Source organism: Vitiosangium sp. GDMCC 1.1324, from assembly GCF_003044305.1.
Classification (GTDB): Bacteria; Myxococcota; Myxococcia; order Myxococcales; family Myxococcaceae; genus Archangium.
The window spans coordinates 230685-285159 of record NZ_PZOX01000015.1 but is presented as its reverse complement, the minus strand read 5'-3'; the positions used below and the strand labels follow the sequence as shown (position 1 = coordinate 285159).

The 54475-nt window shown below is 68.9% G+C and carries 59 protein-coding genes and 1 pseudogene (2 of these 60 only partly in view); 30 read left to right on the top strand and 30 right to left on the bottom strand.

The annotated features are described in order from the left end of the window. Together DAT35_RS36515 and DAT35_RS36510 are read left to right on the top strand one after the other, a co-directional pair. Positions 1–336 carry the 3' portion of a biopolymer transporter ExbD gene (locus tag DAT35_RS36515; protein WP_108073874.1) on the top strand. Its footprint begins 171 nt before the window's first position, so only the last 336 of its 507 coding nucleotides appear in the window; the start codon falls outside the window, past its left edge; the stop codon is at positions 334–336. Positions 337–387: 51 nt separating this feature from the next. After that, entirely contained in the window at positions 388–1011 is a 624-nt protein-coding gene (locus tag DAT35_RS36510) for a DUF2378 family protein (RefSeq protein WP_108073873.1), read from the top strand. Here the strand turns inward: DAT35_RS36510 and DAT35_RS36505 are convergent. After that, positions 912–1574 carry a hypothetical protein gene (locus DAT35_RS36505; protein ID WP_108073872.1) on the bottom strand — a complete coding sequence of 221 codons (663 nt, stop codon included), beginning with the start codon at positions 1572–1574 and terminating at the stop codon, positions 912–914. The genes DAT35_RS36510 and DAT35_RS36505 overlap by 100 nt on opposite strands. Positions 1575–1600: 26 nt before the next feature. Between DAT35_RS36505 and DAT35_RS62485 the strand changes: the two are divergent. Further along, positions 1601–1999 (top strand): annotated as a pseudogene (locus DAT35_RS62485) (magnesium chelatase domain-containing protein); the annotation flags it as partial. Positions 2000–2050: 51 nt separating this feature from the next. Here the strand turns inward: DAT35_RS62485 and DAT35_RS36495 are convergent. Both DAT35_RS36495 and DAT35_RS36485 read right to left on the bottom strand, forming a co-directional pair. Further along, on the bottom strand, positions 2051–3316 hold the full coding sequence (locus tag DAT35_RS36495) for a tyrosine-type recombinase/integrase (protein ID WP_108073871.1): 1266 nt from the start codon (positions 3314–3316) through the stop codon (positions 2051–2053). 1011 nt (positions 3317–4327) lie between these two features. Beyond that, complete coding sequence (locus DAT35_RS36485) at positions 4328–4867, bottom strand: hypothetical protein (protein WP_233261933.1); 540 nt, start codon at positions 4865–4867, stop codon at positions 4328–4330. Positions 4868–5316: 449 nt separating this feature from the next. On the opposite strand from DAT35_RS36485, the gene DAT35_RS36480 reads away from it, so the two are divergent. Further along, on the top strand, positions 5317–5895 hold the full coding sequence (locus tag DAT35_RS36480; protein WP_146210045.1) for a hypothetical protein: 579 nt from the start codon (positions 5317–5319) through the stop codon (positions 5893–5895). 30 nt (positions 5896–5925) lie between these two features. Here the strand turns inward: DAT35_RS36480 and DAT35_RS36475 are convergent, their stop codons facing one another. After that, positions 5926–6636, bottom strand: a complete 711-nt coding sequence (locus DAT35_RS36475) for a site-specific DNA-methyltransferase (protein WP_108073868.1) — start codon at positions 6634–6636, stop codon at positions 5926–5928. Between the two features lie 421 nt (positions 6637–7057). On the opposite strand from DAT35_RS36475, the gene DAT35_RS59405 reads away from it, so the two are divergent. Both DAT35_RS59405 and DAT35_RS36460 read left to right on the top strand, forming a co-directional pair. Then, positions 7058–7519 (top strand): hypothetical protein, encoded by a 462-nt coding sequence (locus DAT35_RS59405; protein ID WP_158502058.1) that lies wholly within the window; start codon positions 7058–7060, stop codon positions 7517–7519. A gap of 65 nt (positions 7520–7584) precedes the next feature. Beyond that, positions 7585–8436 (top strand): hypothetical protein, encoded by an 852-nt coding sequence (locus DAT35_RS36460; protein ID WP_108073867.1) that lies wholly within the window; start codon positions 7585–7587, stop codon positions 8434–8436. 390 nt (positions 8437–8826) lie between these two features. Here DAT35_RS36460 and DAT35_RS36455 read toward each other — a convergent pair whose 3' ends face one another. The 4 genes from DAT35_RS36455 to DAT35_RS36440 all read right to left on the bottom strand — a co-directional run bounded on the left by DAT35_RS36455 (position 8827) and on the right by DAT35_RS36440 (position 11308). Next, positions 8827–9690, bottom strand: coding sequence for a hypothetical protein (locus DAT35_RS36455; protein ID WP_158502057.1), 864 nt, complete (start codon positions 9688–9690; stop codon positions 8827–8829). Between the two features lie 180 nt (positions 9691–9870). After that, complete coding sequence (locus DAT35_RS36450; protein WP_108073865.1) at positions 9871–10422, bottom strand: hypothetical protein; 552 nt, start codon at positions 10420–10422, stop codon at positions 9871–9873. A gap of 253 nt (positions 10423–10675) precedes the next feature. After that, positions 10676–10948 (bottom strand): hypothetical protein, encoded by a 273-nt coding sequence (locus DAT35_RS36445; protein WP_108073864.1) that lies wholly within the window; start codon positions 10946–10948, stop codon positions 10676–10678. A 51-nt stretch (positions 10949–10999) separates the two neighbouring features. After that, positions 11000–11308 carry a hypothetical protein gene (locus DAT35_RS36440; protein ID WP_108073863.1) on the bottom strand — a complete coding sequence of 103 codons (309 nt, stop codon included), beginning with the start codon at positions 11306–11308 and terminating at the stop codon, positions 11000–11002. A 349-nt stretch (positions 11309–11657) separates the two neighbouring features. On the opposite strand from DAT35_RS36440, the gene DAT35_RS36435 reads away from it, so the two are divergent. The 17 genes from DAT35_RS36435 to DAT35_RS36355 all read left to right on the top strand — a co-directional run bounded on the left by DAT35_RS36435 (position 11658) and on the right by DAT35_RS36355 (position 27538). Then, the gene (locus DAT35_RS36435; RefSeq protein ID WP_108073862.1) at positions 11658–12272 is read left to right on the top strand and encodes a hypothetical protein; all 615 of its coding nucleotides are present in this window, start codon (positions 11658–11660) and stop codon (positions 12270–12272) included. 42 nt (positions 12273–12314) lie between these two features. Continuing rightward, positions 12315–12917 (top strand): hypothetical protein, encoded by a 603-nt coding sequence (locus DAT35_RS36430; protein WP_108073861.1) that lies wholly within the window; start codon positions 12315–12317, stop codon positions 12915–12917. Further along, the gene (locus DAT35_RS36425) at positions 12904–14451 is read left to right on the top strand and encodes a terminase large subunit domain-containing protein (protein ID WP_108073860.1); all 1548 of its coding nucleotides are present in this window, start codon (positions 12904–12906) and stop codon (positions 14449–14451) included. The genes DAT35_RS36430 and DAT35_RS36425 overlap by 14 nt, the downstream gene beginning before the upstream one ends. Positions 14452–14495: 44 nt before the next feature. Then, on the top strand, positions 14496–15827 hold the full coding sequence (locus DAT35_RS36420) for a phage portal protein (RefSeq protein WP_158502056.1): 1332 nt from the start codon (positions 14496–14498) through the stop codon (positions 15825–15827). Positions 15828–15848: 21 nt separating this feature from the next. Beyond that, entirely contained in the window at positions 15849–16640 is a 792-nt protein-coding gene (locus tag DAT35_RS36415) for an HK97 family phage prohead protease (RefSeq protein ID WP_108073858.1), read from the top strand. A gap of 55 nt (positions 16641–16695) precedes the next feature. Further along, positions 16696–17898, top strand: a complete 1203-nt coding sequence (locus DAT35_RS36410) for a phage major capsid protein (RefSeq protein WP_108073857.1) — start codon at positions 16696–16698, stop codon at positions 17896–17898. A 62-nt stretch (positions 17899–17960) separates the two neighbouring features. Continuing rightward, positions 17961–18431, top strand: a complete 471-nt coding sequence (locus DAT35_RS36405; RefSeq protein ID WP_108073946.1) for a hypothetical protein — start codon at positions 17961–17963, stop codon at positions 18429–18431. Positions 18432–18561: 130 nt separating this feature from the next. Beyond that, positions 18562–19227: a hypothetical protein gene (locus DAT35_RS36400; RefSeq protein ID WP_108073856.1), complete on the top strand. Its 666-nt coding sequence runs from the start codon at positions 18562–18564 to the stop codon at positions 19225–19227. Next, on the top strand, positions 19224–19553 hold the full coding sequence (locus tag DAT35_RS36395; protein ID WP_108073855.1) for a hypothetical protein: 330 nt from the start codon (positions 19224–19226) through the stop codon (positions 19551–19553). The genes DAT35_RS36400 and DAT35_RS36395 overlap by 4 nt, the downstream gene beginning before the upstream one ends. Beyond that, complete coding sequence (locus DAT35_RS36390; RefSeq protein ID WP_108073854.1) at positions 19550–19978, top strand: minor capsid protein; 429 nt, start codon at positions 19550–19552, stop codon at positions 19976–19978. Before DAT35_RS36395 ends, DAT35_RS36390 begins: the two co-directional genes overlap by 4 nt. A 21-nt stretch (positions 19979–19999) precedes the next feature. Further along, complete coding sequence (locus tag DAT35_RS36385) at positions 20000–20437, top strand: hypothetical protein (protein ID WP_108073853.1); 438 nt, start codon at positions 20000–20002, stop codon at positions 20435–20437. A gap of 7 nt (positions 20438–20444) precedes the next feature. Beyond that, complete coding sequence (locus DAT35_RS36380) at positions 20445–20870, top strand: hypothetical protein (RefSeq protein WP_108073852.1); 426 nt, start codon at positions 20445–20447, stop codon at positions 20868–20870. A gap of 43 nt (positions 20871–20913) precedes the next feature. Further along, positions 20914–21321: a hypothetical protein gene (locus DAT35_RS36375; RefSeq protein WP_108073851.1), complete on the top strand. Its 408-nt coding sequence runs from the start codon at positions 20914–20916 to the stop codon at positions 21319–21321. Positions 21322–21344: 23 nt separating this feature from the next. Then, positions 21345–21533, top strand: a complete 189-nt coding sequence (locus DAT35_RS36370) for a hypothetical protein (RefSeq protein WP_108073850.1) — start codon at positions 21345–21347, stop codon at positions 21531–21533. A 21-nt stretch (positions 21534–21554) separates the two neighbouring features. Further along, on the top strand, positions 21555–24284 hold the full coding sequence (locus DAT35_RS36365; protein WP_108073849.1) for a hypothetical protein: 2730 nt from the start codon (positions 21555–21557) through the stop codon (positions 24282–24284). 2 nt (positions 24285–24286) lie between these two features. Continuing rightward, complete coding sequence (locus DAT35_RS36360; RefSeq protein WP_108073848.1) at positions 24287–25084, top strand: hypothetical protein; 798 nt, start codon at positions 24287–24289, stop codon at positions 25082–25084. Positions 25085–25111: 27 nt separating this feature from the next. Next, positions 25112–27538, top strand: a complete 2427-nt coding sequence (locus DAT35_RS36355) for a fibronectin type III domain-containing protein (protein ID WP_108073847.1) — start codon at positions 25112–25114, stop codon at positions 27536–27538. Between the two features lie 371 nt (positions 27539–27909). Here the strand turns inward: DAT35_RS36355 and DAT35_RS36350 are convergent, their stop codons facing one another. The 12 genes from DAT35_RS36350 to DAT35_RS36300 all read right to left on the bottom strand — a co-directional run bounded on the left by DAT35_RS36350 (position 27910) and on the right by DAT35_RS36300 (position 35988). After that, positions 27910–28191, bottom strand: a complete 282-nt coding sequence (locus tag DAT35_RS36350) for a hypothetical protein (RefSeq protein ID WP_108073846.1) — start codon at positions 28189–28191, stop codon at positions 27910–27912. Further along, positions 28188–29123: a hypothetical protein gene (locus DAT35_RS36345; RefSeq protein WP_108073845.1), complete on the bottom strand. Its 936-nt coding sequence runs from the start codon at positions 29121–29123 to the stop codon at positions 28188–28190. The genes DAT35_RS36350 and DAT35_RS36345 overlap by 4 nt, the downstream gene beginning before the upstream one ends. Before the next feature lie 81 nt (positions 29124–29204). After that, on the bottom strand, positions 29205–29531 hold the full coding sequence (locus DAT35_RS36340; protein WP_108073844.1) for a hypothetical protein: 327 nt from the start codon (positions 29529–29531) through the stop codon (positions 29205–29207). Then, on the bottom strand, positions 29528–30046 hold the full coding sequence (locus DAT35_RS36335) for a hypothetical protein (protein WP_108073843.1): 519 nt from the start codon (positions 30044–30046) through the stop codon (positions 29528–29530). Before DAT35_RS36335 ends, DAT35_RS36340 begins: the two co-directional genes overlap by 4 nt. Then, the gene (locus DAT35_RS36330; RefSeq protein WP_108073842.1) at positions 30043–30657 is read right to left on the bottom strand and encodes a hypothetical protein; all 615 of its coding nucleotides are present in this window, start codon (positions 30655–30657) and stop codon (positions 30043–30045) included. Before DAT35_RS36330 ends, DAT35_RS36335 begins: the two co-directional genes overlap by 4 nt. Continuing rightward, positions 30654–31802, bottom strand: a complete 1149-nt coding sequence (locus DAT35_RS36325; protein ID WP_108073841.1) for a hypothetical protein — start codon at positions 31800–31802, stop codon at positions 30654–30656. The genes DAT35_RS36330 and DAT35_RS36325 overlap by 4 nt, the downstream gene beginning before the upstream one ends. A 169-nt stretch (positions 31803–31971) precedes the next feature. Further along, positions 31972–32142, bottom strand: coding sequence for a hypothetical protein (locus DAT35_RS59400; RefSeq protein ID WP_158502055.1), 171 nt, complete (start codon positions 32140–32142; stop codon positions 31972–31974). Next, positions 32139–32489, bottom strand: a complete 351-nt coding sequence (locus tag DAT35_RS36320) for a hypothetical protein (RefSeq protein WP_108073840.1) — start codon at positions 32487–32489, stop codon at positions 32139–32141. The genes DAT35_RS59400 and DAT35_RS36320 overlap by 4 nt, the downstream gene beginning before the upstream one ends. Next, positions 32486–34045: a DNA cytosine methyltransferase gene (locus tag DAT35_RS36315; RefSeq protein ID WP_108073839.1), complete on the bottom strand. Its 1560-nt coding sequence runs from the start codon at positions 34043–34045 to the stop codon at positions 32486–32488. Before DAT35_RS36315 ends, DAT35_RS36320 begins: the two co-directional genes overlap by 4 nt. Further along, entirely contained in the window at positions 34042–34677 is a 636-nt protein-coding gene (locus DAT35_RS36310) for a hypothetical protein (RefSeq protein WP_108073838.1), read from the bottom strand. The genes DAT35_RS36315 and DAT35_RS36310 overlap by 4 nt, the downstream gene beginning before the upstream one ends. After that, a complete protein-coding gene (locus DAT35_RS36305) occupies positions 34670–35593 on the bottom strand; it encodes a hypothetical protein (RefSeq protein WP_108073837.1) in 924 nt (307 codons plus the stop codon). Before DAT35_RS36305 ends, DAT35_RS36310 begins: the two co-directional genes overlap by 8 nt. Next, on the bottom strand, positions 35590–35988 hold the full coding sequence (locus DAT35_RS36300) for a hypothetical protein (protein WP_233261932.1): 399 nt from the start codon (positions 35986–35988) through the stop codon (positions 35590–35592). Before DAT35_RS36300 ends, DAT35_RS36305 begins: the two co-directional genes overlap by 4 nt. A gap of 148 nt (positions 35989–36136) precedes the next feature. Here DAT35_RS36300 and DAT35_RS36295 point away from each other — a divergent pair, with 148 nt between their 5' ends. After that, positions 36137–37627, top strand: a complete 1491-nt coding sequence (locus DAT35_RS36295; RefSeq protein ID WP_108073836.1) for a YifB family Mg chelatase-like AAA ATPase — start codon at positions 36137–36139, stop codon at positions 37625–37627. On the opposite strand, the gene DAT35_RS36290 is transcribed toward DAT35_RS36295, so the two are convergent. Further along, the gene (locus DAT35_RS36290; RefSeq protein ID WP_199243095.1) at positions 37575–38915 is read right to left on the bottom strand and encodes an NAD(P)/FAD-dependent oxidoreductase; all 1341 of its coding nucleotides are present in this window, start codon (positions 38913–38915) and stop codon (positions 37575–37577) included. The genes DAT35_RS36295 and DAT35_RS36290 overlap by 53 nt on opposite strands. 100 nt (positions 38916–39015) lie before the next feature. Here DAT35_RS36290 and DAT35_RS36285 point away from each other — a divergent pair, with 100 nt between their 5' ends. Together DAT35_RS36285 and recA are read left to right on the top strand one after the other, a co-directional pair. Continuing rightward, positions 39016–39825 carry a 1-acyl-sn-glycerol-3-phosphate acyltransferase gene (locus DAT35_RS36285; RefSeq protein ID WP_108073835.1) on the top strand — a complete coding sequence of 270 codons (810 nt, stop codon included), beginning with the start codon at positions 39016–39018 and terminating at the stop codon, positions 39823–39825. A 230-nt stretch (positions 39826–40055) separates the two neighbouring features. Then, a complete protein-coding gene (gene recA / locus DAT35_RS36280; protein WP_108073834.1) occupies positions 40056–41102 on the top strand; it encodes a recombinase RecA in 1047 nt (348 codons plus the stop codon). Here recA and DAT35_RS36275 read toward each other — a convergent pair. Genes DAT35_RS36275 through pssA form a run of 4 tightly spaced genes read right to left on the bottom strand, consistent with a single transcriptional unit; the run spans position 41099 to position 45323 of the window. Next, the gene (locus tag DAT35_RS36275; RefSeq protein WP_108073833.1) at positions 41099–41623 is read right to left on the bottom strand and encodes a DUF1285 domain-containing protein; all 525 of its coding nucleotides are present in this window, start codon (positions 41621–41623) and stop codon (positions 41099–41101) included. The genes recA and DAT35_RS36275 overlap by 4 nt on opposite strands. A gap of 52 nt (positions 41624–41675) precedes the next feature. Further along, complete coding sequence (locus DAT35_RS36270; RefSeq protein ID WP_108073832.1) at positions 41676–43160, bottom strand: hypothetical protein; 1485 nt, start codon at positions 43158–43160, stop codon at positions 41676–41678. Further along, positions 43157–44416: a CinA family nicotinamide mononucleotide deamidase-related protein gene (locus DAT35_RS36265; RefSeq protein ID WP_108073831.1), complete on the bottom strand. Its 1260-nt coding sequence runs from the start codon at positions 44414–44416 to the stop codon at positions 43157–43159. The genes DAT35_RS36270 and DAT35_RS36265 overlap by 4 nt, the downstream gene beginning before the upstream one ends. Positions 44417–44471: 55 nt before the next feature. Then, the gene (pssA, locus tag DAT35_RS36260; protein WP_108073830.1) at positions 44472–45323 is read right to left on the bottom strand and encodes a CDP-diacylglycerol--serine O-phosphatidyltransferase; all 852 of its coding nucleotides are present in this window, start codon (positions 45321–45323) and stop codon (positions 44472–44474) included. A gap of 101 nt (positions 45324–45424) precedes the next feature. Here pssA and DAT35_RS36255 point away from each other — a divergent pair, with 101 nt between their 5' ends. Beyond that, positions 45425–46567 (top strand): alpha/beta fold hydrolase, encoded by a 1143-nt coding sequence (locus DAT35_RS36255; RefSeq protein ID WP_108073829.1) that lies wholly within the window; start codon positions 45425–45427, stop codon positions 46565–46567. On the opposite strand, the gene DAT35_RS61905 is transcribed toward DAT35_RS36255, so the two are convergent. Continuing rightward, positions 46559–48007, bottom strand: coding sequence for a hypothetical protein (locus DAT35_RS61905; RefSeq protein ID WP_108073828.1), 1449 nt, complete (start codon positions 48005–48007; stop codon positions 46559–46561). The two genes, DAT35_RS36255 and DAT35_RS61905, sit on opposite strands and share 9 nt — an antisense overlap. 320 nt (positions 48008–48327) lie before the next feature. Here DAT35_RS61905 and DAT35_RS36245 point away from each other — a divergent pair, with 320 nt between their 5' ends. Further along, entirely contained in the window at positions 48328–48597 is a 270-nt protein-coding gene (locus DAT35_RS36245; RefSeq protein ID WP_108073827.1) for an HU family DNA-binding protein, read from the top strand. A gap of 30 nt (positions 48598–48627) precedes the next feature. Here DAT35_RS36245 and DAT35_RS36240 read toward each other — a convergent pair whose 3' ends face one another. Together DAT35_RS36240 and DAT35_RS36235 are read right to left on the bottom strand one after the other, a co-directional pair. Then, on the bottom strand, positions 48628–49653 hold the full coding sequence (locus DAT35_RS36240; RefSeq protein WP_108073943.1) for a M23 family metallopeptidase: 1026 nt from the start codon (positions 49651–49653) through the stop codon (positions 48628–48630). Positions 49654–49683: 30 nt separating this feature from the next. Then, complete coding sequence (locus DAT35_RS36235) at positions 49684–50715, bottom strand: low specificity L-threonine aldolase (RefSeq protein WP_108073826.1); 1032 nt, start codon at positions 50713–50715, stop codon at positions 49684–49686. A gap of 133 nt (positions 50716–50848) precedes the next feature. On the opposite strand from DAT35_RS36235, the gene nth reads away from it, so the two are divergent. Beyond that, positions 50849–51448: an endonuclease III gene (nth, locus tag DAT35_RS36230; RefSeq protein ID WP_369946305.1), complete on the top strand. Its 600-nt coding sequence runs from the start codon at positions 50849–50851 to the stop codon at positions 51446–51448. On the opposite strand, the gene def is transcribed toward nth, so the two are convergent. After that, positions 51445–51966 (bottom strand): peptide deformylase, encoded by a 522-nt coding sequence (gene def, locus DAT35_RS36225; protein WP_108073825.1) that lies wholly within the window; start codon positions 51964–51966, stop codon positions 51445–51447. The two genes, nth and def, sit on opposite strands and share 4 nt — an antisense overlap. Positions 51967–52279: 313 nt before the next feature. On the opposite strand from def, the gene DAT35_RS36220 reads away from it, so the two are divergent. Next, positions 52280–53062, top strand: a complete 783-nt coding sequence (locus DAT35_RS36220; protein WP_108073824.1) for a hypothetical protein — start codon at positions 52280–52282, stop codon at positions 53060–53062. A 3-nt stretch (positions 53063–53065) separates the two neighbouring features. On the opposite strand, the gene DAT35_RS36215 is transcribed toward DAT35_RS36220, so the two are convergent. After that, positions 53066–54475, bottom strand: the final stretch of a protein-coding gene (locus DAT35_RS36215) for a hypothetical protein (RefSeq protein WP_108073823.1). It continues 3513 nt past the right edge of the window; 1410 of the gene's 4923 nt are visible here — the last part of the coding sequence; the start codon falls outside the window, past its right edge — the gene reads right to left on this strand; it ends in the stop codon at positions 53066–53068.

The window sequence follows — 54475 nt, the reverse complement described above, 5'->3', positions numbered from 1 at the left end:
GAGCAGATGCCCCAGGACAACAGCCAGCTGATCGTCAAGCTGGACGCGGACGGCACCTACTCCATCAACACGGAGCCGGTGCAGGCGACCGAGTACGTCAACAAGCTCAAGCGCATGCTGGCCGCCAAGTCGAAGGAGGACCGCATCGTCTTCTTCGTGGCGGACGACAAGGCCAACTACGCCAAGCTGGTGGCCGCCTTCGACGGCGCCAAGCAGGCCGGTGCCTTCGTGCTGGGCATGGCCACCGAGGACATCCCGAACGCCCCCGCCACTCCGGTGGGTGTCGACCCGGGAACTCCTCCGGCGCCCGCCCCGCCTCCGGCCCCAGCCCCGTAGTCTCAGTGCGATTCACAACCCGGAGCTCGTCGGCTAGAGTGTAAAAATCTCATGCCCGACGAGCTCCTGGTTTTTGAGCAGACCATCGAAGCAGTCTTCGTGCGCGCTCTGCACGGGCGCATCCCGCCCGGCTGCAAGGTGCGACTGCGTCAGGTGGGGCTGGACCTCGACCAGAAGCTCCGCCCGGCCTACCCCTTCGACGCGTGGATGCAGTTCCTTCGCATCACGGCGGAGGAGCTCTACCCCGGCGAGCCCCTGGAAACGGGCGCCTTCAAGATTGGCGAGGCCTGCATCGACGGCTTCCGCGAGACGATGCTGGGCCGCGCAGTGCTCTCGCTGCTGCGCGTGCTGGGGCCCAGGCGCGCCCTGATGCGGGCCACGCAGAACTTCCGCGCGGGCAACAACTACACCGAGTCACGCCTCAAGGAGCTGAGCCCGCGCCAGTTCGAGCTGTGGATGAACGAGGTTGGCTCGCTGCCCTCGTTCACGGCCGGCATCCTCCACGCCGGCCTGCGCACAGCCGGCGCGGACAACATCCGCATCGACATGACCGGCTACGACGGTCACGCCTGCACCTACTGCATCAGCTGGAGCGAGGCCTCCGTCTCCTCGGGCGTGGCCGGCAAGGGCGACTCCAGGGCCGCCACCAGGTCCGGATCCATCAGCTCCCTGTAGATGAACTCGGCGATCAGGCCCGTCACCATCCAGATGGGCAGGATGTAGAGCGACGTCATCTCCCACATGATGGCGCCGCTGTCCCCGTAGTACCAGATGCGGTAGCCCGTCAGCTTCTCCAGGAACAGCCCGCTGACACCCTCGAAGACGAGAATGGTGAAGCCATAGAGCACCGCGCGCAGCAGGGTGTTCTGGCGGAAGGTGCGACGGTAGATGGCCTCGATGAAGAAGAAGCAGGCCACCCCGTAGATGAGGAACATCCACAACGAGCACTGGCCATACGCCGTGGCGATCGGAGTGTCCCAGATGCCGTTGAGCCCCAGCCGGTCATCCACCCGCCACTGGAAGCGGAAGAGCATCTCGAGCACCGGCACATGCCGGGCGATGCGGACCAGGTTGTAGAAGAAGATCTCCGACGACAAGCCCACCATTCCGTAGAGGCAGAAGCGGAAGATGGCGAACGTCAGCTTCAGCCGTGCATTGCGCTTCAGGTCTGCGCGGCGGACGTGGAGAGCAGGCCGGGAAGAGCCTTCCGAGGGCGGGGCCGAGGCGTTGTGTTCCATGGCCCGTCAGATTAACCGAATTCCGCATGGGCTGTCCGCTTCCTGCCCTGCGGTACGAGCACGCCACTGAGCTCCAGGCGCTCCGTGAGTGGGACGCGCCATCCAAACCTGAGGACACGGCACAGAGGGGTGCTCCTCGGAGAGGGGCCGGGTACGCGCATTGCTCCCGCGTGGCGAGGACCATTCGGAGGACGGACATGCTGGCGCGGGTGCGGTCGGGCGCGTTGATGGGCATCGACGCGGTGGTGGTGGAGTGCGAGGTGGATATGGCCCTGGGATTGCCCTACTTCAACGTCGTGGGGCTTCCAGAGGGAGCGGTGCGCGAGTCCAAGGTGCGCGTCGTGTCCGCGCTGAAGAACTGCGGCTTCGAGCTGCCCTCGAAGCGGATCACCGTGAACCTGGCCCCCGCGGATATTCGTTCCGCAGGCGCACCGTTCTCTCGGCTCTTCGTATCACCTTGTAACCAGCGCATTTCCCTATCCTTTCTGTACCTCGTTGATGTTCGTAGTGCTCGCGGCGAGTCGCGGTGTCCCGCTCTTGTCCCTCGTCAGTTGCAGCCCCTCAACGCCTCGCCGCAGGTACTCGACACGCGCCGCTGCATAGGCACGTTCGGTGATCTCAGGACGCACGTGACCCAGCAACCGCTGCACCAGCCGCAGGTCCCCCATCTCCGCCAGGTGAGTGGCGAAGGTGCTGCGCAGGTCCTTGAAGGTGAAGTTCAGGGGAAGGCCGCGCGGCCACAGCCGCATGCCACACTGCGGGCACACCGCCGGCTTCTTCTCTTGACGAACCTCGCGGTATCCGCAGCTCTTCCGCTTCCCGCGGGTGACGCACAGGTACTCATAGCCATCCACGAGTCCTGCTCGCACGAGAGCGGCTTTGAAGTTGGCAGCTGCGTCCCAGTCCTCTGTCCGCATGCCGCCGGATGGATTCGGGAAGACCCACGGCGAAGTAGCGGTGCGCTGCATCTCGCGGAGCACTGGCAGCAGTTCCGGGTGGATTGGGACAATCCGGTCCCTGCGTCCCTTCGTGCGGGGACGGTCGTAGCAGTAGCGCACAGTGATCAGGTGGCGCTCCATGTCTACGAGGTTCCACATGAGTCCAGCTACCTCGCCCTTCCGCATACCAGTGAGCGAGGCAAAGAGGTGGATGACACGGTCACTTCCGGCTGCGTCGAAAAGTCGCTCGAGTTGTTCCACGGTCAGGAAGCGTGGAAGCCGCTCTGGGACATCCACCTTCGTGGCTTCGTGCACAGGGTTGTCGCCCCGGTACAACTTCGCCTTCCGGATGGCCCAGCGATAGACCGCCCCTATGCGAGTCTGCAGGGCCTTGAGGGTGGCGGGCGCAAGCTCGTCGCGATAGCGGTTTATGCACGCATCTACGTCCGCCGGGGTGATCTCCGCGAGGAACTTCTTGCCGAGAATGGGCTCAAGGTAGAGCCGAAGCTGCGCGTCCACATCTGGATACGACTCCAGGTGCCTGATTCCGACGCGGTAGCGCTTGGCCGTCTCCGCGAAGGTCACCGGCGTTGGCCCCTCTACCTCCAAGCCCTTGCGCTGCCGGTAACCCTTCTCCGCCAGCTCCTGTGCAACGCGTTCAGCCTCGGCCTTGAGGCGCGCTGTGGTCCGCTCCTGCCGCCGCCGCCCGGCGCCGTCACGGTAGTCCACCCACCAGGTCCCGTTGACCGGTGCCTCCTTCTTTCCCGCCCGACCACGCTTGTAGCGGAAGTAGGCGCGAGTCAACTCGCCACCCCCTCGACGTGCTTCTCTCGCTTCGTCCTTGGTCTGCTACCAGCGACCACGACGCCAGAGCTCCACCACCGGCGTACCTCAACCGGGTCGAAGCGCAGGCGGGAACCCACTCTCTTTACGGGCAGTCCCCCAGGAAGATTGAGCGCGACTTGCTCATAGACCCAGGTCTTCCCCATTCCAGTGAAGCGGCACACGTCCTTAACGGTCCATGCCCGTTCAACAACACTCGAAGGCTCCGAACGCACCAATCGAGGGTGTCCTGCGTCGTAGCTGCAACTACTCATGATGCCCTCACTCGAAATGAGCAGACGCCTCCCGTTGCGCTCGGTGAGCGCGCTGCGCCGCTCGGTTAGGTCTCCACTTCCCCCCTCCTCGCCCCCTCTTCTTCTCGCCCTACCCGCCCGTGACTGGTGTCCTCCTGTTAACAATCTCCGTGCCACGCCGTTTGATGCGTAACGACAGGTGTGCTGGCGATTGGAACCCGTGGCCATCCACCGGTTGGCCCGCCCCGTCTCGGAATGCGGACTCTCGCGCCTCGGACGACTCGAGCGGTGGTGACGAAGGTTGTCGGGTACTCCGTGCGACAGGTCGCCGTAGACCCGGACGCACGTGAGTTCCAGCACTCGCGGCGCGTGCGCGAGCTGCGCAGCTTCTGAAGGGGAAACGGCGTCCCGACAGTGCTCTCGGGCACCAGTCGGGGCACCGCCGACGCGCGGCCGACACGAGCGGCAGACACGCCGGTAAAGACGGCTAAGTGAGGAGGCTGGACACCACCGACCTGCTCCACCGCGCACCCCAAAAACAAACGCCCCGTCCGGTGATTGCGGGCACCGGCGGGGCGCTGCCGACGAGCCCGTGGACGTACCAGTGGGCCGGTCTAGAGAAGGGGCGGCCACTAGGCGTGGAGCCCCCTTGGTTGGGTGGTCTGCCGATGGGATCGCTGCCGCAATTCAGCGATGGTCCAACAGCAGGTAAGTCGGAAACTGGGTCAAATCGTTACTACTACTCCGACTGGACCGCAAGAGGTTGGAGCGAGACGGCGGCGGGAGTGGCCTTCGGCTTCGCGGCCGGCAGGTAGCACTTCCCCTCACGCTCGTAGAGGTCGTCCGGGCACGGGGCACGGATCTCGTGCGGCACCCAGCACCCGCCGAAGGCCTCCACCTCTACGGGCTTCTTGCACGGCGGACGCTTCTGGTTGTCGAAGGGGCTTTTCGGCATCGGACGGGCCAGCACAATGGGCTCGGTGTCCGTCGCGCTGGTGAGCACCACATCATCGGCCACGTTTCCCGAACCGCCCCATCCCGTGCCCGCCCCCTCTGCATCAGCGTCTACGACCACCTGGACACCTGGACTCGCGCGGTGGGTGAACGCCAACAAGGCCGCGGCGACCAGAGCACCGATCCCAGCGGCCAGCGCGATGCGACGCCGGCTCTGGATTCGCGGGGCACTCTCGCGGGGCCGATGGGGCGGGGTGCTCAAGAACTCCAGCGTCCCTGGACGCATCATGGCCACCTGCAGCACGCGCTCTGCGTCCTCAACCATAAACCCGAGCTCCTCGGCAGCATCAACCGGGTGAGCCGACGTCGGCGGACGTTCCACCTCGAGCGCGAAGTACGCAGGCGCCACGGAAGAAGTGAGGCGCACCTGCCAGTCGGTCAGCGGCGCGTCCTCCGCCTGACGCGCGGTCGGCTGGAGAACCAGCGCTGGGGCTCCAGTTTCGGCACGGCGAGCCCGAAAAATGCGACCAAATTCTCCTGTGTGCTTGTACCTCGGCCCGAGCTGGTACGGCCCGAGCTGGACTACCCGTTGGTGCTGGTCCTTCGACAAGGCGCGGCCCTCCCGCGCCCGGTTGTACCTCACCCGCACCGACGCTGTCCCTCGGTGGGTATTCACCGTCCCCTGGGAGCTGGAGGCGCATCTCTCCCCGCGAGCATCCCGCGCGAACTCCGCCGGTCTCCCGCGCGGGAGAGTGGAGGGAGCAGCGCGGGGTCATGCGGAGGTGTGACGGCAGCCCCGGGCGGAAGCGCTGCCGGACGTGCGGCAGCGGCAAGGGAGAGCGCATCGACGCGGGCACATTCAACTGCAGGCCACCCGGCGACGCCTGCGGCGGTACTGGGATGGAGCTCCACTGCGGCCAGGTCGGCGCGCTGGCTTCCACCCTGGGCCCGGTGGAACACTCCTCCGCGATGAGCACGGACAACCCCGCCACCACCTACTGGAAGAGCATCAAGAAGTGGGAGGCCCTCCTCGACTACATGGACGCCATGGTGGACGAGATGTGTCCCGAGGCGGGCGCCACGCCCGAGCAGGTGGAGAAGCTGCGCGGCTACGTAGAGCGCATGGAGACATTGGCGGCCAACAACGCCGTCAAGTACGGCTTCCCTGTCACGTTCCGCGACTTCCAGCGCCGCGAGCGCCAAGCCCGGCCGCGTCCGCAACCCCCGCCGTCCCCACCCGTGCAGAGCACGAAACCCGCTAAGCAGCAGCGGGCCCCGGAAGTCGTCCGTCTCAACAAGGTCCCCGCCGGTGCGCAGCAGGAGCAGAGGGACGAGCAGCCCACCCAGAGCTGACCCGGCCCACAACCGCGAGCAGCACCTGGTTCACGCCGCGCGACTGGGCCCCACTCCTGCGGCGAGCTCCAGCCGGCGTGCGGCCGCCTCGCAGTAGCGCTCCTCGAGCTCAACACCCACGGCCCGGCGGCCGAGCTGCTGCGCCGCCACCAGCGTGGCCCCGGTGCCAGCGAAGGGATCCAACACCAGCCCGCCCGCCGGGCAGGACTTCCCAATCAGGTGGGCCAGCAGCGGCACCGGCTTCTCCGTGGGGTGCGTGCGCTGGCGCGGGGGCACCGGCGGGAAGTCCTTCAGGACAGCCCCGTGGCGCTTCCCGGCGAGCGGCCGGCGCTTCGGCCCGGACGCGTACAGCACCACCTCGTAGTCCGGCGCGTACCCGGCCGCGCAGTCGCCGGAGCCGCCACGCGCCTTCCACCATATGAGGGCCTGCTTCACCCGGGCGTGGCAGGAGACGGCGTCGAAGAAGTCGGGCCAGCTCTCCCAGTGGCAGAAGACGTAGGCATGCGCGTCCGGCGCGAGCACGCTGCCAACGACGGAGAGCGCCTGGCGCAGCACGCGCACCCCCTGGCGCGAGCCGTCCCCGCGGATGGGCGCTCCGCCCGCGCTGCTCCCCTCGTAGGCCATGCCGTAGGGCGGGTCGGTGAGCAGCAGGTCCACGGAGTGAGACAGGGGGTCCAGCGACAGGTCGCGGCAGTCGCCGTGGTACAGGGTGACGGAGTCGTTCGAGTAGTAGGGTCGCATCGTGTTCCTCGGCGCGACGCGGGAGGAAGGCGTCGCAGGCAGGGATGCGTGCACGAGTGGTGCCTGTCCGTCCATGTCCAGGGACGCCACGGCCCGCCCCTTCTCTCCGGCATGCCGATGTTCCTCACCCCGCGCCTCCGGAAGTTGATGGGCGTGCCAGAGCCCGAAGAGCCCAAGTCACCCTTCGGCCCCGGGAACCTCCGAAGCATCCGGCGGTGTTGCGACAAGGCCGTGGCCAAGCAATGCCGCTGCGACTGGTACAAGTGGCACTGCCCGGAGCACGGGGTGAAGGGCGAGTGCCACCCCACATGGTCCCACGAATAGAGGCCGACTAGCCCCGGCCTCCGCGACCCCCGGAAGGACATCCCCCCTCCTTCCGGGGCTCGTGTCTTTCCACCCCCCCCCTCCCCGGAGGAGCCCCATGCCCTGCCCGACCCCGTCGTCCGCCCCTACCCCGCCCACCCTGGCCCAGCTGCTGGCCGAACTCGCCGAGGTGGACCCCATCGGCGCCGAGCGTCTCCGGCCGGAGGCTGAGGGCCTCGAGGCGCGCCAGGCCGACGTCCGGGCCCGCCTCGCCACCGCGGAGGCCGAGCTGCAGAGGGTGACGCTCGATCAGGCCGCATACGAGGATTGGGCTCTCCGGCACCGGGACGCCACCAGCCTCCGCCACGAGGAGCGGCTACTCAGCGTGGACGCCGGGGGCATGCGCTCGCAGCTCGAGCGGGAGCTCTTCCTCGCCCACCGGGCCGCCGCCATGGGCGTGGGGCGCTGCCAGAGTTGCGGCGGCACCGGGGACGGCGAGCCGCTGGATGGGGGCACGTGCCTCGTCCCCACGTCCTGCGACACCTGCGCTGGCACCGGGAGCGCGGCCCCGCGCGGTTGACGGGCACCTCTTCTCTCCGTGGACCCCGGGCGCACTCCGCGCGCTGGGGGCGCACAGGAGACACCATGAAGAGAGCGTTACCCCTGCTGTTGAGCCTGTCCCTCCTCACCTCCACGGCGGCGGTCGCGGCCCTCGGCCCCGACACGCCCATGCCCGGGCTGAACAGTGAGGTATGGGGCCGCATCTGCTCGAGGTCGGACGCCATCACGAAGACCATCGCCCGGGTCAACCCCGGGCTCACGCCGCAGGACCTCTCCTGCATCACCGCTTGGCTCCAGCTCACGATGTTCCGCCGGGTGCAGGTGCTCGGGGCGCTGGGGGGCGCTGGCCCCCTCCTCGTCCACATGGCCGGGAAAGACGGCATGCACACCTTGGAGACGGCCGAGCCCGCCGCAAGGGAGCCAGAGCGGGCCCCCCTCGTCACCGACGAGGCGGAGGCACGAGGCGGGGCCATGGACAAGCTCCGCGACAACCACACCGAGCAATGCCGCGGCGGTGGAGGAAGTGGAGGCTCCGGGAGTGCCGGCGTGGACCATCTCGCCCTGGTCGAGAAGTGGAAGGCCAACCACGCGGACTGGGACACCTCCCCCGCCTACGGCCCGAGCCTCTTCCCTGATGCGAAGGTGCTCAGCCGGGCGCGCAGTGCCATCACCGCTCCCTCATTCCGCGCGAAGACTGCCGCCGCGTTCCCTGCCCTCAACCTGGGGGCCATCATCGAGAGACTCGCCTCCGGCCGACTCAGCGGCCAGGACGTGGAGCAACTCCGCCTTGCCCTGGGGCTCGCCGGTGCCAACCTGGTCCTGAACGCGAAGGGAGTGATCACCACCGCGCCCGCCCGCGCCATCCCCATCTGGTTCGTGCCGCCCGAGGTACTGCCTGACCCCATGCGGAAGACGAACCAGGAGCAGGGACTGTAGTAGCGCGGCGCTCGTGCCGTTGAACACCCCGAAAGCATGGAAGGGGCCCGGCTCCGAGGTGGAGGCCGGGCCCTTCGTGCATCAGGAGGGCGCAGAGGTGGAGCCGCGACAGGCGGCCTGCGAGTTGGATGGCAATCCCCAGGTCCGGACGAGGTACGCGATAGCATGGGCCGAGCATGCTACGTCGGAACAGCCGTAGCGGTTGGGATGACCATCCTCCTGACAACCAAGAAACCAACGCCCACGCAGTCCTGACACGGCCGGAGACACATGCCGACACCATCCACTGATGGTGAAGAAGGAGTAGGCCGCATGTAGTGACGGCCCAGCGTTAATTAGATGCCATTCACCCGCCTCGGCGGTGCTTGATTGCAGAGTATTCTCAGTGTCTCATGACTCTGTGGGCGGGCGCACGAGGGAGCCGACGGTGCTCGCCTTGCGTGAGCGCAACGCAGCCAAATTCACACGTCTCTTGTGAAGTTCCTCGACTGCCTTCTGCCCCTGGGCAAAGTTATCGAGCGCACGCACAATGAGATAAATCGCACCAATAATCGACACCTGTTTGGTTGTTTCGTTAAGTAGAGTCGAGTACCCCAGCGACGTCCACGCAGCCATGAGAGCAAAGCCGAGTTCGAGAGCGGCGTACAATCTTCGTGAGCGTTTTCTCAGCCAGTAAAGACCGACACCGGACGCCAGCGCAACGGAAACCCCCACGCATCTAGCCACCAATCCTCCGGAGGCGACGTAGATGATAAACCAAGGAACAATACCTGATTTCCTTATCGACGAGACAAGCGAAAGCGCAAGCATTGTCAGAAGGATGTTCCAATAAAACACGAGTCTCTTGTATTTACGGGTCGAGGATCGCTCGCCATCCTCAAGATCATCAAGCTCCCTCCTGAGTTGCTCGACGGATGCAACATGCGCCTCCTGCTCCGCGACCACGAGCGTAGTGTCGTTTAAGGCCTGACGAGCACGCTTTAGGCTGGCCAGCTCATCACCATGAAACTCGCCCGGATTTAGCTGCGCAAGCATCTCGGCGTTCCTGACGCTGTCTAGCGTCTCGCGGTATCTAGCCAACACCTCCTTTGATTTGCCTATGTCGATTTGGCTCAATCGAGCCTTCATGCCTGCCGCACTGACTTCACGCCTTCTGCGTCGAGCAAGCTGCCGACGAATGAAGCGTGGATGTCCCAGATTCATCGCGACAAGCAGCACCTCGCGTCGGAGCCTCTTGATGAAGGTTGGTATCATGTCCCATCTGCCATGGAGGCGCGACCGCATGGTCGTTAACGCTCCACAGGTTATGCTCCCTCAAAGCGCAGAATCACCAAGCCCCCCTCGCCGGCCGCATCAGGCGTTCAGTGCTAGCAGCAAAAGGGCCCGGCTCCAAGACGGAGACCGGGCCCTTCGTGCTTCATGAGGTGCGCCAGGTCAGCGCGTCGCGGGCCGGGCGACCACCTTCGAGGTCTTCGCCGCGGCGGTCAGCTTCTTCCCCCAACTGAACAGGCCCGAGGCGCCCGCCGCGGTGAGCAGGATGCCCAGCACCAGGGCGAGCGTCACGGGCGTGCCGGACGCCAACGCCGCGGACAGCTGGAGCGCGGCCGCAGCCACCACCGAGAGTGCGACACCGGCCGCGTCCGAGCTCAGCCAAGGCACCCGGGACGCACCGAAGCGACGCACCACGTAGACGGCGCCGAGAACCAGGGCGCACGCGAGCAGGCCCCAGTTCCGCGAGGCCACCGCCTGGGCAATCAGCTTGACGACCTCACCGAGCGTCACCTCGGTGGGCGGGGCCGTGTCGGGCATGGACGGTGGCTCCAGGGCCTTCAGCACCGCGGGAGGGGTGGCCTGGGCCTGCTGCACCAGGTGCGCGGTGACGGTGGCCGCGCCGGTGCTTGCGGGCGGGCTCGTGTCGGCCAGAGCGGGGCTGGACAGGGACAGCAGCGTGAGGACGGCGAGGGAAGACAGCGACAGGCGACTCATGGGCGCTCCGTGTTGTGAGGGGGCTGGTGTGCCCCGGTCACGAGAAGGAGCGGCAGCGTCCGGAGCCTGTGTCGCGCCTGAGCGGGCCCGATGATCCACAGGGCCGAAGCGACTGGGGTAGGCGACCAAAACACCAACAGTTCTACATGGTTATGCTTGCCGTCGGCCGATGATCCACCAGAGATGTCGAGCACCAAAAGTAAGGGCCCGGCTCCGAGGTGGAGTCCGGGCCCGAGACGATGCAGCGACTGGCTCAACTGCGCGGGGGCCAGAACCAGGTCCCCGGCTGGTCGGGCCCGCCGAAGGGCACGCTCCCGCGCCACAGGTTGGAGCCGTCGAGCCTGCTCCCCTGCGTGAAGGTGCCCGGCTGGTCGTTCGGGCCGTCGAGGAAGACCTGCAGGTTGGGCATCTCGGGATGGCGCATGGCGACCACGACGGCGGGCCGGACCTCTCCCTTGCGGCTACCGGCCTCCTCGCCGAGGACGTAGTGGACGACGCGCCCGATGGTGGGCTTCTGCTCGGACATGGACTGCTCCTGGGTTGTGGGCGGGCGGCATGCCCGGCCCGGGTGAATGGGTCAGCGGGCGCGCGAGGAGGCGGAGGCGGAAGGCGGCCAGAGCGTGGCGGCACCGGCGTTCATCAGCGCCTGCTTGATGGCGGCGACGTCCTCACGAGTCGCCTTGGTGTCGGCCTTCATCTCGGCGAGGGTGGCGCCCGTGGCTTCCTTCCAGGCCCGAAGCTCGGCCACCTGCCCGCGCAGGTCATCCACATCCCGCGAGTACCGCCCGAGAGCGAAGAGCCCCGGCGCAGCGCCGAGCGCGACGGACAGCGCGAAGGGGATCCACGGGGAGAGCCTGGGCTCGGAGGCGGGGGACGGCGTGCTCATGCCCAGGAAGAAGAGGCGGAGGCGCGGCAGCGCGGTTGTCCTACATGCCGGGACGTACAGTGGGATTGAAATGCCCCGCGTGTGGGACCCCCACCCCCAAAAACCGGCCTGCGGGCCAAATTTAGGATTGCTCGGCGCCCTGCAATTTCGCGCGGCGAAATTCCCCGAAAATCCCGGCGATCTGTAAGCCGACCCCCCCTGTTTTTTGGGGTCTCTGAATCCCCAGGCGGGCCGCTGGGCCGTGGGCGCCGCGAGGTGGTGCTTCGCGATGGAGCTGCGCGCGCGTGGCGTGGCGGGCCTCTGACGCCCCTTCTCGTCGGCGTCACCCCAACCGCCCAGGAGGGCACCCATGACGACCCCGACGAACAGCACCCCCGCCACCGCCGCCGAGCCGACGAGCTTCGGACAGGTGGGCTTCGACGCATACGGCAACCACCCGGGCCCCTTCGGCCGGTGGGCCACCTTCGATGGGCGGCCGATCCCGACCTGGAACGAGCTGAGCGACCATCCGGCCGGCAGCCGTGCCCTGACGCAGGAGCGCTGGGAGGTTGCGGCGCAGGCCATCATCGCGGAGCACGAGCGTCGCAAGGCAGTGGGCAGGAGCGGCAAGGGCCTGAAGGCGGGGGAGTTCACCATCACCGTCGAAGCCGCCGAGGCCGAGGCGACCATGTCCCGGCTGGAGGGCCGAGCCGATTCGCTCGTCGCCACCCTGGGGACGGCGGTCTCCCTGCTGGAGAAGCTCGACCCGCCCAGGGCCACCGTCGATACCCTCAACATCTCGCCCAACGACGAGGAGCTGGCCGAGGCGCCCGTCGACCTCACCTCTGCTGCGCGCACCCTGGCGGAGGCGCGTGCGCTCGTCCTGAACGTTGAGCCAAACGACCCCGTCCGGCAGCTCATCGATGCCGCGGCCAGAGCTCTGCTCGAGAGCCTCGCCGTCAAGCCTGCCCCGGCGGACGCCTGACGTAAGCCCCCGGGAGGGGCGAACCCGCCCCTTCTCCAGGGCATGGCGCGGCCGAGGAGAGACAGGCAGGAGGAAGAGGACGCGGCCGACGCCGAGGGCGTCGAGCTGACGGACCCTCTCGACGGCTACCGCCCCCTGCGGCTCCCCGGACCGCGCTCCACGCTGCAGCCGGAATGGATAGAGGTGCTCGCCCGGGCCGTGGCCGAGGGCGACACCTTGCGCGAGGCCGCCGCCCGGGTGGGTGCCACGGAGGGCGCGCTCGGGCAGTGGCTCCAGCGCGGAAAGACGCATGCGGACGAGGGGCGGACGGACGACTACACCCGGCTCTATGTCGAGGTGGAGTACGCGCGCACGAGCTTCCAGCGGTGGCTCCGGAAGACGGGCGACAAGCTGGCGGCCGGCACCAAGGCCAGCACCGCGTGGTGGAAGTGGCGCCTCACCGTCAGCGACCCGAAGAACTACAGTGTCCCGGCGGGCGGCCCCGGGGGGACGGGCGCCGCGGGCTTCATTGCCCTGACGCCGGACGACGCGGTGCGCATCGTCGAGGAGAAGCTCCAGCGCTTCCTCCGTGACCACGCCGAGCGCGAGGCCCTTGCCGCCCCACCTCCGGCACCGGACAGCGGGGGCGGCGATGCAGCTCCGTGATGATCTCGCGAAGCTCCCCATTCGCACGCCTGAGACGGTGGGCCGGTACTCCCTGCTCGAGAAGGTGGCGCTCGAGGCCCAGCGGGTCCACGGAGGGGTAACGGAGCTCGATAAGCTGCTCGGCCTGCACTTCGCCGAGGAGAAGCTGGCCCTGGCGCTCTGGCCCCGGTTCAGCCTCCGCCCGGTGCAGCAGCCCCCACCCGGCGTCTGGCGCACGTGGTTCTTCTGCGGGGGGCGTGGTGCCGGGAAGACGCACGCCGGCAGTTGCGCCACCATCCAGGAGGCCATGGAGGACCCCGAGGCCCGCATCCTCCTGGTGGGCCCCACCCTGCGCGACATCGTGCAGACGATGCTCGAGGGGCCCAGTGGCCTTCTCACCCTGTGTCCGCCCTGGTTTCAGCCCGCCGTGCTCTGGGCCGCGCACGAGCTCCACTTCCCGAACGGGGCCAAGGCGTTCTGGATACCCGCGCAGGACGCCAACCGCCTGCGCGGACCGGGCTACTCGTGGGAGTGGCTGGATGAGATGGTGGCCTGGCCTGGCGAGGAGAAGGCGCCGGCCGTGCTCGAGGAGTGCCGGAAGACGCGCCGCCACGTCACCCGGCGGATGCGCCAGCGGAACATTCCCGCGCGCCAGGTCGTCACCACCACCCCCGCCCCCACCCCTGTCTTCCGCAAGCTGCTGGAGGAGAAGAAGGGCCTGGTGCTCGCGCGCTCCAGCTCCTTCGACAACGCGGCCAATCTGGACGAGGACAGCGTTCGGCAGTGGCGGGCGATGGTCGCCGGCGGCGACGTCCTGGCCCTGCGCGAGCACATGGGCGCGCTGGTGTTCGGCGACCTGGACGCCAGCATCTTCGGGGCGGTCAACTGGGAGGGCTCGCGCGTGAAGCGCTGGGAGCTCATCCCGAAGCGCACCGACAGCGAGGGCAAGGAGCTCCCGCTCTTCGACATGCTGGTGGTGTCGGTGGACCCGGCGTCTGGCGATAAGGACACGTCAGACATGGTGGGCATCTGCGCCGTAGGCATCCGCCGAGAGGGGGATGGGCTCGATCACGCCTACATCCTCAAGGACGCCTCCATGCGCACGGCGAACCCAGCGGAGTGGGCCCGGGCGGCAGTGAAGCTTTTTCAGGCCTGGCGCGACATGGCGCCGCCGAACAAGTCGTTCATCTTCGCCGAGAGCAACACGGGCGGGACGATGGTCAAACACACCATCCGCACCGAGAACGCGAAGGTGCCCGTCATGCTGCGGCGAGCTGGCGGAAGGCGGAACATCAGCGAGTCCAAGGCGGACCGCGCGCGCCCCGTGGCGTCGCTCGCCCAGGCCGTCCCGCCCTGCGTGCACATGGTGGGCAAGCACCACGACCTCGAGGCTGAGTTGAGCAAGTTCACCGGCAAAGCCGGAGGGAAGGACAACCGCGTCGACGCCATGGTGTGGCCGCTCTACCTGTACCTCGTGAAGACGTGGCGCGGGCGGGGCACCGAGGAGCATGCCGAGACGCCCGACGATGACGAGGCCGAGCAGGGAGAGGAGTAGTCCGCGCGCCCCTTCTCCTGGGCATGGCTGGCCTCCTCTCTCGTGTGAAGCGTTTCTTCGGCGCCCTGTGGACCGGCTCCGGCAAGTCCTCTCGCGCGCTCCCCCGCGGCGTCCCGCTCCAGCCCTTCGGTGTCCGGCGCGGTAGCCGCGTCTGGTGCCGCTACTACAAGGACCACGCGGGGCTGCGCGTCCCCGTGGAGACGAAAGCCGCAGCTGCCGCCCGCGTCCGGTGGCGCGTCTACAAACCCGTCAATAAGGACGACGCCCACGCGCTCTCGTACTCGTGGAAGCACGCCACGCCCGAGGAGCGCGCGGCGCTGCGCCGCAAGGCGTTGGAGTCGAAACAGATCGTTGAGGTGGAAGGCCACCTGGTGCAGCGCCTCATCGAGGACCCGAGCCCGCGCCACCCGGGGCTCGAGGTACGCAAGCTCATGTGCATCTACCTCGACGGGCCGGGCGAGTGTTTCCTCTGGCTGCGCCGCGCCGAGGACGGGACGGTGGTGGGCTTCGAGGTGCTGCCGCCGCACGCGGTGCTCACCACGCCGACGGAGCAGCAGCCCTCCTACCAGGTGAGCTACAACCTCTTCAGCGGAGCCATCCCCGAGACGGACATCATCTGGCTGAAGCACCTCGACCCAGAGAACCCGGAGGGGCGCGGAGCAGGGCGAGGCTTGGCTCTCGGCGATGAGCTGGACACCTCCGAGGCGATCCAGACGTCCATGAAGGCGGGCTTCGAGCGGGGTCCGTTCCCCGACGTCATCGTGGGAATCAAACCCGACGAGGCGGCGACACTGCCCCCGGAGTCTCTGGTGGAGGACGCCACCAAGCGCTTCCAGACGGAGCACGGCTCGCCCGACAAGGCGGGCAAGCCCTTCTTCGTGGCGGGTGACACGACGGCCACCGTCATCCAGCCCAACAACCGCAACATGCAGACGTTGCAGATAGAGCAAGCCCTCCGGGACTTCATGCGCGAGAGCTACAACGTCAACCCGGAGATCATCGGCAAGCTGGCCAGCTCCACCCGGGCCACCTCCGAGGAGGCGAAGTACAACCTCGCCGAGCATGCCGTGCTGCCGGTGCTGGACTTCCTCCGAGCAGGCTTCCAGAAGTTCCTCGTCCCCAAGGTGGACCCAGACGCGCTGCTGGACTTCGACGACCCGCGCCCACAGGCCTTCGAGCGGGCCCTGGCGGCGATGACGGCCGCGCCCAACCCGGCCTTCACGATGAACGAGCTGCGCAAGCTCGCTGGCTACCCGGCCGACCCCGAGCTGGAGGGGAAGCGATTCCTCCCGCTGCCCGGTGCTCAGCCCGTCCAGGACGAGCACCCCACCGAACCGAAGAACCCGCCGCCGCCGCGCGGGCCCGCGGCTGACTGAGTCCGACCCTTCTCCGCCAACATGACGAAGCCCACCACGACCCCGAAGCAGCCACTTCGCGTGAAGGCCATCGGCCAGCTCGTTCGCAAGGCCGAGGGTGCCGGAGCGCAGGCCACGGGCAAGCCCGTCTTCCGGATCACCGCGGCGACGCTGGACCGGCACCTCGACAGGATGCTGCCCACCGCGCTCAAGGTGGAGGCCTACGCGAGCAACCCGGTGGTGCTCTGGAACCACAACGACCGCGAGCCCGCCATCGGCACCGCGCGCGTGTACCAGGAGGGCGAGGAGTGGCTGGCGGAAATCACCTTCTCCGAGGTGACGCAACTGGCGCGCGACGTGTCCGCCCTCGTGGCCGAGGGCACCCTGCGCACGTGCTCCATCGGCTTCATCATCGACGACTTCGAGAACAACGACGAGGGGGGGTGGGACTACCTCTCTGCGGAGCTCTGCGAGCTGAGCATCACCAACGTCCCCGCTGTGAGGGAGGCCCAACGCGTGAAGAACACGAACGGAAAGAACGAGGAGACCCAGACCGAGCCGCCGACGGAGGGTGAGCCCACGAAGGCGAAGGCGCTCGACCAGGAGACGCTCGACGCCATCAAGGCCGCCGTCACCGAGGCGATGAAGCCTTGCATGGAGGCGCTGGCCCAGCTGCAGGCGTCGCTGACGAAGTCCTCCGAGGAGACGCCGACGGAGGAGCAGCCGGCGGACACCGAGACGGAGCCCAAGGCGGCCGACACCGAACAGCCCGAGCCAAGGCCCGAGGAACAGAAGAGCGCCAGCGGGCGCACCCGATTCCTCTTCTGCACATGAGCCCCGCCCCTTCTCCCCTCCGTCTACCGCGTACCCCTCACCCGAGGACACCAGCATGAAGAACCTGTTCACCCCCGAGCAGCAGAAGGCGCTCGAGGCCATCGTTGCCAAGCGCGTGGAGGAGACGGTGGCCGCCATCAAGGCCGCACAACCCGCCATCCAGCCCACTGCCACCGCCAAGGGCATGAAGCCCGCCGAGCGGCGCAAGGCGCTGCGCGCCCTCATGGGGCTGGCCGCCAAGGCGAGCTACCTCCAGCTCGCCGCCGAGTCCGGCCTGGTACCCAAGGCGCTGTCGGACGCGTGCGTGAAGGCGGCGACCGAGGCGCAGTCCCTCTTCGTCGCCAAGAGCGGTAGCCCCACCGGCGCCCTGTTCTCTGCGGGCGGCTCGCTGCTCGGCGAGGACTACGCCACTGACGTCATCGGCATTCTGTACGACGCCACCGTGGTGCTGCAGGCAGGTGCCCGTCCGGAGGCGGTGCACGGAGCGCGCAAAAACCTGGGCCGCCTCAACTCGGGCGCCAAGGCCGAGTTCGTCGAGCCTGGCCAGGAGCCCACCGCCAGCGAGATCGACACGGGGATGGTGGTGCTCGCCCCCAAGAAGATCATGGGCATCATCGAGCCCACGCGGGACATGCTGCGCGATCCCACCTTCGCGGGCGGCGAGGAGACCTTCACCACCGACTTGCTCAATGCCATGGGCGTAAAGAGCGACCAGCAGTGCCTCATCGGTGACGGCAGCGGCCCCCGGCCCACGGGGCTCATCCGCCAGGTGAAGAAGGCGAACGTCTTCAACGCCTCCGCCGCATACACCCAGGCCAACCGAGAGGCGATCATCGGTGATTTGGACAAGGCCGAGCGCATCGTCCGCGAGAGCAAGCACCCCTTCCAGGGCGCGAAGCCCGGCTGGGTCTTCTCCTCCAAGACGCTCGAGCGTCTCAAGTCGCTGCGTGACGGCGCCGGGTGGATCTTCCGCCAGCAGCTCGACGCCGGCACGCTCAACGGCTACCCGTACTACGTCACCGACTCGATCAGCGGCGCGGGGACGGGCGGCAAGGACCTCATCATCTTCGGTCTGTGGGACACCACGAGCTACGGCATGGGCTTTGGCGGCGAGGCTCCCGAGTCCGGCATCCTCATCGAGATGGCGGAGCCGAAGTTCACGCGCGACCTCGTGACGTTCAAGGGCGTGGGCTACGTGGACCTCAAGCTCCGCTACGACAGCACGTTCTGCGTCATCGATTCCATCGTCTACGCCTGATGCTGGCGGGCCGGGTGCTGCACGGGCCCGGCCCTCCCTTCCCGCTGTACCCCAGAGGAACCATGGCCCTGCACCACTCTCTCAACAACATCGGCGCGACCCTCTCCACGGTCGGTCACGTCGCGGACACTGCCGGCCCGAAGGGCTACCCGCCATCGCTGCTGGCAGCAAACACGTACACGGACGGCGACCCCTTCAGCCTTCAGGGGGCGCGCAGCGCCGTCCTCACGGTGATGAGCGGCACCGCCAGCGGCGGCCCCACCGCCCAGAACCACGTGTTCACCCTCGAGACGGCCCCGGCTGGCACGGCCGCCGACGGCGCCGCCTGGAAGGAGTACCCCGGCGCCACCGTCAGCCTCACCGGCGACGAGAAGTCCGCCCGGAAGGACTTCTCCCTCGGCATGCTCCCCGAGGGCCACAGCATCGGCCGCGTGAAACTGGTGCTGGGCTTCACCGGCGGCAGTTCGCCCAGGCAGGCCGTGAGCGCCCACGTGACGCTCGGCGGCTACGAGGCGCTGCCGGTCGCGCAGTAGCCCACCCTTGCTGTCCCCGGCCGGGGAGGTGGCCCTTCCCGGCTGCCTCCCCGGTTCTCGTTTCCAGGTATCCCATGTCGCCTATCACCGAGCTGCGCACCCACGCGCGCGCTGGACGTGGGGTGTAGCCGTGCCCACGCCATTCGACTTCATGACACTGCAGCGCGCGGCCGACCGCCTGAAGGTACCGACGACGGATGGGGACCTCCCGGGCATCATTGCCGCGGCGAGCCTCGCCCTGGCCAACTGGCTGGGCTACGACGCCCACCTGCGCGAGAGCGTGGAGGAGACGGTGCCCAGCGAGGGTGGCGTCTACCTGTGGCTCGCCTCGGGTGCGGTGCGACGGGTTCTGAGCGTCACCGTGGGCGGCACGGAGTTGGACGCCAGCAACTACCACCTGGAGAGCCCGACACAGGGGCGCCTCGTCCGACGCACAGGAGGCTGGCCGTTCACCGGCACCTACTCCACGGGCATCTCGTCCACTGCGTTGATGTCGCACGACACGGGGCTGATCACCGTCCGCTTCGACGCCGGCTGGCGCACTCCAGGCCAGGTGGCGCCGGTGCTTGAGGCTGACCCCTCCAGCACGCTGAAGAGCGACCTCCCAGCCGAGCTGGAAGAGGCCGCGCTTATCACCCTGGCGGCGCTGTACCGGCCGGCCGGGAGGGACCCCAACGTCATCGCGCGCACCGCGGGCGCCGGCTCCGTAACGTGGCGCTCGGACCCCAGCGTCGTCCCGACGCTCGCGCGCCAGCTCGCCGGGCGCCACTACAAACACCACCGGAGGAAGGCGTGAGCAGCATCATCGCAGAGGACATGCGGCAGACGCTCTACATCGCCAAGAGTACCGGGCCGGACTTCCGAGGGACGGAGACGTACGGCCCCGCGGGCCCGGCCCCCTGCCGGTGCGAGCCATCGGGCCGCATGGTACGCGCAGCGGACGGCCGGCAGGTGGTGGCCGAGTTCTTCATCCTCACCACCGCCAAGGTGACGGTGGACGACATCGTGTGGCCACCCGGCGAGGACCACACGAAGGTCGGCGCGAGCCGAAAGCCATTGAAGGCCGCCCCGATCGTGGACCTGGAGACGGGACAGGTGGACCACTACGAGGTGTCGCTGTGAGGCTTCGCGACGTGGAGGTGGAAGTGGCGCTGCTGCTCGAGGCTGCGGGCCTGGGCAGCACCACCAGCACCCCGCCCACCATCTACGCTGGCCCGTTCCCGGCGAGTGCTCCGGACGCCATGATTTCCTGCCTCCATTCGGGGGCGGAGGAGCCGGAGCAGTACCTGGCCAATACAGGCCAGAGCTACCACCGGGAGTCGGTGTCGGTGCTGGTTCGAGGCACCAGGGAACCGAACAGCTACGTGGTCGACGGCGCCCGCGCACGCGCGGCCTGGTCGGCGCTGTACGACCTGCACCCGGATGGGTACGTGACGGTGGACCCGGAGGACGGGGCCCCCATCTACAACGGCCCGGACGAGCAGGACCGGCCGCGCTGGAGCTTCAGCGTCAGCCTGGAGTACCTCTCCGCCAGTTCCTCGGACTGAACGCCGCCCCTTCTCCGGAGCATGGCGAAGGCGCGCAACTACAGGGCCCGGGTGAAGGTGGAGTTCGACGACTCCAACCTCCAAAAGCTGCGCTCCCGGTACAAGGACGTGTTGCGCGATCTGGACCACGTCGTCATCGACGTGGCCCAGAACATCGCCGACCGCGCCAACTTCTCAGTCCCCCGCGGCGGAGCTCCGGATGACCCGCTCAACCTCGCGGACACGTCATTCGTTGCCTTGCCCCACCACAACCCCGAGCGCATGAGCACCACCGCGACCACAGGGTACGAGCACCCCCAGGCCGGACCCATTCACGCGGGCTGGCACTGGGGCGAGAAGACGAAACCCCCGCCCAACTGGCTCCGAAATGCCGCGAAGCGCGGGGCGCGCGCGCAACTGCGCAAGGGCGTGGCAGCGCAACTCCCGAAGTCCCTCGCGAAGTTCTTCCCCCAGAAGTGAGGCATGCATGTCCTTCGTTATCTCTCACAAGGTTCCAATCCACATCACCGCCACGGCCGACGAGGCGCTCTCCGACGCGAACAAGCTCGAGGCCGGCACCAAGTTCGGCGTGACGGACACGGACGAGTTCGAGGAGGAGAAGTTCCTCAACTCCCCCGGCTACAGCGAGAACGTGCCCGTCTGGTCCTCCCTGAGCGGCTCCATCGAGGGCAAGCGCAAGACGGGAAGCGCGACTCAGGAGGTGATGGCGAACGCCAAGAAGACGCGTACCCCCTTCTTCATCCACGTCATCTCCAACCCCACCGCTGCAGCCGGCAGCAAGGGGCTGCGCTACGAGGTGTACGCCGAGTCCGACGAGAAGAACTTCGAGGCCGGAACGGCGCAGTCCTTCAACTACCCCCTGAAGTTCAACGGGGCCCCGGTCCCCATCTGACCCACGTCCCCATCCATCTCCCCTACCACCGGAGACTCACCCCATGAGTATCGACCTGCAAAGCAAGCTCACTCCCCTGCCCCGTCTCTACAAGGAAATTACCCTCGACGTGGGTGGCGAGGCGGTTCACCTCATCATCCGGCGCCCGCCCAGGACCGTCATGGCCATGCTTCTCTCGGAGGCTCGCAAGGCCGGTGAACTGGACGAGCAGGACAAGCCCAAGGACGGGGGCTGCGCCATGAGGCTCATGGCACGCATGGCGGCCTCCGTTCTGTATGCCCCAGATGGCGTTCGCCCGCTCTACGACAGGAAGAATCCCGAGGTCATCGAGAACCTCGTCGAGAACGCCGAGTGGTTGCTGGACATCCAGGAGGATGTGGTGGGCGCCCTCGGGGCGAACGGCGCCGTCGTGGAGAGAATCCAGGGAAACTCCGAAGCGACCCAGACCTAGCACTGGAGGTCCGGGTCGCAAGAATGCAGGGCTGGACGCAACAGGAGGCGGCAGCTCAGCCGTACTGGTGGATTCTCGCCATCGCCGCCGACCACCTGCTCGAAGCGCAAGACGCGAAGGCAGAGGTCCACGACACCGGCGCGGCACCGCGCACCGGGTCGGAGGCGGGCCGTAGACGCGTCACGCGTACCACCAACTACTGCGCAACGTAGGGCTCTCGAGGAGTCGGCACCATGTCAGGAGGCAACGGCCCAGGCGGCCTCAAGGTCGGAGACCTCTACGTCTCCGTCACTGCGGCCATAGGCGATGCGGTGAAGAATCTCTCGCAGCTCGTCGAGGCTGTTGGCGAGGCAGCCGACGAGATTGAGGAGCTTGCCAGCAAGGGGGCTGCTGCCCTCGGCGACATGTCCGACGGGTTCCTCACGCTCGCAGCTGCGGCCACGGGTGCCTTCATCCTCGGCGCTCAGGGCAACAAGAAGATGGCCGACGCCATGGAGGAATTGGAGGGCGTCACCCGCACCCTGGCCATCGAGTTTGCGAAGGACCTTGTCCCGTTGGTGAAGGACCTGACACGCCTCCTCAAGGAGGCAGTGGCCTGGTACCGCAACCTCTCGGACGGTCAGCGGCAGGCCATCGTCTCGGCCGTGAAGTGGTCGTTCATCCTCGGTACCGGACTCAAGGCGCTCGAGCGCGGCATCGTCTTCGGCAAGTCCTTCGCGGAGGGGACAGTAGCCATCTCGAAGACATGGGCCGCCGCGGCGCCGCACGTAACGAAAGCCTTCGGCAGCATCTCCAAGGAAGCGGTGAAGGCCGCCGACGCCGTCGCCGCCATTGGGAAACGCGACACGGCGAAGATGTGGACGACGCTCCCCACTTCCCTCACCACTGCCGCGACCGCAATCAAGAACCTACCTACCACCCTGGCGAACATTGGACCGGCCCTTGCGGCGATGCGCGTAAACGCGGTCGCCACCATGGCTCCCTTCGCAGGTGTGGCCGCCACCGTGTTGGCCGTGGTGGCTGCCGTGGGTGCCCTCGTAGTGCTCACTGCGGTTCTCCGTGATGCATGGGAGCAATCTGGCAGCGGCATCACCCAGTGGCTCGACGAGGTCGCAAAGGACGCCATCGCGCTTGGCAAAACCATCGCCACCTTCGTCGGCGACATCTTCTCCAGCCTGACGAGCTTCCTCCGAAGGGGAGTGGAGGTCGCATTCGAGTTCATCGCCGCTCAGGTGCGGTGGATTTCCAAGATGGCCGCGCCGGTGGCGAAGTTCGTCGGCGCGAAGGACGTGGCCGCCATGTTCGAGGCCATGGCCAACACGTCCGGCAAGAAGATGTTGGAGTACCTCGAGAAGGGCTCAAAGGAGTTGTGGGACGCCGGCAAGGGCTTTGCTCAGGACGCGCTGAACCGCGTCAGTGAAATTGCCAGTCGCACCAGAGATGCACTCGCAGGCGGTGCGTCGGTCAGCGCGGACATCCTCAAGACAGCCATCGACTCTGCGAAGCGGGGCTTTGCTCTCCTCAACAAAGACCTCGGCCTCAGCGAGTTCATCGAGGACATCACCTCGAAGATGAAGGCCCTGTTGCCGCAAGCCCCGTCGGAGAACGACATCGAGAACGTCGGGGCCACCAACAACCTCTCCGACATCCAGACGTTCGCACGCGAAGCGCTGAAGTCCGTCCGCGACGTGACGCAGATGATGGTTGAGCACGCGCTCCAGGAGAAGCGCATCGCTGAGGCCCAGCAGAAGTGGCTTGGTGAGAGCGTCATGGGGCCGCAGTTCGACATCCTGTTTCGAGAGAGCATCGAGCCAGCGATGAAGAGGGCAAAGGAGTACCAGGACGCCCTCGTCAAGAACGCGAAGGACATGGCGGATCGGATGCAGCAGGCGCGTGATGCGCTGATTAACAAGTTCCTCTCGAGGCTCGGCGATGCCTACGCGATTGCTGAATCCGCCTACCAGGGATTCCAAATGGGCGGGATCTGGGGCGCCATCATCGCCGTCATCCTGGACCTGCTCTCGCGGTCGCAGGCGTTCGTCGACATCGTCGAGATGGGGAACGGCGCCATCAAGCAGATCGCCGACTCCATCGGACGACTGCTTGAGCCGATGAAACCGCTCGTCGCAGCGCTGCTGCAGCTCGACGTCATGGTGGGCCAGTTCCTGGGGCCCATCCTCGAGCAGATTGGGCGGGCTCTCGGCCAGCTCGCGCCGTTCCTCATCCTCATCGGGGAGATTCTCTCACCCATCCTCGCGGTGTTCGGCGGAGCCATCGAGGCAATCATCCAAGCGTTCGTCTGGATTGCAGAGAAGACGCTGCCGCCTCTGTTCGAGGTGTTGAAGATGGTGGGCCTCATCATCATGGGCATCATCTACGGCCTGGAGAGCGTCTGGAACGGCATCCTCAGCGTCATCCAGAAGGTCTTCCGCGCCATCGCGAATAAGGTTGTCATTTTCGGTGACAAGCCGTTCGACTTCTTGAACGACTGGGCGGACGGCCTGGAGGGAGCGAAGGCCGACACGGACGGCCTGATGGATGCAATGGTGAGCCTTGAGAGACTCACATGGGACGCTGCGAAGGCGAAGGCAAAGGAGATTGAGCAGACGTACAAAACGGTGGACGCGCTCAACAATGCGACTGAGGCCCTCACCAACGTTCCCACCTATTGGAAAGTGCCGCTCGGCCGCTTCAACGCACAGGACGCGAAGGGCACCACCACCACGCCCAGCACCCCGAGCAGTGGTGGCTCCTCCGCCGGCGGTGGCAACTCGGGCACCAGCGCCTCCCCCCCGGCGACGGTGAACGAAGCACCTGGCGTGGTGGTGGAGAGCGTAGTCATCAACGCCATCGACCCGAACGCGGCCGCAGACGCCTGGGAAGCCAGCCTCGACCGCGTCGCCATGCGCCAGCGCGGCACGCGCGGTCGCGGGCGCAACTACGACACCGTCGTCTACAACTGACCATGGCCCTCCTGACAATCAACGGCGTCGAGGTGAGGTGCACGGCATCCAGCTGGGAGCCCGTCCGCATGGGCGAGGTGACGCGCGCGCTCAACGGCCGGGCGCGAAACACCTCGACGGTGAGGAAGGCCAACTACATGTTCACCACCAGCGCCGTCCTCCCGTTGGACTACGCCACCGCGCTGCGCGGGCTCATCGAGGGAGAGGGGCACGTGCTCTCCTTTGAGGACACCACGTCGGCCACGAGTTGGCTCTACACCAGCAGAGGCGCCGCACCCGACGTCATCAGCGGCCACAGCCGGGTGTCCGGGCGTCACGGGTCGTACGCCCTCCGATTGAGTGACAGCGCCCCCACGGATACCTTCTGGCCGCTCTCGTTCCCTGCTTCATGGACAGTGCTCGCGTGGATTCGCAACCCTGACATAGGGACGTGGGTGCATCGCATCGGGCGCAGCGATGGGACAGAGTGGGAAAATGGCAACCTTGGCGCCCCCGGGGAATCCGTGTTTGAGTCCTGCCGCGTTGACGTCGGTAGGCTCGGGTTGACCGCCCATGTGCTCGGCACCCGGGACTTCGACGAGGTTGTGGCGCTGCCATTCGCCATCCCCGACGAATGGGCCCCCGCGCTTTACGCTTTCCACTCCACCCGAGCGTTCCCGTCCCTGCCGGAGGTGCTCACGGGTGGCACGAGAATGCCCACCGGCGGGCTCATCTGCATCGGCCTGTGCGGTGCCGGGCGCACCGGCCCGCGCCTCTTCAGCGTGGTCGAGCAGTTCGACTTCACCCTCTACGGGGTGTGAACTCGGCGCGCGCCTCTTCTCCGAGGCATGCGCCCGCTCTCTGAGCAACAGCAGTTCCTCCTGAAGTGCCGCACCGGGTACACGCGGCGAGGCCGCGTCCGCGTCCTGGTGGGCAGCACCTGGCACGACCTCACCAAGCTGTTCGGCCGGGACTTCCTCGAGGAATACTCCGTCGACGAATCCCTCGACCAGCCGGTGGCACAGGGCACCGTGCGCTTGCGCCGGGAGGTGCACGGCATCTCCCTCGCACCGCTGATGCAGGAGTCTCTTGCCAACAACCTCACCGGCTCCTACGCACCGCTGCTGGACCCGGGGCGGCTCTTCCGGGTGGAGGTGGGACTCGCCCCCTCGGATCGTGAGCCTGGGGCTTCCGACTGGTTGCCGCTCTTTCTCGGGCGCATCGACACCGTCGACCCCGGGCCGGAGGTGATCACCGTCTCGGGGCGGGACCTCTACCTCGGTGTGTGCCAGGACACGTTCCTCGAGGCTGAGCACGTCTACGGCAGCGACGCGGGCGTGGCGCTGGAGACGGTGTGCCAGCAGGTCCTCTTCGACGCGGGCCTCGGCTTCATCGGACTCTACGCACCCGTCCCCTCCACCCAGGCCCTGGGCAAGTACAAGGAGCCGGTTGGCCCCGTCTTCGAGGCGCTCTCCAAGCTCGCCACAGCGCGAGGCTGGGAGGTGCGGCAGAAGTGGCGCGCCGACACGGGCGACTGGGGCGTGTGGCTATACGGGCCCGACCGCACCGGCGCCTCGGTGGCGTGGACGTACGGGCCCGGGGACTACACGGAGCTGCCCAGTCTGCCCGTCTCCCTGGCCGACATCCGCACCGCGGTGGAGGTGGTGTACTCGGACACCGCCGACCTGGACGCCAAGGGCCAGCCGAAGAGGAAGACGGTGCGCAAGGAGAGCGCGGCGGCGCTGGCCCGCTACGGCTTCCTGACACCCTCGGGCACCCGCCTGCACCGCTTCTGTCGTTTCACCGAGGCGAGCACCTCCAATATCGACACCGAGGCCGAGGCGGGGCGCCTGGCGCAGAGCGCGCTCGATGATCTCTCGCAGGCCGACATGTCCGCCGAGCTCGAGGTGTGTCTCCACCCCGGCCTGGAGCTGGGGGACATGGTGCAGCTCTCGGCCAATGGGGTGCACTTCAGCGCGGGCCAGACGCTGGCCGTGCGCCAAGTGACTCACAGCGGGAGCTCGGGCGACGGCACCACACGCCTGTCGCTGCGCGGGAAACCGTCTCTCTCCCCGCGCACCTGGCTCGACATGGAGGCCCGGCCCGGCGTGGCCCCGGCCGCCCCCTTCACCGGCCCGGCCGCGCCGCACTCCCTCGTGGTGACCAACTCCGTGACGGGCGCAGTCCTCAGCTTCACCGACCCCAGCGGCGACAACGGCGTGCCCGCGGTGGAGTTCGAGTTGCACGTCGGCACCACCCCAGGCTTCACGCTCTCGCGTGACACCCTGAGATCGGTGGCCAGCACTACGTGCTTCGACCTGACGGGCCTGAAGGCCGGGGTGCCGCTCTACGCCCGCGTGCGCGCCCGGACGGAGAAGGGCAACGTGGGCCCGGCATCGGACGTGGTGACGCTTACGCCACGGCACGTCACCCCGGGGGACGTCTCCCAGAACGTCACATGGGCGGCGATGCCCCTCAACTCCGACTTCGAGGCCCATACAGATGTGAGCCTGCCTCCAGATGCGTGGTCGGTCGGCAGAGGCACATGGGGAACGGATATCACCGCGGAGACAGGCACGGTCTTCAGCGGCATTAGGTCGGTTCGACTCCTCGGAGGGAGCACCCCCTTCATTGAAAGCCAGCGGTTCACCGTGAGGCCGGGAGATCGGCTCATCGCGTCGGCAGTGGTCCTTATCCCCGCGCCTGAGAACACGACCCACACCGCATCTCTCCAGGTCAGGTGGCACAACTCAACCGGGGCACTCGTTAGCGAGGTGCTCGTTTCACAGACCTACTCTGCTGGCTCAGACGTATGGCAGACACTGGGCCTGCGATCTCGCCCTGTCACCGCTCCGGCGGCCGCGCGCTACGCCAGCATCGTGGTGTCTAAGTCAACCCCGACGGGATACTCGGTGTATGTCGACTCCACCCGCGTTGTGCTGACCCCGAACACCTTCCTCTATCGCTACCCCAACACCGAGAATGGGTGGAAATCGGCTGGCGGAGTCAAGGTACAACCGCGTTACAGAATGAACTCTCTTGGCGAGGTTCGCCTGAGCGGGGCAATCACGGGCGGGGCCCTCGGCGCGGCGGCGTTCTACCTGGACGACGGAGATCGGCCGGGCTTCACCTCAGACTATGCGTGTGCTGGCTCTTCTGGGCCGGCCACTATTCGAATCGATGCTGCCACCGGAGCCGTCATTCCGCTGACAGGAGCGTCACCCATTAATCTGGATGGGGTCACGTTCCTGGCAGAGTCGGTCGGCACCATGTGACTACGGATTCGGGACGTTGCTACTCCACCCGACCAGCACGCCGTCCTTCGCAAAAAATACCACCCCGCCGGTGCAGTCGTTGCCGCATGGACCACCTGCGGGGCAGAACGTCCATGTCTCCAGTCGTGTCCCTCCATTGATGTCAGTGGAGTGGAAACAGGAGGAGCCACACGTCGATAGGGCCGAAGAGGGCTGCCCCAAAACGGAGCGCGGAGCACAGCGGATGGCGCTGAGGTCTTGGCTCTGCTGAGCGCTCGGCGCCTGAGACTCGTTTGAGCCGCATGCCGCTGCGGATACAGCGAGGACGACGGTGAGGATCCTAACCATGACTTCCCCCTTCGCGTCGCGAACCTATCCGCCCTCCGACGGTGTCACAAGCTCGCGCACGTGTCACAGTCGACCGCCCAGCTCTTCTTACCCCCGGCGCCGCCGGCGTCCTCCACCAGCCGCAGCCGCCCCTGCCCGGCCTTCACCCACGTGCCGCACCTGCACGCCCCAGCTCGGAGGTTGGGCCGGTAGCGCGCGGGCACAGAGGAACACTGGGCCTCGGGATGGGCCGCGCCCTTCTCCGCGGTGAAGTCGGCGTACTCCCCCTTGCGGATGCGCCCGCCACAGGCCCGGCAGGGCCCCTCTCGCTTGGTGACGATGATCATTCCGACCTCCTGGCCATGCCCTTCCGAAGGGTCGCCAACCCCCGCTCGCGCGCCGAGTGCAGCTCAGCCAGGGTGCACCCCAGGTGCCGGGCGAGGCCGGCGTCGGAGAGCTGCAGCCGGGAGAGCCCGAGGGGGACGGCGACGGCCTCGCGCTCGAGCCGGGGGAGGCGCCGGAGCGCGGCCACTGCCGCGGACTCCAGGGCGAGCTCCTCCCGGTGCGCGTCGCTCTCGTCGGCGAGGGCTGCAGCCTCGCGCTCGTCGGCGCGGGTGGCCGTCAGGGTGAGCCCGAGGGTGGTCGCGTGGTCCGCGCCCTCCTTCCTCAGCGCGTCCTCATAGGAGAGTTCCTCCCGCTTCACCCGCCGCCGGGCGCGGGCGGCCAGCTTGCGCCCCCACTGGGTGGGGCCCACCAGCCGCGCCTCCTCGAGCACGTTGCCCAGCTGCTGGCGCACGGCCTTCACCGCGTAGGCGGGGTAGAGGGTGCGCCCGGGGCCAGCCCAGCCAGGGCGGAAACCCCGCCACAGCTTTTGGGCACGGAGCCGCGCCTCCTGCAGCAAGTCCTCCTTTTCCAGGTGGGTACGTGGGTGGGTGGCCCACGCGTGCGCCACCGCAGCTTGGAGGAAGGGCAGCAGCAGCTCCAGCAACTGGGCCTCCGCGGCGCGCTGCCGGCGGCCACCCTCGGCGCTCCCGCGGGCCTCGGCCAACGCCGTCTCCATGGCCTCGGCGAGCTCCGGCGTCAGGAGGCTGCCAGCGGCAGTGCGGCGGAAGGGCAGCACCCGCTGCCGGGTGTCTACACCCGGGGAGGTGCGGCCGCGCAGGTGCGGCCGGCGGGCGCGCTCGCCGCGCCGCACTTCGCGCGTGGGGACAGAGAAGAGGAAGGGGAACGCGGCCTGGCCCTGTGCATCCGGACTGGGCGTCAGGATCCGCTCACCCACAGAAGGCCTATTCGGAATCGCTGCGCACGGCATGCCGCCATTGGCACACGGGAGGCCGAAACGCGCACGGATTGCGCCGGGCTACGCCAGCGGGCTGCGCGTCGGGGCGGGCAGCCCCCAATCACGGGCCAGGGCCTCCACACGTGCCCGGAGGTGCGCCAGCTCGCAGCCGAGCCGCTTTCGCCCGTCCTTGAGCTCCTCGGCCCCTTCCAGTGCCCCGAGCTGCTCGACGAAGGGCCCCCCATCTTCCTTGTGGCGGCGCTGCCACGCCAGCTCCCGCGCCCTCTGCCGAGCCTCGGCGCAGGTGCTGCACATGACAGGGATGGGGCCGTGGGGCTTCACCGGCACGACGCAGCCACAGGTGCAAGTGATGGAGGTGGGACGGGCGGGGTTCGCGGCACAGGTCATGGCGTCCTCCTGAGCGCGGCGGGGTAGCTGGCTGGGGTGGCGAGCTCCGCGAGCGAGCGTTGGCGGTACTGCGCCGGAAGCAGGGCCGGGATGAACCCCGGTTGCCCCACTGGAGCGTCGGTGGAGGCATGCGTGACGGGCGGGATAGTGGCGCTGGCCTGGGCCAGATGCGGCAGCCACACCTCCACGCGCACCAGCGGCGTGGGGCCCCGCTCCTGGAGGTACTCCCAGCGCACCAGCGGGGAGGCGTCGTCCACGCGCAGCCAGGTGGCGATGGCATCCCGGACGGACTTCAGCGCCCCACGCAGGTTGTCATCGTCCAGCTTGCGCGGGGCCACCCGGGCGAGGCGCACCACCAGCAGGGGCCCGGCCGTCCACTCCGGACAGCGGCGCCGGGTGGCTGCCTTCTGCGCGTCCGTCCGTTTGTGGCGGGCGGCCCAGTGCTCGCGCAGGTTGCTGGTGCTCGCCGTCTTCACGGGCACTTCGATGCTGTAGGTCGGGACGGGGCACGTCATCGGTCGGTCTCCTCCTCGCCCCAGTCAGAAAAGGCGTCGGCGACGCGCGCCAGGTCACGCAGGCTGCGGAACTCGGATGCAGGCTCGGGCCGCCTACTCGGTTGCGGTGCCCGGCGGAGGGTGGGCAGGGGCTGGAATGCGTGGGTGGCCACGGTGGCGCGTTGCTGCTGCGCGTCCCACTTCGCGAGGGTGACGGCCAGGTGCAGGACGCACAGGGCCTGCGGGCGGGTAAGCCCGCCCGAGTCCTCCCAGGCCAAGTGCTTCTCCGCGCAGGCCCGGGCAAACCCGAGGTGGTCGCGGAGGTCGAGGGCGCACGGGGCGATGCCGGCCGCGAGCGGTGGCAGGGCGTCCGGCGTCGTGCCCCACAGGGCCCGAGCATGCTCGACTCGCGAGAGGCACTCGGCGAGCGTGCGCACCCAGGGCGGAGCGTCCACACCGGACTTCTGGGCAGCCTTCGCCGCGGCGAGCCGATCGGCAACGGTGGCCCCAGGGCCCGAGGCGAGCGCGCAGGGGATGGACGGCCACCCGTGGGCAACGCGCTCGCGGGCCTGCTGCAGCTTCGCCAGCACCTGGGTCACCAGCATCGAGGGAGGAATCGCCGCGCAGCTCATTGCGCCCCCCTCGCCGAGAGCGACTCGGCCACGGCATCCCACGGCTCAAGCACCACGGACCGCACACGAAGCGTCCCGCTCAGCGGGTCGCGCTCTTCCTGCTCGCGTTCGGGCGGCTCGGCGTTGGCTGCCCAGCACTCGCGGCGCGCGAGCTCCCGCAGCGTCACGGCCTTGCTGCTGCCTTTCGCGTACCGGTCCAGGCTGCGCACCAGGGCCCGGCCGAAGCGGCGCCCGACTTCCTCGGGCACCCGCGCCATGGGTAGTTTTTCGGCCATGCAGAGCGACAGCAGGGCTGTGGACGCCTTGTCGTCCTGCTTCGGGTCCCACGGGTACGGCCGCCCCTGCATTACCTCGCGGTGCACAGCGTCCACGACATCCGGCACCGTGAGTCCACCGGACGTGGAGGGCCCGGACTCGAAGGCGAGCATCCCGCCGGCATCGCGCGCCTCGGCCACGGCCGGCGAGGGCTCGGCTCTGGGCAGCTCGGCGGGCGGTGAGGTTGTCGGCGTCGTCCCGGCTGCTCGCAGCCGTCGAGGGGCAGGCACCAGGTCCAGCGCCGCCATCCGAGCCTCGCCGTCGACGGCAGCGGGAACGGGATGCGAGTGGTGTGGGTCTGTGGGTGTTTCTCCAACCCCCTTCGGGGGGAGGGGGGGATCTTCTGTTTCTCTCTCTACTCTCTTCTCTCTACTCTCCCCCCGAACATCCCTCGCCGGTTCCTCCATTCTCCCGCGCGGGATGTTGGGGGGAGCGGCGCGGGAGTCCTGCGGCGACATGGCGGGAGGCTGGCGGGAGGCCTTCTTGCCGTCCGGCTTCTTCCTGTCCCGCTCCACCTTGGCCACGTGCGCGCCCTGCACCTCCGCCCAGTGGTGTGCGACAAGGTTCTCCCCTTCCTGCTCCAGGAAGCCCACAGCCAGGGCAGCCTCGACGAAGCGCCCTGGCTGCCCCGTCCACCGGATCGCACGCTCCAGCACTACACCGGCGTGCCGGCCCGTGAGGCTACCGGTGGGGGCGGCCTTGGCCAGGTAGCACCACATGCGCAGCACGAAGGCGTCCGCCTCCGGGTGCTCGAGCTCGGCCTGCAGCGCCAGCGTCTTCGGGTGCTCGGAGAAGTCGCTGAACAGCTTGAACCACGGCAAACACGTCATGGCGCTTCCCTCTCGACGCGGACGGGCCCACTGCGGGCGTACCTGCGCGACACACCACTGCCAATGCCTACGCGACTCATCCAGTAGAGCATCACAAGACTACCTGTTTCGTAACGCACCTCCAGGACCCGCCAGTGCCTCGGTCCGGCGCCAGCCCTACTGGTGGGGCTCATGAGGGCCTCCGGAAGGCGATGAAGAGGGAAAGGCCGGCGACCACCGGCAAGGAGAGGACGTAGAGGACGCGGGCGGCCCACCACCCGAAGAGGGCGGGCAGCCACGCGAGGAGCAGGAGGGCGGTGGCGATGCGGAAGACCGCATCTACCGGGCGGAGCGGCTTCATGCGGGCACCCCCTGGCAGACGGACTCGACGAGGCGAGCCTGGGCCTCGGCACGGGCGGCTTCCTCCCACCTGGCGAGGCGCTGCCAAATCTTCTGGCAGGTCTGCTCGTCGCAGGTGTACCGGTGCGCGTCCCCATACTCCTTCCACTGCAGGCGAACGGGACGAAGCACCCAGCAGACAGCGCACCGGCTCTTGGGCTCGCGTCCGCGGAGTTCGGCGAGCCCAACCGCAGGCGTCGCCGCGTAGAGCCGGGCGCGCAGGAGGGGGAGCTCGTCCACGGGCGTGGTGCGCAGGAGGAGCGCGACCTGGCGCCGACGCGCCTCGGGGAGCGGGAGTGGGCAGGTCATGCAGCCCTCCTCTCAGACGAGAGCTCGCCCAGATTGGCGCGCACCACGGCCTCGGCCACCTCGGGGCAGACACTGTTTCCTATCAGCCGGACCTTCGACGCCTTGCTGGTGGCTGCGCTCAGGTCGTATCCCTGTGCGAAGCGGCCGAACTGGGCGCGGAGCAGTTCCTCCGGTTCCAGCATCCGCATGCCGATGTCCACGATCTGGTGCTCAATGCCCTCCACGAGAACCAGCCCCATCCGGGCCTTGGCGGTGATGGTCCGCAGCGGCCGGTCCACGCGCTGCCCCGAGGTCGCGTCGTCTCCGTAGTAGGTGGTGAGGAACGCGCGAACCTCGGCGATGCGGAAGTCCTGGGCGGGTCCGGAGGGCGCCAGCGTGGCGATGGTGAGCGCGTGGTGGTCCTGCGCGGTGACGGTGTCCATCGGCCGTCCGTCGAAGGGCACTCCCACCACACCGCCGTAGTGCTTCGTGAGGAAGGCGGACACGAGCGCGTGCTTCTGGCCCTCCGCCACCACCGTGCCCAGGGGGTCGTGCAGGTCCAATGTCCGGGCGCGCTGCCCAGGACGTTCCCCATACCCGGTCTGCACCAGGGTGGGGGCAACGAGCGCATGTCCCCGGCGCAGCGCGGTCACCGTGGACAGCGGCTCATTGATGGCCTCTCCACGAGCGGCCTCGCCTCCGTGGTTCACCTTCACGATGGATGGCACCACGATGGCCCGATCGTTCTTCGCGATGATGGTGCCGACCGGAGCGTTCACCGGTGTAGGTGGCGTCTGCCCGGCCCGGCCGCCACACCCGACGATGAAGGGCGTCGGGTTCTCCAAGACGAAGCGGCGAATGCCCTCCGCGATGCGCCAGAGCGTCTTCTCCGCGAGCGGCTTCTTCCGCCCGAAGATTGAGGGGCACGGCAGGCTCCAGTCGATGCACTCCGCTGCGGTGCGAAGTGGCAGCTTCCCGGGGCCGTGCGTCGGCTCCGGCCAGCGAATCGGCTCACCGTCGCACCGCGCCACGAGGAACAGCCGTCGGCGCTTCGTGGGGGCGCCATAGTGGCTGGCGTCCAAAACGCGGTAGTCCACCTGGTAGCCCAGGATCTGCAACGCCCCGAGCCACTGCTCGAAGGTTTCCCCCATCCTTGCCTTGTCCGGGCGCCCGTCCTCACCGAGCGGGCCCCAGGTGCGGAACTCGCCGACGTTCTCCAGGAAGATGACGCGCGGGCGCACCGCGCGTGCCCACTCCACGACAACCCACGCCAGCGAGCGGATGCCCTTCTCGCGAGGGACGCCACCCTTCGCGACAGAGAAGTGCGTGCAATCGGGCGACGCCCAGAGCACATCCATCGGCCGTCCGCGCGTCACCTCCTTTGGCTTCACCTCCCAGATGTCCGCCGTGAGGTGTTTCGTCCTGGGGTGGTTCTTCGCATGCACCGCCAGCGCGGTGGCGCTGTGGTTGATGGCCACGTCTACCGTCCTGCCCAGCGCGGCCTCAATTCCCGTGCTGGCCCCTCCACCGCCCGCGAAGAGGTCGATGACGAGCCCCGGCTTGCTGATCGTCCTCATGGAGTGGCGCCCGCCATCCGGCGAAACGCGACGACCCACACCCAGGGGTTGGCGTCCCAGGACGCGGTGCCGTGGATGGAGGCCCAGAGAGAGAAGAACGAATCAACGGCATCTGGGCCGGAGACTTCGCCGACGTAGTTCTTCCAACGGTCGGGATACTTCGCGTCGCGCTCGACGCCCTCCGCTCTTGCGTCCTCCTCGGAGATGTCCTGCAGCCGCTCGACGCGAACGCCCGTCACCTCGAGCGTGAGGCGCGAGGCCCACCGAGGCATGTGGATGGAGGGGCGCCAGCGCGGCTCGCTGCGGTCGAACCCCTCTTTGTAGAAGGCGGCTGAGCACCCGTCTGGACTCACCGAGTAGGGCAAACCGTGCCACGTCGGACATCGATCTCCCGCGCTGTTCCGAGCCAATGGGCCGATCCAGTGAGTCTCGCGCACCCACAGCCGGTCCCCGGGCTGGCCGTAGGGGCAGTCACCGGGGAGCGACCCTGGAGTCCTGCCGCCGGGCCAGAGGCCACGAACGTCAGGTTGCACCGGCGTGATGACACGCCTCGTCTGGTTCTTCCGGCCGTCGAGGATGGCTCGCACCATGCTGCCGCTGAACAGGATGGGGCGCTCGCAGTGCTCAGCCATGGCCCACCGCCTTGTGGGCCTGCATGGCGCACCGCCAGCCCTCGCCCAGACCCTCCGCCCCTCGGCAGTGGCCGGTGCAGGTGCAGTCGTTCCGACGGTCCGCCACTGCGGTGTCCGGGGGCGGCGTGCTGACGGGGCCGAGCACTCCCCGCAGGTTGGAGAGGGCCTCTCCCATCTCCTGCTGCCGCGCCGCCGCCTGCTCGAAGGTGGTGGGGGTGTCCGTCACGCGGAGGACGGCGCGCGCCGCCAGCTCCACAGCCCCGAGGCGCTCCAGCAGCGCCGCGTTGCCCGCCTCGGCGCGCTCGCGGGCGGCTCTCTCGGTGCTGACCTTCCTCAGCGCCTCGTCACGCTCCTGCTCCGATTTCGCCAACTCCCGCTCTGCCTGCTCGGCACGGACGCGCTGCTGCTCAGCGAGTGCTTTCGTCAGCCTCACTACGTCTGCCGAGAAGACCTCCGCCTCCAGCAGTTCGCGCACCTCGGCCACCTGCACCGCCGCGCCCCAGGATTCGACGTATAGGCGCTGCGCTTCCGCCTCCGCCTGCTCGCGGGCCGCGCGCTCTTCCACCAGCGCCTGGCGCATCTGCGCATGGGCGTAGGACTCCAGGTCCAGGGCGTCCGCCAGATCCTCGGAGTCGTCGGCGAGGACGCAATCCGGCGCATGCCTGTGGGGCACGCGCGGACTCACCACCTGTGTCGTGCGAGTCCGGCACCGTCTGCACCACGACTGGTCGCCGCTCCACTGGACGACCTCGGCATCTACCGCCCGCCCCAGCGCCCCCATACGGCACTCCAGCAGGGCGAGGGCATCGCGAACCTTGTTGCGCCCGATGGAGTTGACGCACAGCACTTCGCCCCATGTCTCTACGGCCTCGCGCACCGTGGCGAACGTCTCGGCGGTGGTGGGTGTGGTGCTCATGCCGCACCTCCCGCAAGGACGGACTCGAGGATGCAGGCGATGGTGAGCGGGTCGAGCGGCGTCGCCTCGATGATGCGGGCGCGTTCGCAGGCGAAGGAGAGCCCCGGCTCAGTGCTGCCCGGGTCGGCCTCGAGCTCCCCCTCCGGCTCAACCCGGTAGACCCAGCCGCCACCCGGGAAGAGGGCGGCGAACACCTCCGCCGCCTTGTGCTCCGGCGTCACGTACACGCGGGTGGGGAGGTACCCGGGCCGCGGCTCCACGCAGCCCCCGTATGCAGACAGGGTAACGGCGGTGCCGGTGACGGAGGGCGGGAGGATGTACTCGCCTACCATCAGGCCCGGCACGCCTCCGTGCCAGTAGGTGGCCCGCTCCAGGGGGAGGCCGACGCCGCCCAACGGCGCTGACCCCAGCAGGAGGCCGCCGGGTCCGCTGGACGTTGTCGGGCCTGGAAAGGGACTGAAAACAGCGTCCCGCCGCGTCCCACCCTTGTCCCGCGCCGGGACGCACTTGGCGGCATCTGCCACGACAACACGGAAAGAGCCCATGCCACCCGCCCTCTGGGCGGCACCGTCCGGCACCGCGCGGAATCCGGCGGAGCACCAAACCGCGGATATTCGTAAGGAGGGAGCAGCCTTCGAGCTGCCCATCGCGTTGGGAGTGCTGGCGGCGGCGAAACTGATGGAAGAGGAGCCCCTGTCGCACTACCTCTTCGGCGGGGAGCTGTCGCTGGACGGGTGGGTGAAGCCCATCAAGGGCGTCCTGCCACTCGCGGTGGCGGCGCGAGATGGTGGCTATGACGGCGTGATGGTGCCAGCGGCGAACGCGGCCGAGGCGGCGTTGGTGGAGGGCATCCACGTGCTGGCCGTCAGCAACCTGCGCGAGGCGGTGGACCATCTCACTGGCGAAAAGCCCCTGCCCCCCTTCACCCGCGAAAATAGTGCCCCTGCCCTCTCACGGACGCGCCAGACGCCGCTGGACATGTCCGATGTCCGGGGACAGGCGGACCTGAAGACAGCACTGGAGCTGGCCGCCGCTGGTGGCCACAACGTGCTGCTGTGCGGTCCGCCCGGCTCGGGCAAGACGATGCTCGCCCGCCGGCTGCCCGGCATCCTCCCCACCATGACGTTCGAGGAGGCCCTCGAGGTCACGAAGATCTACTCCGTGCTCGGCCTGCTGGGGGACGAGCAGGCGCTGATGCGCGAGCGGCCCTTCCGCTCGCCCCACCACACCATCTCCGACGCGGGGCTGGTGGGCGGCGGCCCGACCACTCGGCCCGGAGAACTCTCCCTGGCCCACCACGGCGTGCTCTTCCTCGATGAGTTCCCTGAGTTCCGTAAGAACGTCCTGGAAGTGCTGCGACAACCCCTGGAGGAAGGCTCCATCCACCTGGCTCGCGCCACCCAGCACGTGACCTATCCCTGCCGGGTGATGCTGGTCGCGGCGATGAACCCCTGCCCGTGCGGCTACTTCAACGTCCCCGGGCACAACTGCCACTGCAAGGAGTACCGCATCCACGACTACCACTCCCGGGTGAGCGGGCCCTTGCTGGACCGCATCGACATCACCCTGCAGACACGCCCGGTGGAGTACCACCACGTCACTCGCAACGACGCGGCGGAGCCGACCAACGCGTACTACCGCGAGCGCGTGGAAGCCGCACGCGAGCGCCAGCGCTTCCGCTTCCGCGACGAGCCAGGCGTGCACTGCAATGCCCAGATGCCGGTGCGGCTGATGCACCGCTACTGCAAGCCCTCTCCGCGCGCCGAAGAGTGTCTCGAGAAGGCCGTGCGCCAATTCAGCCTGTCTGCCCGCGCCCATGACCGCATCCTCAAGCTGGCACTGTCTCGGGCCGACCTGGAAGGGCACGACCGCATCGAGGAGGTGGACATGACTCTGGCCATCAGTTGCCGGCAGATCGACCGGAGGAACTGGCTGCACACCAATACCCACGGAGGTCCTCCGCTCTGGCAGGACTCCTCCCTCAGCCGACCGCGGCCTCCTGCGTGGAGCTCCCCGCCCCCGGACGAGCCTTGAACGAGCCCTCCCCTGCCCTCTCGGGCCGCACCAGCTCGGGTAGCGGCCCCGTGATGAGCCGGGCCGAACGCTTGAAGGCAATGAACGAGTACGCCCAGTCCAGGAGCACGGCCAGCTTGCTGCGGAATCCGATGAGGAACAGGATGTGGATGCCGAGCCACGCCATCCATGCACTGAAGCCCGAGGACTGGATGCGCTGGAAGGCCACTCCCACCGCCTTGCCTCGCCCGATGACCGCGTAGGTGCCCCGGTCCCAGTAGCGGAAGGGCTCCAGTGCCTTGCCTTCCACGTGGCGGCGGATGTTGCGCGCGGCATGCTTGCCCTGCTGGATGGCCGCGGGCGCTACCCCCGGAATGGGATTGCCGTCCTGGACGAAGTGCGCCAGGTCCCCAATGACGAAGACGTCCTGGCGGCCCGGTAGCGTGAGATCGGGCGAGACCCGCACGCGACCCGCCCGGTCCAGCTCAGCACCCAAAGAGCTCGCCACCGGAGACGCCGCCACTCCCGCGGCCCAGATGATGCTCCTCGTCCGGATGTGCTCCTCTCCGATGTACACGCCCGTCTCGTCAATGTGGGTGACCCGCGTGTTCGTGCGGACCTCCACTCCGAGCTTCTCCAACGCCTCCCGGGCCTTCTCCGACAGAGGCTCCGGGTAGATGGGCAACACGCGCGGCAGGCCCTCCAGCAGCAGGATCCGCGCCTGCGAAGGGTCGATGTTGTGGAAGTCCTTCGCCAGCGTGTGACGGGAGATCTCCGCGAGCGCTCCCGCCATCTCCACTCCCGTCGGTCCCGCGCCGATGATGACGAAGGTGAGCAGCTCGCGGCGACGCGCCGGATCGGGCTCGCGCTCGGCCCGCTCGAAGGCCAGCAGCACCCGCCGGCGGATCTCCAGCGCGTCGTCGATCGTCTTCAGTCCCAGCGCGTATTTCGCCCACTCGTCGTGGCCAAAGTAGGAGTGTGTCGCTCCCGTAGCGATGACGAGGTAGTCGTAGGACAACTCCCCGTCGGCCAGCAGCACGCGCTTGCCCGCTACGTCCACGCCCGTCACCTCTGCGAGCAGCACCGTCGCCTCCCTGCTCAGCAAGCAACGGATCGGCGAGGCGATCTCCCCCGGGCTCAGCGTGGCCGTGGCCACCTGGTACAGCAGCGGCTGGAAGAGATGATGGTTCTGCCGGTCCACCACGGTGACGCGCACCGGAGCGTTCCGCAGTGAACGCGCCGCGTACAGGCCGCCAAAACCACCACCGAGGATGACCACGTGGGGGAGCTTGTCGCGCTGGATCGCCATGGTCGGGAAGTTCCTCCCAGCGAGGAGAAATTCAACGGAATCGACGCGTTCGCATCGACCCCGTACCCGGCCGCGGTTGGTCGAGCTAGAAGGCCGGTTGATGAAGCTCCTGTCCCCCCTCATCGCACTCTTCCAGGCCGTCTTCCTCACCCTGTGGCTGGTGTTCTGGATTACCGCGTCCGGGCTGGCGGCCATCCTCTCGCTCAACGGGGAGGTGCCGCTGATGATGGCCCGGCGCTTCTGGGCCCCCATGCACTGGCGCATCACCGGCTCGCCACTGCTCGTGGAGCCCCTGCCCGATGTCGACTGGACCAGGCCCCACATCTTCCTGATGAATCACCAGTCCATCTTCGACATCCCCGTGGCCTTCGCCGTGATTCCGGCGAACATCCGCTTCATCGCCAAGCACGTGCTCAAGTGGGTTCCCTTCCTCGGCTGGTACATGACGGGCACGGGGATGATCTTCATCAACCGCTCCAACCGGCGCGCGGCCATGCGCAGCCTCAAGCTCGCCGGTGAGCGCATCCGCGCCGGCTCCAACATCCTCGTCTTCCCCGAGGGCACTCGCTCGAAGGACGGGCTCATCCTCCCCTTCAAGAAGGGCTCCTTCGTGCTGGCCGTGGAGGCAGGCGTGCCCATCATCCCCATGGCCGTCGAGGGCACGCGCGACATGCTTCCCTCCGGCAGCATCCTGCTGCGGCGCCACCCCATCCGGGTGAAGATGGGCCAGCCCATCGCCACCGCGGGCATCAGGGGGGCTGCCCGCGACGCGCTCGTCAACCAGGTGCGCGACGCCATCATCCAACTCCATCGAGACATCGGCGGCCCGGGCGGCGTGCCCCAGGATGAGCTCGCGACGGGGAGCGACAAGGACAGCAACGCCACCGACCCCTCCGAAACGCCAGCCTGAGTCACGCGCTCCCCGGGCGAGCAGGGCCGCGAGGCCTCCGCCCCATGTTCCTCTTCAGGAGGCACCTCCTCCACCGCGCGGGACACCTCGCGCGTCACGGGACTCCTCCGCCCCTCGCGCTCCGAGTGAGCCGTGCGCGGCACGCGCGTTGCTCATGCTCCTCGCGGCGCGCTCGGGCCATTCCGGCTCCAGGGCACGACCCCACTCATCAAGGGCGGCGAGGAGAGACGATGAACAAGCTGACGGAGAAGCTGAAGGCGGTGGCGGCGGCGGTGGCGGCGATCGAGAAGCAGTTCGGCAAGGGCGCGGTGATGCCCCTGGGCGGCGAAGTGCGCGAGCAGCGGGTGGCGATCATCCCCACGGGCTCGGTGGGGCTGGACCGGGCGCTCGGCGTGGGCGGCTACCCGCGCGGACGAGTGGTGGAGCTGTTCGGCAATGAGTCCTCGGGCAAGACCACGCTCACGCTGCACGCGATTGCCCAGGTGCAGGCACAGGGCGGCGTGGCGGCCTTCATCGACGCCGAGCACGCGCTGGACGTCAACTATGCGCGCAAGCTCGGCGTGCGCGTCGAGGAACTGCTGATCTCCCAGCCGGATACCGGCGAGCAGGCGCTGGAGATCACCGAGCAGCTCGTGCGCTCGGGGGCGGTGGACCTCATCGTGGTGGACTCGGTGGCGGCGCTGGTGCCTCGCGCCGAAATCGAAGGCGAGATGGGCGACGCGCACATGGGCGTCCAGGCCCGGCTGATGAGCCAGGCCCTGCGCAAGCTGACGGGCGCTGTGAGCCGCTCGGGGTGCTGCATCATCTTCATCAATCAGATTCGCATGAAGATCGGCGTGGTGTTCGGCAACCCGGAGACGACCACGGGCGGCAACGCGTTGAAGTTCTACTCCTCGGTGCGCATGGAGATCCGCCGCACGAGCAACCTCAAGGACGGCGAGAACGTGGTGGGCACGCGGGCCAAGGTGAAGGTGGTGAAGAACAAGGTGGCCCCGCCCTTCCAGGAGGCGGAGTTCGACCTGCTCTACGGCGTGGGCATCCACCGCCCGGGCGAGGTGCTGGACCTGGGGGTGCACGCGGGGCTGGTGGACAAGGCCGGCAGCCACTTCAGCCTGCGCGGGGAGCGCATCGGCCAGGGTCGCGAGCGGGCCGCCGAGTGGCTGCGTGAGCACCCGGATGCCATGGAGGCGCTCGCCCGTGAGCTGGTGGGCACCGCCCTCCCGGTTCCCGCTCCGAACGCGAGCGCCGAGATGGAGGCGCCCGCGGCGATGGCCTAGGCGCTAGGGACCTCGAGCGACACCGGAACCGCGAGGCGGCGCTGGCCCGCACGCAGATACAACTGGCCGCCCTCGTCCTGCTCCAGCAGCTCGCCGAGCTGGTATTGGGCGTCCCGGGAGAAGCGTGCCCCGGCCCGCCCTCCCTTCACCCGGCAGGTGAGGACGCCCTCGGAGTCCACGGCGAGCGTGGATGGGTCGAGCGCCTCGGCGGTGCGATCGCTCAGGCGCACGGAGATGCGCTCGTCCTCGGTCACGTCCACGGTGCGCACCTCGTAGGCCGCACCCTCCACCTGGACGTAGCACCAGTCCTGGCCAATCTGGAGCTGGTAGCGCCCTTGCTCGTCGAGGATGAGCGAGCTGTTGAAGAGCTCGATGATGCGCGGGTGCTCGATGGGCTCGTCGTCGTGCCACCAGCGCAGCCGGGCATCGAGCCGGATGCCGCTGTCCTCGCGCGTGTGCCAGCGCTTGCCGGGGGGCGGCGGTCCCGAGGGCGGAGTGGGTCCTGAGGGCGGTTGTGTCACGCCCCGTTATCTGCTCGCCCGGCAGCGGCCGGTCAAGACAACGTGCCCTGCCCTACCAGTTCCGGACAAGCTCGGTGTAGCCCCGGAAGGCCACCGCGCCCCAGAAGTTCACCAACACGCCGAAGGCCACCGTGGCCAGCACGGCCCGGTTGCGCAGAGACCAGCCACCGATGGCGAAGAGCAGCAGCAGGTAGGGCGTGTAGTCGATGCTGAACCGGAAGCCGAACTGCATGTAGCCATCGTTCTGGTAGAAGAGCCCGGGCAGCGCGGTCACCGCCAGCGTCAGCCACAGCGGCCAGTGCAGACGCGGCCTCAACTTCGGCACCACCAGGAAGACGACCAGCGGCAGCGTCAGCAGCAACGACAGGCCATGCGGGTCGTACGACAGCCGCAGCGGGTTCAGCGAGATGCCCGGCAGCTTGAGGAAAGCCGCCTGCAGGTTGCGCCACAGGTACACCGGGTGGAAGAGGCCCCAGCGGTCGATGTCCACGTTGACGCGGTTGTTGTAGAGGAACGCGTGGCCGAACTCGCCCGGGTTGCCGAAGCGGTAGACGTTGTACGCCGCCGCCAGCAGCGCCAGTGGCGCGGCCCCGAGCGCGAACAGGCCCAGCTTGCGCACCGCGGGCCTCCAGTTGGAGCCCAGTGCCTTCAGTTGCTCGAGCCGGTCCGGCCCGGGACACAGCGCCTCCAGCACGAAGAAGAGCCCGGCGAACAGCAGCGGCGTGCGGGTGAGCGTTGCCATGGAGAAGAAGAGGCCCGCGAGCACCGGACGGTGCGCCCGCACCGCGTTGCGCAGGTAGAGGCACGTGAAGGCCACACCCATGACTTCCGCGCTGAACCACACCTCGCCCCGAATGGACGCGTAGAAGAAGAGCGTGCCGAAGGCCAGCACCAGCGCCAGTCCCACGTTCTCCGTCCGGTCTCGCGCCGTCTCTCCCTCCTTCGCGAGGAAGCGCAGCAGTGAGTAGAAGAGCGCCACCGCCAGCGCCCCGACGATGACCCCGAACGAGGTGTCGTTGAACTGGTAGCCGTGCAGCGCCACGAAGGGCAGCATCACCACCGCCGGGAACGACGGGAAGCTCACGAACCAGCGGTCCCCCGGCCTCGTCCGGCCCTCGCACCGCACCTTCGCCCCCGCCACCTCGCGCACGCATGCCCAGTCCTCGAGGTTCGGCAGGACCTCGGGGTCCACGTCCAGCCGCCCCTCCAGCCACGCCTTCGCCTGGTACACGAAGTGCGGGGCCTCGCTCTGCCTCAGGAAGCGCTGCGAGCTGAAGCTGGCCAGCACCGCGAAGCTCACCAGGAAGAGCACCACCTCCACCCGGTACGCCGCCAGCCACATCCGCAGCGCCGCACCCGCCACCCCACCCCGCTCGTCCGTGGACACGCCGGGCGCCACGCGTTGCTCCGGAGCCGCGGGGCTCTCGGGCGCGGGGGAAGCCGCCTGAGAACCGATGGTCGATTCGGGCGCGGGCGCCACGGGCTCGCGGCTCTGGGCGGAGGACGGCTTGGAACGCTTGGACTTGGAGCGGCTCATGAGGCGGCGGTCAGCAGGCGCTCACGCAGAAGCTCGAGCGCGTTCGAGGTGGCGAGGAGACGCACGAAGTCCCGATCGCCTGGAATGGAGAAGCGCTCGCATCGGGTGGGGGCACCCTCCTGGGCGAGCGCACAATAGACGGTCCCGACCGGGTCCTCGGGCGTGCCCCCCGTCGGGCCCGCGAATCCCGTCACCGACAGGCCATAGGTCGTCTTGCAGGCGGCCCGGATGCCCTCCGCCATGGCCACCGCCACCGGAGCCGACACGGCGCCGTGCCGGGCCAGCAGCTCGGCGGGCACTCCCGCCCAGGCCGTCTTCATCTGCTCGGTGTAGACGACCGCGCCGCCCATCAGGAAGTTGCTCGCGCCCGGCACCGCGGTGAGCTGCGCCGCGATGAGGCCTCCCGTGCAGCTCTCGGCGAGCGCCAGCGTCGCCCGCGCCTCCGTCAGCAGCCTCGCCAACACGACGGGGTAGGTGTCCCCGTCCGCTCCGTACACCGCCAGGCCGAGCTCCCGGCGAGCCGCGGTCTCGGCGGCGGCCAGGGCGGCCTCGGCCTCGGCCTGGGAGGGCGCCTCCGCCATCAGCTTGAGCTGGTTCTCCGGCGCGTGCGTCCGGAAGCCGAACACCACCCGGGGGTGCGCCGAGGCCAGGGGGGCCACTCGCGCATCCAGGACGGCCTCGGGGAGGCCCACCGTGCGCAGCAGGCGGAATGCCCTGTACGTGCGATCCGGCCGCTTCTCCAGCTCCGCCCGCACGCGCGGCAGGACCTCGCCGTCCACGAGGGCGTGGTACTCGCGAGGCACTCCCGGAAGGAAGAAGAGCCGGCAGCCGCCCAGCCGCAGGATGAACAGGGGCGCGGCACCCACGGGGTTGGGCACCACCTCCGAGCCCTCGGGCACCAGCGCCATGCGGGCCACGTTGGGCGCCAGCTCCCGGCCCCGCTTCGCGGCGCGCTCGCGCAGGAACTGGAGCGTCCGCGCGTCCTCCACGAGCGGTACGCCCGCGGCCGCCGCGGCGCACTCGGCGGTGAAGTCGTCCGCCGTGGGGCCCAGCCCTCCCGAGACGATGACCACGTCCGACCGGCTGGCGGCCTCTCGCAGGGCCCGGGTGATGTCTTCGCGGACGTCCCCCACCAGCACCACCCGTTGCACCTTGATGCCCAGCTCGAAGAGCCGCGCCTCCAGGTACGGGCTGTTGGTGTCGGGGGTTAGTCCGGTGACGAGCTCGTCACCGGTGCACAGCAGCTCGACGCGCATGGGCGGCGCATCCTAGCCGCACCCGCCGCCTCCAGCACGCATCAGCTCGAGGGGACTACGCCACCTTGTGCTCGTCCCCCGGCTCGTCGTCGTCGAGCTCGTCCTCCTCCTCCTCCTCGAGGACGGCCGCGGCGCTCGCTCCGCTCCCCAGCTTCCGGGCCACGAGGCGCTTGCGCACCCCGAAGGCGGACTCGATGAGGCCGAAGGCGAGGTAGGCGAACATGTAGGCGATCAGCACGTAGGCCGGGTGGAAGCGGGTGCCGATGATGACGCCGCTGGCGAGCACCAACATGAGGACGAGCGCCGAGCGGGGGGACAGGCGCAGGTCCTTGAAGGTCCGGTAGCGGACGGTGGACACCATCAGCAGCGAGAGCGCGGTCGCCGCCACCGCCACGGGGCCCCGGGCCGAGGCCTCGAGCACCTCACCGCCCGTGGCGGCATGGTGGGCGATGATCATCGACACGAGCACGCCCGCGGCCAGGGGAATCGGCAGGCCGACGAAGAAGCTGCCGCCACCGCCGTGGGGGCTGCGCATGGCGAGCACGTTGAAGCGCGCGAGCCGCAGCGCGCCGCAGGCGGCGAAGGCGAAGGAGAGGAACAGGCCCAGGAAGCCCAGGGGCTCCAGCGCCCACTTGTAGACCAGGAGGCCCGGTGCGGCGCCGAACGAGACGACATCCGCCAGGCTGTCCAGCTGCATCCCGAAGTCGCTCTGGGTCTTCGTCAGGCGGGCCACACGGCCGTCGAACCCGTCGAAGAACATGGCGAAGAGGATGGCCAGGGCCGCCTGATAGAACTGCGTCGGGCCCGCCTCCACCGACGCGCACAGCGTCATCGCGTAGAAGCCGCAGAGAATGGAGGTGACGGTGAACAGATTCGGCAGGATGAACAACAACTTGCGGGATCTCATCTGTTCTCCTGCCTCCTGGTCGGCCTCGGGCCATCGCGGTGAGCGCCCGGGGAGAACGAACCATAGCAGGGTTTTATTTGTCCGTTCTCAGCGGAGGAGCGATGGACGCAGTGCGTTGGACCCTGGGGGTACTGCTCGCGGGACTCGCCCTGGTGGGTGCGAATGCCCTGTGGGTGCTCGGGGTGCGTTGGTGGTACCGGCTGCGCACGCCCCCTCCCGAGCGGCTGAAGGTCCGCTGCCAGGACGGGTGGGAACTGACCGTCCACGTGCGGCGCGCCTCGCACCGGCGCTTCGAGGAGCCCGTGCTGCTGTGCCATGGTCTGGCTGCCAACCGTTGCACCTTCGACTTCGAGCCGCCCTACTCCCTGGCCCACGCCCTGGCCGAGGCCGGTTTCGACTGCTACAGCGTGGAGTGGCGGGGCATCGGTCACTCGCGGCGCCCACCTCCGGGCCGCCGCTGGCCGCACGTCTCCGTGGATGACCTGGTCGCCCAGGACGCCCCCGCCCTCATCCAGGCGGCGCTCGCGCAGACGGGGGCCCGGCGCGCGTTCTGGGTCGGACACTCGCTGGGGGGACTCGTGGGCTATGCCGTGGCGCAGGGCCCCGAGGGGGCCAAGCTCGCGGGACTGCTCGCGCTGGGCTCGCCAGTCTTCTTCCCGCCGGATCCGCTCCTCCGCCGGCTCATCCATGTGGGCGCCCGGGCCGCGTGGCCTCGCGGCTTCCGCAACGAGTGGATCAGCCACACGCTGGCGCCCTTCCTCGGCTACGTCACCCTGCCCCTGTCCGACGTCATCATCAACCCGAAGCACATCCTCCCGCCCACCCAGCGCAAGGTGTACGCGAACATGATGGCGTCGATGAGCCGCAACGTGCTCCGCCAGCTCCAGGACTGGATCGACCATGACGCCTTCCGCTCCTTCGACGGGAGCGTGGACTGGCGCGCGGGGCTGGCGCGGCTCTCGGTGCCGGTGCTGGTGATGGGCGGGAGCGTGGATCGGCTGGCGCCACCGAAGAACCTGCGCGCTCAGTACGAGCTGGTCGGCTCCCAGGACAAGAAGCTGCACATCTTCGGCTGCGAGCGTGGCGACAAGATGGACTACGGCCATGGAGATCTGCTCTTCGGCACGGGCGCGCCCATCGAGATCCAACCCGAGGTGCGCGACTGGCTGACGGCTCGCGCCACACCCCTGCGCCAGGCCGGCCCCGAGCCACTCCCCGCGCCCTCTGGAAGCAGCTCAGGGTGACAGCCGTCCCACGCAGGCCGCCGCGGGCGCCGCCCCCTGCTCCAGGCCCTGCCCCGTCACCCGGCCCAGCTTCACCCCGGTGGCCCCCTGGCAATCGGCCATCACGAGCCCCGCGGCGTTGTCCCGCGCCACGAGCGCGTCCACCCGCAACTCGCCGTCCTCCAGGGCAACCAGCGCGGGCCCGCCGGAGCCGAGGACTTGAAGGCCCTCGGCCGTCACCCGAGCCAGCGTCTCGGCCCACACCCCGGCCTCCCGGCACAACTCCAGCGACGTGTCACGCAGCACCACCCGGGAGCCCTGCGCCGCCAGCACGCCCGCGCCCACCACGTCGCGCACCACGAGCCCCTCCGCCTCCACCTCGGCGTCGCGCAGGTGCAGCCCGTCACCGGAGTCCTTCTCTCTCGACGTCAGGCGGGTGATGACGGCCCGCTGGAGCAGCAGCCGCCCTCGCGTCGCCGTGATGCCATATGCATCCGCCCCATCCACCCGGACGCCGCGCAGCACTATGTCCGAGCCCACCAGTGACAGCGCGCCGAAGCTCCCGCTGCCCAGCACCACCGTGTCCTCCAGCTCCCCTCGCGAGCCGATGAGCGCCACGCCCGCCCGCACCGCTCGCACCGAGGTGAAGTCCCGCCCCTCCAGCGTGGCCTCCAGGCCCTGGAGGCCATACTCGTGTCCGGTGACGGTGACGTCCTCGAGCCGCAGCGTGCCCCGCTGGACGAAGAGGCCCACCTCGTTCCCGCCCTCCACCTTCGCGTGCCGCAGCAGCACCCGCCCCCGCACCTGGTAGAGCGCCGTCAGCGGCCCCTGGAAGCGCGCGGACTCCAGCTCCACCTCCGAGTCCCTCGCCTCCACGCCCCGCCGGAAGGCGCCCACGAACGCGCCCTCCCGCACCTCCGCCCGCGAGCCCGCCCCCAACATCACCCCCACCGACCCCGCGCCCCCCGCCTCGAACACGCCCCCCACCACCGTGAGGTGCCCCGCCTCCACCCGCACCGCCCCCGTGCCCTGGCCCCGGAAGCGCACCGCCTCCAGCAGCACCGGGCCGGACCCTTCCAGCCCCCAGCCCCCGCCCTGGATGTCCAGGCCCCGCAGGAAGGCCCCCTCCGGAGCCCGCACCACCGGCCCCGCCCCCTCTCCTCGCAGCACCGAGCCCTCCCCCGCTCCCACCAGTTCCAGCCCGGCGGGCAGGACGATGGGGCCCGCATACCGCCCTGGCGCCAGGTGCACCCGGAGGGGAGCACCCCCCTTCACCGCTCGCGCCAGCGCCTCCGCCAGCGAGGTGAAGGGTCGCGCCCGCGTGCCGTCTCCCGCCTCGTTCCGGGCCCCGTCCACCCAGACCTCGGCTCGCGCGGGGGACTCCGGAGGTGGGATCACCGCGGCAACGGCGCGGCAGGCCGGAAACGTCAGGCAGGCGATCATCAACAGGGAGCGGAACATTCGGTCGCTCACACTATTACCTGCCAGCCATCCGCGCCCGCCAGGATCACCGAACCCCTCGTAAATGATCGAAATGACAAAGGAAAACCCTCTCAATCGATCACATCCATACATCCCGGGGCCCGAAGCCACGGGGCACGGAGGCATGCGGACAGGCGTGCTCCTCCTCTCTAGAGGAGCCTGGCGCGCCGTCAAATTCCTCGCGGATCGCTCCGGGGCCGATCTTCCGGCCTCGCAACGCTTTGCCAGCATTGACAGACAAAAGAGCGATTTGTTACCAACCTCGGACTTTCGCAATTCAACGCGGCATGGAGGAGCGGATGACCAAGGCAGAGCTCGTGGAGGTGGTGGCGGCGCAGTCGCGGCTGACGAAGAAGTCCGCGGCGGAGATTCTCGACATCGTCTTCGCCAACATCGGCAAGGCGGTGAAGAAGGACCAGCGCTTCAGCTACCCCGGCTTCGGCACCTGGTCGGTCCGCTCTCGCAAGGCACGGAAGATCCGCAACCCGCAGACCAACGAGATGATGAAGCTCAAGGCCTCGAAGACGATCGGCTTCCGGCCCGCCAAGGAGCTGAAGAACTCGCTGTAGTCCGCGAACGCCCGCGAGCGCGCTCCGACCTCACCGGGGGCGTCGTCCGAGCATGGGACGGCGCCCCTTTCTCATTCCCGTGTCGTGCTGCTCGTGCTGCACGAACGCGGGCTCCTCGCCCGAGTCCGTGGGACCCATCTCGTCGAGGGGATCGCTCGGCTCGCCACCGTGCCAGATTTCGAAGTGCAGGTGCACCCCGGTGGCCAGGCCCGTCTTGCCGGCCGCCCCCACCACGTCGCCCTGTTCGACCACCTCGCCCGGAGTCACCAGCACGCGCGACAGGTGGCTGTAGCGGGTGGTGACGTCCCCGTCGTGCTGGATGACCACCTGGTTGCCATGGCCCCCGTTCCACCCGGCTCGCACCACCACGCCCCGGGCCGCGGCCGACACGAGCTGTCCGCGCTTCGCCGCGAGATCCAAGCCCTGGTGATCCTTCTCCTCGCCGGTGATGGGGTGCACCCGGACGCCGAAGACGCTGGTGATGACGACCGGGTCCACCGGCCAGGCGAACTGGATGGGCTTCTTCGAGGGCTTGAGCTGCAGGTGACGCAGCTCGGCCATGCGCACCGCGAGCAGCTCCATCCGCGCGAGCACCGCGTCCGCCAGGTCCGAGGGGATGTCCCCATAGGTGCGCGCGTCCTGCTCCAGCTCGGCCTCCAGCGTCACCCGGGCGCGCACCACGTCCAGCGAGGACGTCTTGCGCGCGGACTGCCGGAGGAACGCGTCCAGGGTGGCATTCATCTGCCGCCAGTTGTCCACCTGGGCGCGCGGCATGGCGCTGCCCTGTTTCACCTGCGTCCGAGCGGCGCGCGCCAGCGTGGCGAACTCCGCCAGCGCGGCCCGGAACTCCATCGAGGCCGGAGCGTCCATCAGCGGCTCGGCCTTCTTCGCCAGGAACTGGCCCCTGCCCGCCTCGTCCCGGGATACACCGGCCTCCACTCCGGCCGGAGGCGAGCCGGGCTCGGCATACAGCTCGGCGAAGCTCATCTTCTGGCGTGCGCGGGGAGCGGCGCACGCCGACAGGACGAGCAGCAGGAGGGCGGCGAGACGACGCAAGGCGCCGCCCACTTTATCACGTCCTGGGAATCAGCCAGCCAGTGCCCGGCGGATGCGCGTCAGCGCCTCATCGATGTCCGCGGCGGACACGTCCAGATGTGTCACCAGGCGGACGGAGGCATGGGGCCCGGCACCGGTGGAGCCGCAGAGGACGCCCTGGGCCGCCAGCTTCGGCAGCACCTGCCGCACCGGCAGTGGGAAGTCCGCGACGATCATGTTCGTCTCCACCCGGGCGGGCTCCACCTTCACGCCCGGTAGCTCCGCGAGGCCCGCCGCCAGCCGGCGCGCGTGGACATGGTCCTCGGCGAGCCGCTCCACGTGGTGCTCCAACGAGTACAGCGCCCCGGCGGCGATGATGCCCACCTGCCGCATGGCCCCACCCAGCCGCTTGCGCAGCCGGCGCGCCTCGTCGATGAGCGCCTTCGAGCCCAGGATGGCCGAGCCCACCGGAGCCCCCAGGCCCTTGGAGAAGCACACCGCCGTGGTGTCCGTGAGCGAGGCCCACGCGGAGGCCGGCGTGCCCGTGGCCACCGAGGCGTTGAAGAGGCGCGCCCCGTCCAGGTGCACCGCCAGTCCCGCCTCGCGGCCCGCCTGGACCACCGCGCGGAATCGCTCCAGCGGCCACACCGCGCCGCCGCTCCGGTTGTGCGTGTTCTCCAGCGACAGCAGCCGCGAGCGCGGGCCGATGAAGTCCGTGCGCACCGCCGCGGAGACCTGCTCGGGGGTGATGAGCCCCCGCTCGCCCGCCAGCGGAGCCGGCTGCACGCCCCACAGGCCCGACACCGCGCCGCTCTCGTAGTGGAAGATGTGGCTGCCCGCCTCGGCGAGGACCTCGTCCCCCGGGCGGCAGTGCAGGCCGATGGCAATCTGGTTGGCCTGCGTCCCCGTGGGCACGAAGAGCGCCGCCGGGAGCCCGAGCCGCTCGGCGATGCGCTCCTCGAGCCGGCGCACGGTGGGGTCCTCGCCATCGACGTCGTCCCCCACCTCGGCGTCGGCCATGGCGCGACGCATGGCGGGGGTGGGCTTCGTCACGGTGTCGGAGCGGAAGTCGATGGGCTTCATGGGTGTCCTGCCAGGTAGTGGAAACTTCTTTACGTCAGAGGTCGGTCTGTCATACAGCGGCCGTGTGGCGCGCGAGACACAAGAGTCGAAGCGGAAGCGGGTGGTGGAGGTGCTGGACCGGCTGGAACGGGCCATGCCGGACGTGCGCATCGAGCTGGACTATCGCACCCCGATGGAGCTGCTGGTGGCGGTCATCCTCTCCGCGCAGTGCACGGACAAGCGGGTGAACATGGTCACGCCCGCGCTCTTCCAGCGCTTCCCCGACGCGCGAGCGTACGCCCAGGCCCGCGTCGAGGAGGTGGAGCCCTTCATCCAGTCGTGCGGGCTGTACCGCTCCAAGGCGAAGAACATCATCGCGGCGGCGCAGGCGCTGGTGAAGGAGCACGGTGGCGAAGTGCCTCGCTCCCGTGCCGCGCTGGAGAAGCTGCCGGGCGTGGGCCGCAAGACGGCCGGCGTGGTGTGCATCCACCTGGGCGGAGACGACGCCTTCCCCGTGGACACGCACGTGAAGCGGCTGGCGTACCGGCTGGGGTTCTCCCGCCACGAGGATCCGGACAAGGTGGAGGAGGACATGCAGGCTCTGCTGCCGCCGGAGCGGTGGGCCAAGGGCCACCAGCTCCTGGTCTGGCACGGACGGAGGACCTGCTTCGCCCGAGCGCCCGAGTGCGAGCGCTGTGGCGTGGCGGACCTCTGCCCCAAGAAGGGAGTGACTCCCAGGCCGGCGGACGGCTAGGCCGAGGGCCGGTTCTCGCGCGACGCCTTGACGCGCTTCATCCGCTTGCGGATGAGCTCGCGCTTGAGCGTGGAGACGTGGTCCACGAACACGGTCCCGTTGAGGTGGTCCGTCTCGTGCTGCACGGCGATGGACAGCAGCCCGTCACACGTCAGCGTCTGCTCACGGCCCTCGGTGTCGAGGAACTTCACCGTCACCATCGCGGCGCGATCCACGTCCTCGGCCTCGCCGGGGATGGACAGGCAGGCCTCGTTGTAGGTCATCTTCCCCTCCAGGGCGATGATCTCCGGGTTGATCATCGCGATGGGCTGGGACTCGGGCTGACGCGGCCGGGTGTCCAGGACGATGACGCGCTGCAGGACTCCCACCTGCGGCGCTGCGAGCCCCACGCCGTCGGCGGCGTACATGGTCTCGAACATGTCCTTGACCAGCGTGCGGATGGACTCGTCCACCTGCACCACCGGCCTGGCTTTCTGCTTCAGGATGGGATCGGGCCAGATGAGGATTTCGCGAACCATGGCGCCCGTCTTAACCCCGTAAGAATGGACAGGCAACCAACCCCGAACACCCTGACGCTCGCTCCTTCACAGGCCGAGGAGATGCCTCCCCGCCCCTCGGCCTGGCGCCCGGTGCGATGACAGGCCCTGTCCTCGGCTGGACACCCCATTCCTTCCTTTTCTCTTGCCCAGGCATTGATTTTCCTGAATTCCACGGTTTGGCGATGGGCTCAGGAGAAAAAATCAACTCCCGCGGCTTTTCACTGACCGTGAGAAGAGGCACACTGCCCGGAGTCCGTGATTCTCTGGTAGACCGGTTCAGGAGGATTTCACCGTGCTCCGGAAGACCGCGCTGCTCTGTACCCTGCTGCTGGGCGCTTGCGACGCCGCTCCGTCGTCCGCGCCCAACATCGTCTCCATCGAGCCCGAGGAGGTGATGAGCGGTGAGGCCTCGACGATCACCCTCGAGCTGGACGCGCCCCTCCCCATGAAGGTGGACTACGGCAAGCGGACGGCGACCGTGCTGATGCCGACCGTGCTGATCGGCGGGCAGAAGGTGACCGTCACCGCGCTGGAGCAGGATGGGAGACTGCAAGCCACCGTGCCCTCGGACCTGGCGGCCGGGCTCCAGGAGGTCCGGCTGGAACTGGAGGACGGCAACGAATCGGTTCGCGCCCAGGGCCTCACGGTGCTCCCGGTCCCTCCCGCGCTGGAGACCTTGAACGGGGACGGCGACCCGGGTGATGGCACCGCGAGCGAGCCCCCGTCGGATCCGACTCCAGGCTCGGGGTCGGAGTGCCCGCAGCAGCCAGGGGACGGAGGCAGACAGCTCCAGGTCACCGGACTCCGCATCGAGCCCATTCCGGACCAGGTCCGCGGTGTCCCGTTCATCGTCACCCTGCGAGCCGAGGGCCCGGATGCGGCCCGCTTCGCGGGTCGTGTGCAGCTCTCCTCCAGCAAGGGACACGTCAGCCCGAACCTGAGCGACCCCTTCAGCAAGGGCGTGCGGCAGGAGCGCGTCGTCCTCGACAAGCAGAGCGGCAACGTGGTGCTCACCGTGCGCGTCGGGAAGGACATCGTCGCGCAGTCCAATCCCTTCAAGGTCTGGGTGAAGTAGGGCTCAGTCCATCAGGCTGCGGGCGTACTCCTCGCGCAGCCGATCGTCCGTGAGCGCCCGGGCTGCCTCGGACAGGGCGTTGGAGATCTGCTGGGCCCGGTGCTGGAGCGCGGGATCCGGGTGCCCCGCGAAGCGCAGCGGGTGGAACTCGGCGGTGAGCAGCTCGAAGGCCCGCCTCACCTCCTCGCTGCCCGCGGCGCGCGAGAGCCCGAGCACGGTGAAGTAGTCCGCGTCCTGGATCTCCTCGAACTTGGACTCGAGCCGGCGCACATCCAGCTCGCCCGGAGCCTCTTGCTCGTCGGAGACCCCAGCTGCGGGCCGGAGGGTGACGAGGCCCAGGGCCCTCGCGACCGCGAGCACCTTGAGCGCGGTGTCCTGCGGCATGCCCGCGCCCAGCAGCAGTTGCTCGAGCGTCTGTTCGCCATCGATCTCCGCGAGCAGCCTCAGCTCACGCGAGGACAGCCCGAAGGCCTCGGGCGCGGGCTCGGGCTCGCCCCGGACGACCACGGCGCGCAGGCCCCCCGCGGCCTCGACGAAGGACTCCGGGGAGACACCGTTGCGCAGGGACTCGGCCAGCAGGTGCAGCAGCGGCCGGGTGGAGGCGGCGAGGGCCACCTCGTGCGGAGGCGGCTCCTCGGTGAGCCGGTACAGCGAGGAGCTCTCTCCGAGCGCGTCCAGGGCGACCTGCTCGGTGTAGCGCTGCACGAGCGGGACGACCTCGTTCTCACGCAGGTAGCCCCGGCCACGCATGGCGTCGATGAGCGCCCCCGTGGAGACACCGCGCACCAGACGCAGCTCGTTCTCCTGTCGAGCGTCGATGAGCCCATCGGCCCGCGCCCGGTCGACGAATGACTCGTCGGGCGCGGAGGAGACGGCGCCCACCAGCGCCCCGTCCTTCAACCAGAGGATGCGCAGGGCTCCGGCCACCTTGAGCTCGAGGCGGACCTGGGCCCGCGCCTCCTGGAGCCGGGTGACGAGCCGCGCGAGCCCCTCCTGGTTGACGCTCCCGCTGCGAGGGATGTCCACCTCGAACTTGCCAGGCACCTGGATGGAGACGATCGCCGCCCGGGCCCGGGCTGCCAGCTCCTCGGCCTCGGCGCGAGCCTTCGCGAGGGCCGCCGCCGTCTCCGCACGCACGCGGGTGACGGTCTCCTCGGCGAGGGCGATGCGCCCGGACAGCTCCGTCTCGGACTGGGATCGCGAGGCCTCGAGCCGCTCCACTTCCTGGGCGAGCCGCTCGCGCTCCTCTCGCTCCTGGGCCAGTTCCTGGCTCTGCTGCTCGGCGAGCTCGGTGCGCGCGGCCAGCTCGGCCTGGGCCACGGACAGCAACCCCCCGAGCCGCTCCACTTCCCGGGAGAGCCGCTCCCGCTCCTCGCGCTCCTCGGCCAGCGTCGCCTCGAGCCGCTCCGCCGC

Bases quoted from the DNA above. Each gene is read 5' to 3' on its own strand.
- DAT35_RS36315 (WP_108073839.1), bottom strand. From the start codon at position 34,045: ATGAGGACGATCAGCAAGCCGGGGCTCGTCATCGACCTCTTCGCGGGC.
- DAT35_RS36365 (WP_108073849.1), top strand. From the start codon at position 21,555: ATGTCAGGAGGCAACGGCCCAGGCGGCCTCAAGGTCGGAGACCTCTAC.
- DAT35_RS36480 (WP_146210045.1), top strand. From the start codon at position 5,317: ATGCGGAGGTGTGACGGCAGCCCCGGGCGGAAGCGCTGCCGGACGTGC.
- DAT35_RS36425 (WP_108073860.1), top strand. From the start codon at position 12,904: ATGCAGCTCCGTGATGATCTCGCGAAGCTCCCCATTCGCACGCCTGAG.
- DAT35_RS36355 (WP_108073847.1), top strand. From the start codon at position 25,112: ATGCGCCCGCTCTCTGAGCAACAGCAGTTCCTCCTGAAGTGCCGCACC.
- DAT35_RS36455 (WP_158502057.1), bottom strand. From the start codon at position 9,690: ATGATACCAACCTTCATCAAGAGGCTCCGACGCGAGGTGCTGCTTGTC.
- DAT35_RS36325 (WP_108073841.1), bottom strand. From the start codon at position 31,802: ATGACGTGTTTGCCGTGGTTCAAGCTGTTCAGCGACTTCTCCGAGCAC.
- DAT35_RS36305 (WP_108073837.1), bottom strand. From the start codon at position 35,593: ATGAGCACCACACCCACCACCGCCGAGACGTTCGCCACGGTGCGCGAG.
- DAT35_RS61905 (WP_108073828.1), bottom strand. From the start codon at position 48,007: ATGTTCCGCTCCCTGTTGATGATCGCCTGCCTGACGTTTCCGGCCTGC.
- DAT35_RS36405 (WP_108073946.1), top strand. From the start codon at position 17,961: ATGGCCCTGCACCACTCTCTCAACAACATCGGCGCGACCCTCTCCACG.
- def (WP_108073825.1), bottom strand. From the start codon at position 51,966: ATGGTTCGCGAAATCCTCATCTGGCCCGATCCCATCCTGAAGCAGAAA.
- DAT35_RS36370 (WP_108073850.1), top strand. From the start codon at position 21,345: ATGCAGGGCTGGACGCAACAGGAGGCGGCAGCTCAGCCGTACTGGTGG.
- DAT35_RS36255 (WP_108073829.1), top strand. From the start codon at position 45,425: ATGGACGCAGTGCGTTGGACCCTGGGGGTACTGCTCGCGGGACTCGCC.
- DAT35_RS36440 (WP_108073863.1), bottom strand. From the start codon at position 11,308: ATGAGCACGCCGTCCCCCGCCTCCGAGCCCAGGCTCTCCCCGTGGATC.
- DAT35_RS59405 (WP_158502058.1), top strand. From the start codon at position 7,058: ATGCCCTGCCCGACCCCGTCGTCCGCCCCTACCCCGCCCACCCTGGCC.
- DAT35_RS36360 (WP_108073848.1), top strand. From the start codon at position 24,287: ATGGCCCTCCTGACAATCAACGGCGTCGAGGTGAGGTGCACGGCATCC.
- DAT35_RS36415 (WP_108073858.1), top strand. From the start codon at position 15,849: ATGACGAAGCCCACCACGACCCCGAAGCAGCCACTTCGCGTGAAGGCC.
- DAT35_RS36340 (WP_108073844.1), bottom strand. From the start codon at position 29,531: ATGACCTGTGCCGCGAACCCCGCCCGTCCCACCTCCATCACTTGCACC.
- DAT35_RS36295 (WP_108073836.1), top strand. From the start codon at position 36,137: ATGCCACCCGCCCTCTGGGCGGCACCGTCCGGCACCGCGCGGAATCCG.
- DAT35_RS36505 (WP_108073872.1), bottom strand. From the start codon at position 1,574: ATGGAACACAACGCCTCGGCCCCGCCCTCGGAAGGCTCTTCCCGGCCT.
- DAT35_RS36330 (WP_108073842.1), bottom strand. From the start codon at position 30,657: ATGAGCTGCGCGGCGATTCCTCCCTCGATGCTGGTGACCCAGGTGCTG.
- DAT35_RS36435 (WP_108073862.1), top strand. From the start codon at position 11,658: ATGACGACCCCGACGAACAGCACCCCCGCCACCGCCGCCGAGCCGACG.
- DAT35_RS36430 (WP_108073861.1), top strand. From the start codon at position 12,315: ATGGCGCGGCCGAGGAGAGACAGGCAGGAGGAAGAGGACGCGGCCGAC.
- DAT35_RS36485 (WP_233261933.1), bottom strand. From the start codon at position 4,867: ATGGTTGAGGACGCAGAGCGCGTGCTGCAGGTGGCCATGATGCGTCCA.
- DAT35_RS36265 (WP_108073831.1), bottom strand. From the start codon at position 44,416: ATGCGCGTCGAGCTGCTGTGCACCGGTGACGAGCTCGTCACCGGACTA.
- recA (WP_108073834.1), top strand. From the start codon at position 40,056: ATGAACAAGCTGACGGAGAAGCTGAAGGCGGTGGCGGCGGCGGTGGCG.
- DAT35_RS36375 (WP_108073851.1), top strand. From the start codon at position 20,914: ATGAGTATCGACCTGCAAAGCAAGCTCACTCCCCTGCCCCGTCTCTAC.
- pssA (WP_108073830.1), bottom strand. From the start codon at position 45,323: ATGAGATCCCGCAAGTTGTTGTTCATCCTGCCGAATCTGTTCACCGTC.
- DAT35_RS36460 (WP_108073867.1), top strand. From the start codon at position 7,585: ATGAAGAGAGCGTTACCCCTGCTGTTGAGCCTGTCCCTCCTCACCTCC.
- DAT35_RS36385 (WP_108073853.1), top strand. From the start codon at position 20,000: ATGGCGAAGGCGCGCAACTACAGGGCCCGGGTGAAGGTGGAGTTCGAC.
- DAT35_RS36235 (WP_108073826.1), bottom strand. From the start codon at position 50,715: ATGAAGCCCATCGACTTCCGCTCCGACACCGTGACGAAGCCCACCCCC.
- DAT35_RS36285 (WP_108073835.1), top strand. From the start codon at position 39,016: ATGAAGCTCCTGTCCCCCCTCATCGCACTCTTCCAGGCCGTCTTCCTC.
- DAT35_RS36475 (WP_108073868.1), bottom strand. From the start codon at position 6,636: ATGCGACCCTACTACTCGAACGACTCCGTCACCCTGTACCACGGCGAC.
- DAT35_RS36450 (WP_108073865.1), bottom strand. From the start codon at position 10,422: ATGAGTCGCCTGTCGCTGTCTTCCCTCGCCGTCCTCACGCTGCTGTCC.
- nth (WP_369946305.1), top strand. From the start codon at position 50,849: ATGCCGGACGTGCGCATCGAGCTGGACTATCGCACCCCGATGGAGCTG.
- DAT35_RS36380 (WP_108073852.1), top strand. From the start codon at position 20,445: ATGTCCTTCGTTATCTCTCACAAGGTTCCAATCCACATCACCGCCACG.
- DAT35_RS36245 (WP_108073827.1), top strand. From the start codon at position 48,328: ATGACCAAGGCAGAGCTCGTGGAGGTGGTGGCGGCGCAGTCGCGGCTG.
- DAT35_RS36335 (WP_108073843.1), bottom strand. From the start codon at position 30,046: ATGACGTGCCCCGTCCCGACCTACAGCATCGAAGTGCCCGTGAAGACG.
- DAT35_RS36320 (WP_108073840.1), bottom strand. From the start codon at position 32,489: ATGACCTGCCCACTCCCGCTCCCCGAGGCGCGTCGGCGCCAGGTCGCG.
- DAT35_RS36510 (WP_108073873.1), top strand. From the start codon at position 388: ATGCCCGACGAGCTCCTGGTTTTTGAGCAGACCATCGAAGCAGTCTTC.
- DAT35_RS36290 (WP_199243095.1), bottom strand. From the start codon at position 38,915: ATGGCGATCCAGCGCGACAAGCTCCCCCACGTGGTCATCCTCGGTGGT.
- DAT35_RS36310 (WP_108073838.1), bottom strand. From the start codon at position 34,677: ATGGCTGAGCACTGCGAGCGCCCCATCCTGTTCAGCGGCAGCATGGTG.
- DAT35_RS36270 (WP_108073832.1), bottom strand. From the start codon at position 43,160: ATGAGCCGCTCCAAGTCCAAGCGTTCCAAGCCGTCCTCCGCCCAGAGC.
- DAT35_RS36445 (WP_108073864.1), bottom strand. From the start codon at position 10,948: ATGTCCGAGCAGAAGCCCACCATCGGGCGCGTCGTCCACTACGTCCTC.
- DAT35_RS36350 (WP_108073846.1), bottom strand. From the start codon at position 28,191: ATGATCATCGTCACCAAGCGAGAGGGGCCCTGCCGGGCCTGTGGCGGG.
- DAT35_RS59400 (WP_158502055.1), bottom strand. From the start codon at position 32,142: ATGAAGCCGCTCCGCCCGGTAGATGCGGTCTTCCGCATCGCCACCGCC.
- DAT35_RS36410 (WP_108073857.1), top strand. From the start codon at position 16,696: ATGAAGAACCTGTTCACCCCCGAGCAGCAGAAGGCGCTCGAGGCCATC.